Consider the following 56,554-nt stretch of genomic DNA (forward strand, 5'->3'; position numbering starts at 1 on the left):
CCATCAGGAGAGCGCGGTCGTGATTCGCGAATTTGGCAAAAGGGCTGTGTCGCGCGTCGACATGCATGCGATCGTCCAAGATACGAACCGGCGCGCCTCAACTTCGCTGCGATGGCCGTGCAACGCCCGAAGTCCGGCGCCAGCGGCTTCGATGCGCCGCGAACGGACACCCGGCAGCGGCTGATTCCACGGCATCCATGGCTGCGCGGCCAAGCGTGGCTGGCAGAAACAGGCGCGGCGATACGCGTGCCCGCCCCCCTTCCGACCGGCTGCCCACCCATCGAGCGCGACACCGGCAACGATAAAATCACAGGAGAGATGCATGCACCGTAAGGTTCTGTCCGCCTTGCTCGCCTCGGCAGCGGCCGCCGTCTCGGGCGTGGCCATGGCCCAATCCTTGACGCTCACGCCGGCGGATACGCTCGAGAGGCAGGGCCTGACGGTCATCGCCGACCAGAACCAGTTCAGCCCGATCTTCTTCGACGAGAAGAATGCCGGCATCCAGATCGTGCTGCACGGCAACCGCATCGCTACCGATGGCGCGGTGCGCCTCGACAAGACGCCCGAACAATGGGCCCCCGTCCCCGCCTTTGTCAGCCGCACCCGCGGCACGGAGCCCAACCAGCTGGTGGTCCGTTCCACCTACAAGGACGTGAAGCTCGACTATACGGTGAAGGTCACCGCCGAGGGCGACGGCTTCCGCATCGCCGTCGATCTCGATCGCCCGCTGCCCGCAGCGCTGGTGGGCAAGGCCGGCTTCAACCTCGATTTCCTGCCGAGCGCCTATTTCGGCAAGACCTATCTGATGGACGCCGCCCCCGGGCTGTTCCCGCGCCACCCGACCGGCCCGATGGCCAAGGACGGCTCGGGAGACCCGCTGCCGCTGACGTCGGGCGGGAAATCGGTCACGCTGGCCCCCGAAGACCCGATGACCCGCGTCACCATCACCTCCGATCAGGGCCCGCTGACACTCTATGATGCCCGTGCGCGCGCGCAGAATGGCTGGTTCGTCGTCCGATCGATGATCGCCGAGGGCGCGAAGGAGAATGCCATCGTCTGGCATGTCCGGCCCAATGTCATCAAGGATTGGGTGCGCGCGCCGGTCGTCTCGTTCAACCAGGCGGGCTATACGCCCAACCGGCCCAAGGTAGCGCTGATCGAGCTGGATCCGCACTTCAAGGCACCGGCCGAGGCCGAGCTGGTGCGGCTCACCGCCGATGGCCGCGAAGAGCCGGTGCTGCGCGCGCGCACGCTGCCGCGCGGACACTGGACCCGCTACGACTATGCGGCGTTCGACTTCTCTAGCGTCCGCACGCCCGGCATCTACGCCATCCGCTATGCGGGCGTCACGACCAACCCGTTCCGCATCGCGCCCGATGCCTATGCGCGCATCTGGCAGACCTCGCTCGACACGTTCCTCGCCGAGCAGATGGATCATGTCGGCATCCGCGAGCAATATCGCGTCTGGTCGGCGCCCTCGCATCTCGACGACGCACGCCAGGCACCGCCCAACATCACGCATTTCGACGGCTACAAGATGGGCGCCAACCTGGATTCGCCCTTCAAGGCCGGCGAGCATATCCCCGGCCTCGCCGTGGGCGGCTTCCAGGACGCCGGGGACTATGACATCCAAACCCCCGAAAACGCGATGGTGGTGCGCGACCTGGTCTGGGCCCGCGAGCTGTTCGGTCTCGACTGGGACGAAACCAGTGTCGACGAAGCGGCGCGCGCGGTCGAGATCCGCAAGCCCGACGGCGTCGAGGACTCGCTGCAGCAGATCCGCCACGGCGCGCTGCAGCTGCTCGCGCAGTACAAGGTGTTCGGGCACGCGATCGTCGGGATCGTCGACCCGACGCTGCGCCAATATGCGCATCTCGGCGACGCCGGCTCGCAGACCGACGGGCTGACCTATGATCCGTCGCTCAAGCCCGCCGAGCGCAAGAACGGCGCCTCGGGCGCGCAGGACGACCGCTGGGCGTTCACCACCGACCTTCCGGCCAACAACCTGATGGTCGCGGCGGGGCTCGCCGGTGCGAGCCGCGCGCTTGCCCAGAGCGATCCGGCGATGGCAGCCGAAGCGCTCCACGCCGCCGAGGCACTCTGGGCCAAGCAGCAGCAGGGCGTCATCAAGGCCGGCGACGGCCGCGACGACTCGACTTCGCCGCGCTCTGCGCAGCGCCAACGTCACCGCCACGGTCGAGCTGCTGATCACCAGCAAGGGCGGCAAGGCCTATGCGGACCGTCTGCGCGCGCTGCTGCCGGTAATACGTGACAATTTCGAATGGACTGCAGCACCGGCGGTGCGCGCGATCCCCTTCATGGATGCCGCCTATCGTGCGCAGCTCGTGCCGCTGGTCCGCGCGATGAAGGCGAAGGTGGACCGCGACCAGGCGAACAATCCGTTCGGCGTGCCGATCGCCACCGGGACCTGGGCGGGTTCCAACCAGGTGGTGGCCTTCGGCTCGACGATGTACCTGCTGCACCAGGCCTTTCCGGAACTGATCGGCACCAGCTACACGCTCGACGCGATAGACTATGTGCTGGGGCGGCATCCCGCCAACAACCTGTCGCTGGTCTCGACCGTGGGCACCGCGTCGAAGCTGATCGGCTATGGGCATAATCGCGCCGATTACAGCTTCATCCCCGGCGGCCTCGTGCCCGGCGTGCTGATCGTCAAACCCGATTTCCCGGAAGCGAAGACCGACTGGCCGTTCCTGTGGTTCGAGAACGAATACACCGTCAGCACCACCACCGCCTACATCCTCGCCGCCCGCGCCGCGATAGCTGCATCGGAGGAGGCGAAATAGCGCGGTGCATGCGTGTGCTTTTCGGCCTCCGGCATTCCGACCATACTGCCGGGATGGCGGTCTTTTCGGACGGAGTAGCCGGTCTCAGGAACCAACGCGCTCCGAAACCGATCAGACAGCGCGATCTGGCTGCGGTGGAGAAGGAGGATGCGACCGGTGATCGGAACCGCCGGCTGGGCCATCCCGGCGGCGGATCGGCCCGCCTTCCCGGCCGAGGGCAGCATATTGCAGCGCTACGCGGCCCGGCTGGGCGGGGTGGAAGTGAACTCCTCCTTCTACCGCCCCCATCGGCGCTCGACCTGGCAACGCTGGGCGGAGGGCGTGCCCGATGGCTTCCGCTTTGCCGCGAAGATTCCGAAGGTGATCAGCCATGACCGGCGGCTGGTGGAGGTAGACACGGCGCTTGGCCAGTTCGTCGAGGAAGTTGGCGGCCTGGGCGACAAGCTCGCGATCCTGCTCCTCCAGTTGCCGCCCAGCTTCGCGTTCGACGCGGCGTTGCTCTCCGCATTCGTCATCCGCCTGTCTGCGCAAATCGCCGTCCCGATCGCCTGCGAGCCTCGGCATGCCAGCTGGTTCACCGCGGAAGCCGATGCGCTGCTCGCCAGCCTCCGCGTCGCCCGCGTCGCCGCCGACCCGGCACGCGTGCCAGAAGCAGCGTCGCCGGGCGGGTGGCGCGGGCTTTCCTATTGGCGCTTGCACGGCTCGCCGGTGATGTATCGGTCGGCATATGGCGATGCCCGCCTGCAAGCGATAGCGGCGGCAATAGCGGCAGATGCCACGCCCGGCCGAGCTGCATGGTGCGTGTTCGACAACACGGCCTCCTCGGCGGCGATGGGCGATGCGCTGCAGCTGTCGCATTTCCTCTCCGCGCGGCCTGCGCTTTCGCGGCCCTGAACCCGGCCCGCCGCCGCGCGTTCGTCCCGCGAACCAGCGCGCAAGGGAGCACCATGGCCGCGTCCGACCTGTCCCCCATGGAGGCCAAGCTGGTCGCCGCGCTGCCCGAGGAAGCCGGCTGGCAGTTCGAGCCCAAATGGGACGGCTTCCGCGCGCTTGTGTTCCGCCGGGGCGACACGATCGAGATCCGCTCGAAATCGGGAAAACCGCTCGACCGCTATTTCCCGGAGATCGTCGCGATGATTGCGGCAGTCGATTGCCCGGAGTTCGTTCTCGACGGCGAGCTGATCCTGCCGGTCGGCGACGTGCTCTCGTTCGATGCGCTCCAGGCCCGCCTCCACCCGGCGCCGAGCCGAATTCAGCGCCTGTCGAAGGAAACGCCGGCGCAACTGATGCTGTTCGATTGCCTCGCCGTCGGTGGCCAGGCGCTTCTCGACACGCCGCTGCGCGAGCGACGCGCTGCGCTGGAAGCGTTCCACCGCGCCCATGGCGGACCATCCCTCTTGCTGTCGTACCGGACGCAGGATCTGGCCGTTGCCCAAGTCTGGCTCGCGCAAGGTGGCGGGGCGCTCGACGGCGTCGTCGCCAAGCAGCTGGACGAACCCTATCGTCCCGGCGAACGCGCGATGCTCAAGGTGAAGCAGCACCGCACTGCCGATTGCGTCGTCGGCGGCTTCCGTCGCACCAGGGAAGGCGATGGCATCGCATCGCTGTTGCTCGGGCTCTACGACGATGCGGGTTTGCTCCACCATGTCGGCTTCACCTCGGGCATCGCTGCGGCCGAGCGCCCGATGTTGCTGCAGAAGCTGGAACCGCTGATCGAGGCGCCCGGCTTCACCGGCAAGGCACCGGGCGGTCCCAGCCGCTGGAACAACGGCGCCGAAAGCGCGTGGGCGCCGCTGCGCCCGGAGCTGGTGCTGGAAGTGCTCTACGACCAGGTCACCGGCGATCGCTTCCGCCATGGCACCAAGCTGCTGCGCTGGCGCCCCGACAAGGCGCCCGCGCAATGCCGGATGGAGCAGCTGGTCCACGAGGTCCGCCCCGCAGAGCTTTCGACGCTCACGCGCGTAGCGGAATTCGACGCTCACGCGCGTAGCGGAATGAGTCTACGCGGAACTGATTTGGGTGGTCCAAGCGGCCCTGAGCCTCCGGGACCGGTGGAACCGGCGATCAAACCAGCGCAATCCCAGCCCATTCTCGCAAAAACGGCGCCAAAGGCCTCACTCCCACTCGAACATCAATAGCTCGATTTCTCCTTGTTGCCCCAATGCTCCTCAACCACTCTGTTACAACTTACCCGGCGACCGACCTATGAACGCGCTGGGCTTCTTCTCCCCTTTCCTCACATCGTCAGGCCGACGAACGTGGCGCCGGTGGGGGCCTTGTCCTTTGCCTCTCGAACGCTTCGTTGATCCGATCGAGCGGAAAACGATGGTTGATCAGCTTCTGCGTCTGCAGCTTGCCGCGCGCGAGCAGCTCGATCACTTCGGCCTGTTCGGCATAGAGATCCTGGAAGGCGAAGCTGGCGCTGGGAATGAGCGCGATCTTCGACATCTGGATGCGGTGCCATTCGAGGAGAATGGCCGTTTCCCCTTCGTCGAAGCCGCCGACGATGACGACCTTCCCGCCCCGCCGCCCATCCGCGTCGCGAGCGGCAGCGTCTGCGGCATGGTCTCCCCGCCCGAGCACTCGAATACGATATCGGCACCACGCCCGTCGGTCATCGCCAAGATCGCCGCTTCGGGCGCGCCATCCTCGAATGGGACCACCAGATCGGCGCTCAGTTCGTGCGCCAGCGCGCGGGCGTGGGGTACGGGGTCAATCGACAAGACGGACACGCGTGACCTCGGGGCCGACCTCGACCACCTCGACGGCGAGTTCATGGCCCACGATGCAGCAGCGGAGATGCTGGTCGGGTTTCTCCCGGTGCCGAAGATCCGTGCCGCAGATGCCCGCCATGCGGACGCGCGCCTTGACCCAGTCAGCGGCGGGCATCGCGGGTTCTTCCACCTCTTCAATCGTGAAGCGTCCTTCGGCGGTCTTCAGCGCGGCTTTCATGGTGCGTTCACCGAGTGACCGGGCTGGAGATGGAGGCCCTGACCGCCGATCGGCAGCGTGCCGTCGGCGACGCGGCGGACAAGGTCGGCGGCATCGCGAAGGCCGTGTTCCCAGCGCTGGCGCACCGAGGCAGGCGAGAAGTCCATCGCCTTGCCCGCCACCTCCTGCTGCTGATCGGCATAGAGCAGTTGCGCCAGCGTCACCGAGCAGCCGCGATAGGCAGCGTCGGTCGCATATTGCGCCTGCCAGCGTGCGATCGTGCGGCGCGTCTGGCTAGCAAAGGTAAGGTCTTGCGCGCGCGCCGCCATTTCTCCCAGCGTGTCTGGGCGGCCGCCGCGCATCGGCAGCAGGTCGACGGCGATGCAGAGCGTCGGTCGATCTGAGGGCGTCGAAAGCACCGGATCGAGCGGCAGGTTGGCGGAAAGGCCACCATCCACATAGAGCCGATCGTCGACCGCCACCGCGGGAAACGCCGGTGGCAACGCGGCGCTGGCACGGACATGCTCGGCACCGATCAGGCGATCCTTCGTGTCAAAGGCTGTTTCCGCGCCGCTCTCCAGGTCAACCGCGACGGCCGTGTAGCGCGTCGCGCCGCCGTTCAACCGCGCGAAGTCGATGGAGGACTCCAGCGTCGTCGCCAGCGGGCCGGTATCGTACAGCGCCGGCGTGGGCGCGGCGAGCAGTGCGGTGCCCAGCGGTCCGAAAAGACCGGGTCGACCGCCCAGCAGGGTGGCACTCGTCTCTATGGTCCTGCGCCACGTCTCGGGCCAAGCCTGCCACCAGTCGAGACCGTCCGTTCGCCAGAAAGCCGCCAGCTTCGCCAGCGCAATGTCCGGCGCGTTCCCGGCGAGAATCGCGCCGTTGATCGCCCCGGCGGAAGTGCCGACGATCCAGTCCGGCGCGATGCCGCCCTCGTGCAGCGCCTGGCAGACGCCCGCCTGGTAGGCGCCCAGCGCGTTGCCGCCGGCCAGCACCAGCACGACCTTGGTGTCGCCAAGGTCGATCAAAGCGGCTGCCCTGCCTGGCAGCGCTCCAGTTCCACCGCATCGTGCGCGCAGGCGATCGAGACTTCGTCGCGCCGTTCGACCGACAGCCGACGTAGCCGCGCCTGGTTCTGCATGCGGCTGTCGGCATCGACCTCCATCAGCCGCTGATAGGCGCGCAGGCCGGGTGTGCAGCGCCGCCGCGCTTCGCGCATCTCGCCGCGGTAGAAATAGGCGTCGCCCGCATGGAGCAGCCAGCGGCCATCGTCGCGGCGGACGGCCACGCCGGCATGGCCCCAGGTGTGGCCGGGCAGCGGCACGAGCAGGATCTCGGGCGGCAGTCCCTCCAGGTCGCGCACCGCATCGAAGCCGAACCAGCGCTCGCCCCGCGCACCATAGCCGCGCCATTGCTGGACGCCCGCGAGCTGCGGCAGCCGCCAGCGGTTGCGCGCGACCACGCCTGCGTGCGGGCCGGTGGCGTCGTCATATTCGCGCTGCATCACATGGACGACGGCATTGGGGAAATCCTCCAGGCCGCCGGCGTGATCGAAATCCAGATGGGTGACGACGATGTGGCGCACATCGTCCGCGCGAAAGCCCAGCGCCTCGATCTGCCGGATCGCGGTCTCGGCCTCATGCAAGCGGATGTTGAGCATCGTCCGCCAGGCGCGGGTGATGCGCGGAGCTCCCGGCCCGTGCGGATGCGCGACGTCGCGCAAGCCGTAGCCGGTATCGACCAGCACGAGACCGTGCGCGTCGGTCTCGATCAGCAGGCAGTGACAGACCAGCCGGCCAAGCGGTGCCATCGAACGGCCGTCGAACAGCGCGCCGCCCAGCGGGCAATCGGTGCCGCAGTTGAGATGGTGGATCTGCATCGTTGCTCCTCGGGACTTGGCTGCACGGTGTGACCCCTCAACCTCCGAACCAGGGACATCGCCCCTCCCGCACTTCGCAATTAGCGCAACTTTCTCTGTAACTTATGTTGCGTACCGGGCTTCACGGAGGGCACCCGGCCATGCGCCGTACGTTGGCGCGTGATGATCAGCCTGCAGCCGCAACGCGAAGTGTCGTCTGAGGAACGCGAGCGCGGACTGCGTCTGCTCGTCACCGAGGCGATCTTCTCGGGCGGCACCGCGGCGCTGACCACCGGCGTGATCCTCACCGCCTTCGCCCTGCACCTCGGCGCCTCCAATGCGATGGTCGGCATCCTGGCGAGCGCACCCTTCCTCGCGCAGCTGCTCCAGTTGCCCGCGATCGGTCTGGTCGAGCGGCTGCGGGCGCGGAAGCGGATCGCGGTGTTCACCAGCCTGATCGGGCGGCTGATGCTGGCGATCATGGCGGTGCTCGCCTTCTTCAGCGGGACGCTGCCGCTACTCGCCTTTCTCGCCGCGCAACTGGTGCTGTGCGGGTTGGGCGCGATCGGCTCGTGCGCGTGGAACGCCTGGATGCGCGACCTCGCGCCTGAGGAACGGCTCGGCACCGTCTTCGCCAAGCGGACGGTGTGGCTGACCGCGATCAGCCTGCTGCTGGGGCTTGCGGCGGCGCTCGCCCTGGACTGGACGCGGCCCGGGTCGTTCGACCGCGATCTCGTCTTCGCCGGCATGTTCGCGGCCGGGTGCATCACCGGCCTGATCAGCGCCCGAGTCGTCGCCGGCATGCCCGAGCCGCTGATGCCGCCCGCGGAGGGCCCGGTCGACCTGATCGCGCTGCTTCGCCGGCCCCTGCGCGATGGCAATTTCCGGCGGCTGCTCGTGTTCGTCGCCAGCTGGCAGTTCGCGGTCAACTTTGCGACGCCCTTCTTTACCGTCTTCATCGTCCGCCAGCTGCACTTCAACATCAGCTTCGTGATGGTGCTGAGCGTGGCGAGCCAGATCGCCAACATCCTGGCGCTGCGCCTCTGGGGCACGCTGAGCGACCGCTTCGCCAACAAATCGGTGCTGGCCGTATGCGCGCCGGCCTACATCCTCGCGATCGTCGCGATGGCGGGCGCCTCGCAGTTCGCGGATCGCGACGTGGTGAAGCTGTGGCTGGTGGGCCTGCACCTGTTGATGGGCGCGACGATTGCCGGGGTGACGCTGGCCAACACCAACATCGCGCTCAAGCTGTCGCCCAAGGGCGCCGCCACCGCCTATGTCGCGACCAACGCGATGGTGACCGCCGCGGCCGCTGGCCTTGCGCCGATCCTGGGCGGGCTGCTCGCCGACTTCTTCGCAGCACGTCAGTTCGAGCTGCTGGCGCGCTGGAGCAGCCCGCACGGCGTGGTTGCCCTGCCTTTCGTGCTGACGCGCTGGGACTTCTACTTCCTGATCGCGGGGCTGATCGGCATCTATGCGATCCACCGCCTGTCGCTGGTCGAGGAGCATGGCGAGATCGAGCGGCGCGAGATGGTCGGGCAGCTGCTCCACGAGACGCGTCGCTCGATCCGCAACATCTCCAGCGTCGCGGGGCTGCGCTCGGCGACCGACCTGCCCGCCGCGCTGCTGCGCGACGCCCGCACGCGGGCACGGCAGCGGCGCGCGGGGCGGCCTAGGCTCTAGCTGGTCTTCTGGACCAGCGGCTCGATCCGCAGATTGACCACGTCGCTCGCCGCCCCGCGGGTGAGGACGAAACGGATTGCCTCGGCGATCTCCTCGGCATGCAGCATCTCGGCCTGCGCAACCGCCTCTGCCTTCTCCGCGTCGCTGCATTGCTGCATGTCGGTGTCGACCGAACCCGGCTGGATCACGCTGACCTTGATGTTCTTCGCCGCCACTTCCTTGCGCAGCGTCTCGGCAAAGGCCTGGATGCCGGCCTTGGTCGCGGCATAGACGCTCTCGCCCTCGGCCTTGATCTCGGTGCTGATCGAACCGACGAACAGCAGATGGCCGCCGCCCTGCTTCTCCATGCGCCGGATGGCCGCCCGGGCGCAGGCCAGCGTGCCCGTCAGATTGGTATCGATGACATAGCGCCAGTCGGCATCCTCCATCTCGTGGATGGGCTGCGCGCCCAGCGCCGCGCAAGTCACGAGCATATCGACGCCGCCCAGTTCCGCATCGGCGGTCGCGAAGACGCTGTCGACGCCGTCCTTCGTCGCGGCATCGGCGACGATCCCTATGGCTTTCTCGTGCGTCGCGGTCAGCGCAATCGCCTCGTCGAGCGGATCCTGGTGCCGCCCGAAGGTGAGGACGCGCGCCCCCTCCTCCGCCAGCAGCGCGAGGGTTGCCCGGCCGATCCCGGTGGTGCCGCCGGTCAGGACGATTCGTTTGCCGGCAAGCGATGTCGTTTCAAGTGCCATGATCATTCCCAGGTGAGGATCAGCCGGCCGTTCGCCGGCACGACATAATCGATGCGATCATCGGCGGTGCCGTTCGGGCGGATCGCGTCGCCGCCAGCGGTGGTGAGGCTGCTCTTGGGCAGCTTGCGCCGCTTGAGCCGCACCAGCCGCACATTGGCGGTGGCGGTTTCGCCTGCGTCGAGCTGGATGGTCAGCGCCTGGTCGCCGGTGCGCTCCACGGTGCGGACCAGCGAGTCGCAGAACAGCAGGAACGGCGCTCCGTCGATGCGGTGAAAGGCACGCGAGGCGAAGATGAAAGCAGCACCCGCGCCGTACACCTCCTGCCCCACCTGCCCCGCCTGCTGCCCGTCCGGATAGAGGTCTTCCAGCGGGAAGGAGAGCGTGGGATCGATGTGCCCGTTCGCTTCGCGCTGTTTCTCGGCGATCGCCTCCTTCGGCAACGCGTCGGGATAATAATACCAGGCGCGCGAGAGCACATATTTGCAATATTCGCCGATCAGCATGCGCGCTTCGGGATCGAGTTCCGGCCCGCCATCGTCGAGATAATGGCCAAAAGCGACATAGCTGTCGAAGCACTCGTACATCGCCATGTAGGGCGCATCCTGCAGGCAGGTGACCGCGAGGAACGTCTCGTACGCCGCCGCATGGCCGATCTGGCTGTCCCAGATCACCGCATTGTGCAGGAAGCTGGCGAGATAGACGTAGCTCTGCTCCAGATAGACGTCACGGTTGGTGACCCGCCACAGCCGCATGCAGGCGGCCGCACCCCAGGCGGTGAGATTGGCCTGGTAATTGATGTCGAACCGCAGCCCTATCGCCGCATCGATCGCCGCCCGCGCCTCATCGAGATAGCGTTTGTCATCGGTGAGCTCGAATGCCTGCAGCATCACCCAGGCATAGACACCCCCGACATCGGTTTGCCCGCGGCCGTCGGCCGGCGCCTCGGCGGTGATCACGCTGAAGTCGGTGACGTTGTACTGGATCGGCCAGCGATAGTCGAAATGCCGGGCGGCGCGGATGCCGTATTCGAGCGAGGCGAGGAACAGCTCGCGTGCCGCCGCATCGCCGTCGAGCGCAAGGTGGCCGAGGTTCAGCAGCGGATGATAGAGATACCAGCTGTCGACCGCATCGGCATCCTTGTCTTTGCCGACATTGGGCAGGTAGCGCCGCAGCGTCTGGAGCTCGGGATCGTAGAATTTCCGCAGCCCGGCTTTCAGTTCCGACTCGAGCGGGTCCGGCTCGCCGCGCCAGGTGCCCCAGTCATGCAACGCGGCGATCACCGACATCTGCACCATGATGTCGGGATATTCGGCTGCGGTGTAGGGGTGGACATAGCGGTGCCCGTAGTGTCGGACGGTCGCCTCCGGCGCCTCCGCCAAGTCCCGCAGCGAGCGTTCCGCCCGAGCGACCCAGTCGCGATACGCCACCGGCGGCAGTTCGAGCATGCGATAGGCGGTGCCCAGCATCTGGAGGAACTGCCGGGCGGATTCGCGCTCGTGCGGCGGTGCTTCGTGGCGGAACACCAGGATCGCATCCGACAGCGTGACCGTCTCGCCGGCGGCCAGCGCCACCTCGGCGGGGTCCGCATTCTCCGGCGGCACCGGCAGCTTGTAGCCGAGCTCGGGCCAGGCACCGCCGACCGCCTCGCGCGGCTTGGTGCCGGTCGCGCGGAAATAGGCGTTCGAGGCGGTCAGGTTCTGGACGTAGAGGACATTGCCGAAGGCCGGTTCGTCGATGCGGAAATAGAGCAGCCCGGTGTTGATCCCGCGCTGCGACGCCTCGACGGTGCCTTCCGCCCGCAGCGGGTCGTCGCGACCACCCAGCGGATAGAGATCGCGGGGCACGAACGGGAGCACCATCGCCATGGCCGGGGTGAAGCGAGTGACGATCCGGACCTGCTCCAGCGCGTCCTGCGCGGCGACGAACGACAGGACATGCTCGCCCAGCCGGCTGGTCACGCGCAGCCGGGCCACCTCGTCGGGCGCCTTGCGCGCGACTGCGATCTCGAAGGGTGCCGGGACGAACGCCGCCCGAACTGCCAGCCCGCCCCTGCCGTCGCGGCGGATCACCGCGAAGACGGAGTCGGCGGTTGCCAGAATCTCCACATCGAGATCCCCGATCTCGAAGCTTGCAACGGGCGCTTCGGCCTCGCGCAGTGCATCGCGCAAGGTGAGCAGGTACGGACTGGCCGGTTTTGCCTCGAGGATTGCCGTGTTCGGCATGCGCCTCTCCGATAAATGAAAGGATCTTGGGCAAAGATCGAAGGCGCCGCTGGTTCCGGCGATCGGCGGCGCTTCTAACCCAGGCTAGGATGTTTTGGGCGCCGGACGCTTCTCACGCTTCAGCAACCAACCCAGGCCGCAAACCGATCACACGCCGTTGAGAAGGGGATGCGCTGCTGCTTTCTCGCCGCCTCTGCAGCCTTGTCGTCCTGAACCCCGTCAACCGCCGGGCGTTCGCCCTGCATGCCAGCGCAAGGAACCTCATGGACACGTCCGACCTGTCCCCGATGGAGGCCAAGCTGGCGCCCGCGCAGTGCCGGATGGAGCAGCTGATCCACGAGGTCCGGCCCGCCGAACTGTCGACGCTCGCACGCGCCGCCGAATGACTCTACCCGAAACTAATTTGTGTGATTGAAGCAGCCTTTGGCCTCCGCGACCAAGGACGCGTGAATCGTTTCCGTCGCGCGCTCCTCACCGGTCTGATCGTCTTGCCTGCAACGGGTTGCAGCGCGGAGAGCCGTTCCGCCGGCCCAGACCTGCCGCAGACGGCCCCGACGGGCGCGCAGGATCCGCGCGCGGCAGCCTATGAGCGCAACCTCTATCAGGTCGCACAAGGGGGTCGCTATTTCACCTGGTATGGCTGCAGCGGCTGTCATGGCGGCAATGCCCAGGGCGCGCGCAACCTCGGCGACCGGGCATGGGTGCACGGCGGTGACCTCGACCAGGTCTATGGCTTCATCGCCAGTCAGCATCCCGGCACGCCGGCCGGGTACGGGTCGCGCATCCCTACCGAGCAGCTCTGGCAGATCACAGCCTATGTCCGGAACCTGCCGCGACTGACGCCGGAGAAACGTCGCCGCCAGGACGCCGACCAGGTCGGCGAGCCCCAGGGCAGCAACTGGACGGGGCCGGTGCAGTGAACGGGCTGCAATCGGCACTGGCACCGGCGGGGGAACAGGCGGCGGGTATCCATGGCCTGTTCTGGCTGATGATGCTCGTCTGCGGCGCGATGTACCTGCTGGTACTCGCCGGCGTCGCCTGGACTGTGTGGCGCGCGCTTCGCGGCCGTCGCGTGGCAGGCGAACCGGCGATCGACCCGCCCGATGTCGGGCTCAATCGAGGGCTGCTCGGCTGGGCCGCGTTGATCGTCGTCGGCCTGACCGTTCTGATCACAGCCAGCTTCCTCGTCGAGCGCAACATTGCCTCCGCGCGGGCGCGCGAGGCGCTGGAGGTGCGAGTGACCGGCCATCAATGGTGGTGGCGGATCCAATATCGCGATCCGCGCACCGGCGGCTGGATCGAGACGGCGAACGAACTCCATTTGCCCCTCGGCCGCACCACCCGCGTCGCGCTGGGATCGGCGGATGTGATCCACAGCTTCTGGGTGCCGAACATCGCGCAGAAGCTCGACGTGATTCCCGGCCGCATCAACCTGCTCGACCTCACCCCCACCCGCCCCGGCTGGTTCCGCGGCCAGTGCGCCGAGTTCTGCGGCATCCAGCATGCGCACATGGCGTTCGACGTGAAGGTGGATGCGCCGGAGGATTTCGATCGCTGGCTGGCAAGCCAGGCGAAGGTCGCCGCCACGCCCGCCGATCCCGTCGCCGCGCGCGGGCAGCAGGTCGTGACCGGCGGCAAGTGTGCCATGTGCCACGCGATCCGCGGCACGCCCGCCACCGGCCGAGCGGGACCAGACCTCACCCATTTCGGCAGCCGCCGTTCGGTGGCCGCCGGCACGCTGACGATGAGCCGCGGCGCCATCCAGGGCTGGATCGCCCAGCCCCAGGCGCTGAAGCCCGGCACGATGATGCCGCCCGTTGCGCTCTCGGGCGCCGATGCCGATGCCGCTTCGCGCTACCTGATGGGACTGCAATGACCGAGCCGCTCACCCCCGAACAGGCCGATCGGCTCGCCGTATCGTGGCGCGACGCGCCGGGGCTGTGGGGCTTCCTCACCACCGTCGATCACAAGCGGATCGCCGCGCGCTACATCCTGACCGTCGTGCTGCTCATGTTCCTGGCGGGCATGCTCGCGCTCGACATGCGGCTGCAGCTCGCCTGGCCGGACATGGGCCGGATGACGCCGCAGCTCTACAACGAGAGCTTCTCGCTGCACGGCTCGACGATGCTGTTCCTCGTCTCGGTGCCGGTGATGGAAGCGATGGCGATCTGGCTGGTGCCGCTGATGCTCGGCCAGCGCGCGCTCGCCTTCCCGCGGCTCGCGGCGTTCAGTTATTGGCTGTATCTGGGCGGCGTGCTGATGCTGTGGGTGCCACACGCCTTCGGCATCACCCCCGATCTCGGCTGGTTCGAATATCCGCCGCTTTCCGGGCCCGGATACGGCCCCGGGCACCGCGTCGACATCTGGGCGCAGATGATCACCTTCACCGAGGTCGCGGCGCTCGCCGCCTCGGTGAACGTCGTCGCCACCGTGCTCAAGATGCGGCCGCCGGGGATGACGCTAGCGCGGATCCCGGTGTTCGTCTGGTCGCAGGCGATCGCCGGGCTGATGACGATCTTCTCGCTGCCAGCGGTGATGCTGGTCACCAGCATGCTGATCGCCGACCGGCTGGTCTCGACGCAATTCTTCGCGCCCGCCGCGGGCGGCGACGTGATCCTGTTCCAGCACCTGTTCTGGTGGTTTGGGCATCCGGAGGTCTACATCATCTTCCTGCCCGCCGCGGGCTTCGTCTCGATGATCGTCGAGACCTTCTCGCGCCGCACGCTGTTCGGCCATGTCGCGGTGGTGCTGTCGATGCTCGGCATCGCCGCGCTCGCCTTCGGGCTGTGGGTGCACCACATGTTCGCCGTCGGCCTGCCGCGGCTGGGCAACGACTTCTACACCGCGGCGAGCATGGCGGTAGCGCTGCCCGCGGGCCTGCAGATCTTCTGCTGGATCGCGACCTTGTGGAGCGGCCGCCCGCGCTTCGACACGCCGCTCCTCTGGGTGCTCGGCTTCATCGCCACGTTCGTGATCGGCGGGCTTTCGGGCGTGATGGCCGCCTCCGCCCCGCTCGACCAGCAGATCACCGACACCTATTTCATCGTCGCGCATTTCCATTACGTGCTGATCGGCGGCGCGATTTTCCCGCTGCTCGGCGCCTTTTGCTACTGGTACCCCAAGGCGACGGGGCGGATGATGTCGGAGCGTTGGGGCAAGCTCGCCTTCTGGCTGATCGTCGGCGGGTTCAACCTCGGCTTCTTCCCGATGCACCTGCTCGGGCTGATGGGCATGCCGCGCCGGGTCTACACCTATAGCGAGGGCATGGGCTGGGGGCTGCTCAACCTGATCGCGACCCTGGGCTCTGCCATCGCGGTAGCGGGCGGACTGGTGTTCGTCGCCAATGCCTGGTGGAGCAGGCGACACGGCGCGCTCGCCGGACCCGACCCCTGGGGGGGATCGACGCTCGAATGGGCGGTGCCGTCCCCGCCGCCGCAGCATAACTTCGATCACCTGCCGGTGGTCGACAGCCTTACGCCGCTCTGGACCCAAAAGGACGAACTGCAGATGATGACCGGCCTCGCGCTGGAGCGACGCGAAGTGCTGGTCACCTCGGTGGTCGAGGCAACGCCGGAATATCGGCAGAAGAGCCCCAAGCCCTCGATTGCGCCGCTGCTCTCGGCGCTGGCGGTGACGATCCTGTTCATCGGCAGCATCTTCACCCCCTGGGCGTTGGTATGGGGGGCGGTGCCGGTGGCGGCCGCGCTGATCGCCTGGTTCTGGCCGCAACGCGAACGGGCGAGCACCGGGCCGCTGGCGGTGCGCCGATGAGCGACGCCCGCCCCTACAAGATCGTCGGCGACGTCTCGGATCTGCCCGAAAGCGCCAGCGGCGCCAAGCACCTCGTCTGGTGGGGCAATATCGGCTTCATGGCGATCGAGGGCACCGCCTTCGCGCTGGCCGCCGGCACGTACCTGTACCTGATGAGCCAGACGCACGGCTGGCCGCCTGCCGGCACCCGCCCGCCCGACCTGCTCTGGCCGGCGGTGCTCACGCTGGGTCTGTTCCTCAGCGAGATCCCCAATCTGTGGGTCCGCCGCCGGGCGATCGCCAAGGACGAATGGAGCGTACGCTTCGGCACGCTGGGCATGACGATCCTGGGCCTGCTTCTGCTGATCCCGCGCGGAATCGAGTTCGCGCATCTCAACGTTCACTGGTCCGACAATGCCTATGGATCGCTGACCTGGATGCTGATCATCCTGCACACCAGCCACCTGATCACCGACATCGGCGACACGGCGGTGCAGGCGGTCTGGCTGTTCACCCATGAGGTGGGCGACGACCAGTTCGCCGATGTGGAGGACAATGCCAATTACTGGACCTTCGTTGTGCTCAGCTGGCTCCCGGTGGGAGCGTTGATCTATCTCGCGCCGAGGCTCGGATGAGCCGCTCGGAGCGCATCCGGCCCTGGGCGGCGCTAATCCTGCCGCCGCTGGCGTGGTATGTGTTTGAGGTCGGGCTGGGCAGCGTGCTCAAGGTGCGGTGCGCGCCGGTTGGCAACGGGCTCGGGCTCGGCTGGGGCGTGACGAGCATCGCGGTGTGTGCAGGCGCGATGGCGATTGCCTGGCCCTGCGCCAGGCCCGCCGGCGACCAGACGCCGCCGCGCGCCTGGCTGTCGCGGGTCGCACTGCTGCTAGCCGCCATCTTCGCGCTGGCGATCGCCTTCCAGACGCTTGCCGTGCTGATCGTGCCGCCGTGCGTCGGCTGAGCCTCCTCGGTCTCCTCTTGCTGGCGCTGCCGGGCACTGCGCTGGCACACGGAGGGCACGATCATGCCGCACCGCCGGGATGGACCTGGGATCCGGCGATCACCCTCCCGCTGCTGATCGCAGCCATCGCGTTCTGCCTCGGCTGGCGCCGGCTCCACGCCCGCTCGACAGGGGGTCGTGCGCGGCTGGAGCGGTGCAGCACCTGGTTCGCGATCGGCTGGCTGGTGCTCGCGGGCGCGCTGGTCTCGCCGCTACACGAGGCGGGCGAGCGGAGCTTCACCGCGCACATGATCGAACACGAGCTGATCATGCTGCTCGCCGCACCCTTGCTGGTGCTGGCCGAGCCGCTCGCGACGATGCTCTGGGCCTTCCCGCCTCCCGCGCGGCGCACGCTCGGCGCGATGGGCATGGCGATTGCTCCCACCTATCGCTGGGCGAGTGGTGCGGTCGTTGCGACGCTGCTGCAGGCGGCGGCGCTGTGGATCTGGCATATGCCGAGCCTGTTCGATCTCGCGCTCGCCAACGAAGCCTGGCACGCCGTCCAGCACCTCTGCTTCCTGGTGAGCGCCCTGCTGTTCTGGACGGCGATGCTGGGACGGCGCGGCGCAGGGGCAAGTGCTGCCGCCGATCGCGCGCTCGCCGGGCTGTGCCTGCTCGCCACCTCGATCGTCACCGGCGCGCTCGGCGCGCTGATGGCCTTCGCCACCTCGCCCTGGTACGCCGGCTATGCCCGGCTGGCGCTCGCCCCCTTCGGCCTCACCCCGGCCGAGGACCAGCAGGTGGCGGGGCTGATCATGTGGGTGCCCGGCGGCCTCGTTCATCTTGGCGCGGCGCTGCTCCTGTTCCGCACCCTCATCGCCGCCCCGAGGACCGCCGATGCCGTCTGAACTGCGCTTCGTCTACGGCATGGCCGCTCTCGCCGCGCTGGCTGGTGCCGCCTCCGTCGCCGGTATCTACTATCAGGACAGCGCCCAGGCGCGCACGAATGCCGAGGCGATGACCGGGGGCAGCGTGCGCGCAGGTCAGGCCGCGATCGAGCGCTATAATTGCGGAGCCTGCCACCGCATCCCCGGCATCGGCGCCGCCACCGGCGTTGCGGGGCCGGCGCTGAACGGCGTGGGGACGCGCAGCTTCATCGCCGGCATGTTGCCGAACAGCCCCGACAATCTCGAACGCTGGATCCAGCACCCGCAGCAGGTGGTGCCCGGCAACGCGATGCCAGATCAACGCGTGACGCCGCGGGACGCCCGCGACATCGCCGCCTACCTGTACACGCTGCGAAGATAGGCCGAGCGGCTAGCGAGCCTCATTCCCACTCGAACATCAATAAGCAGACATTACGTCTATTTCTCAATTCATTGGGCGGCCTTGAGGCAAGCAGTGCCATGAAAAATGCCATTCTGGGATTTGCGCAGTTTGGCAGTTCCTTGGACGTCGAAGGGGAGGCTGCCGTATGCCCGATCCCGGAAGGCTGTGACCAAATGCCCGAAATCCATCGGTCACGGCCGAGCAGGCCGTTGAGCCAGATTGATGCCGGATCTGATGCCGTCTGATTCCCCTAGCGCAAAACATCTCTATTCCACGGCGCAAAACGAAGTGCTAAACCCATGGGGCTTCAAAGTGTGTCAAATAGATTACCTCCGAGCCCACCGAGCTGTAACTCGGTGGGCTCACCTTCATGAAGTGACCTGATCAGCCATGGTATGCTGGTTGGCCTGTCTGATTGGATGACGCCGATCTTGGCATCGGCCTGAACTTTTCATGACGAGGTCAGCGCAGAGCGTTCAAGCAATTTGAGTCGCACCGATTTCCATCCCCCCGCTCCTCGGTCGCCGGCTACTGCAACCGAGGCAACCAGATCGGGGACCCTCGCGCCGACAGGCTTTTGATCACCCCATGGCTGAATGCCACCCTGCGTGGCGAATCTTCGAGCGTGGAAGGCGAGTAATCTTGAGAGAAGGTGCTTGATAGACGAGTCACTCCCCGATTGTGCTTAATAGACGAGTGCTGCTGCTCATGAGGACATCCGCCAGCAACGCGCCGGAGCCGCATTTGAGGGTAGCTTGGCGACTTAGCAGCGCTGCACGAGCCCTCGAGGCTGCCAATATGCCACTTGGCGCAGGCATTCGCAGGTTCCGAGCGCCGCGCGCCGACGAGGCGGACGCACTACACTCGTCTATTAAGCACATTCGAACCGAAGGATTCGTCTATCGAGCACCTTCGTCACCTCCGGGAGCCGCCTCGACTAGCTCCTCTGCCCCATCCGCCTCCGCCGGTTTCGACCAAAATGCGCCGATCGCCGGTCCGGCCTTGAACGGCAGCTTCAGCCAAAACTTGCCGTAAGCAAGGATGGCTTCGACGATCGTATATGAGTTCGGCGAGTTGAGGGAGTGCTCTTCAAATCACAAGCGTTTCGCCATCTGCGGGGATGAGCAGGCGTTGCGAATAACCACTTTGTTTGGCGAATGCGCGAAGATCGGCGCGGCTAAGGATGCAGTGGTTCACGGCTTCCATGTGACTCGCGATCAGCATCGCATTCGGCGCGGCGCGATGTACGGCAAGGACGTCCGTCGGGCCCATGATGATCGGATCCAGTCCGATCACGGTCGCCATCCCGGCGTTCAACACGATGACGTCGGGGGCGTAGGTGGCAATGGTGCGCTCGACCTCGCGATTCCAGATCGTGTCGCCGGCGACGTACAGCGTCTTGTGCGACGGGTGACGCAGGACGAAGCCGCTGACCGGCCCGAGTATCTGCGGCAGCGCCTTCAGGGCGGCATCGGTGCCATGCTGCCCGCCCGTGCGGCTCAGGCGCACGCCGCGAAACGCGGTGTTCTCTGTCAGAATACGGACATCTGCGAAGCCTGACGCATGCAGTTGGGCGGCATCGCCGGCGTTCTGCACGAAGATCGGCCGCGCCTTGTTCAGCTTGGCCTTCGCCGCTTCGTCCCAATGATCGGGATGCAGGTGCGTGACGATAACCGCATCGACGTCGATGATCGAGGCGAGCGGCATGGGCAGCGGCACGAGCGGGTTGCGCCGCTGGCTGTTGGCCGTCCCCTCAAAGCCCGGATAGGCGTCCTTATCCGCCAGCACCGGATCGACTAGGAAGCGGACGCCGCCATAGTCGATGCGCAAGGTTGCATTGCGGACCTGGGTAAGGCTGGCGCGCGTTGCGGGGCCTGCGATGGCGGCACCGATCGACACCGGTGCGGCAAACAGCGCTGAGGCAAGGATCGTGGCGCCGGCCAGCGTCATCGCCTGGCGACGGTCGAGTGCGGTGGGCGTGTCGGATGGATCGGCCATGCTGCCATCTCCCTCAACTATATTGGATGAACCGTCCGGCGAGGCACCGTTGTCGCAGTGGGTCGCCTAGTTGGCCGCAGTAGCCGCCGCCTCGATGAACGCGGCGACATCCTTCGGGTGGGACAGCATGACGGCGTGGCTGCTGTTGATCTCGGTCAGCTTGGCCTTGGCGCGGGTCGCCATGAAGCGCTGCGTGGTCGGCGAGACCATATGGTCCTGCTTCGTCAGCATCCAGCGAACGGGCTTGTCGTGCCACGCCGCCGTAGTCAGCTTGGTCTGCACCGCGGCCAGGCCCCAGGGGACCTGCGACACTGCCATGAAGCCGGTGATCGAAATGTCGACGTCCGCCGCGAACGCCGTCGGGAACTTGACCGGGTCTACGAGGATGAACCCTTCTTCCGGCGGCAGCAGCGGCGGACCGGATTCGCCGGGCACGGGCCGGGTCGCCAGCTCGAACACCGACTCCCCGGCATCGGGCGCGAGTGCCGCGATATAGGCGAGGCTCTTCACCTTGGGATCCGCGCCCGCTTCGGTGATGACCGCGCCGCCATAGCTGTGGCCGACCAGCACCACCGGCTTGCTTGCCTTCGCGATCACCTGGCGGGTGGCCGCGACGTCGCCGTCGAGCGTGACGGTCGGGTTCTGCACGACCAGCACCTCATAGCCGTCCCTGGTCAGTATGTCGTAGACCGGCTTCCAGCCCGAGGCATCGACGAATGCGCCATGCACCAGCACGATGGAGACGGGCTTGGTCGGCGCGTGGGGCTGGGCGGTGGCGGAAGCGGTGGTGGCCATGGCAAGGAGCACTCCTGCAATAAGATGTTTCATCGACGTCACTCCAGGTTGATCGGGGGGGGCGCTCGCTGCTCGGTGCCCGCGTACGCACCCGGGGCGAAGCGTGCGCGTGGCGTGCGCGTTCAGATCGCGTGCGGCCGGTGGTCAGGCATGGCCGAGCTTGCGATCCAGCGCGGCGATGAGGGCCGTGGCGATCGGGTGATCCGAACGCGGATTCTGGCCGGTGATCAGCTCGCGATCCCCGATGACATAGGGCTCGAAGTCCGGGCCGGTATCGACGACGGCACCTGCCAGCCCGAGCGCATAGGGCATGTCGAAATAGATCCTGGCGTGAAGGATCGTATCCTCGATCACCTTCTCCTCTGACTTTTGGAACACGGTCATCCGATAGCCGGCATATTGCCAGCCTCTGGACCATTCCTTCGCCTTGGCATGGTCGCCGGCGATCAGCGCCGCGCGGAACTCGCGTGCGTATGGCATTGCGGCAGTCGAGGAAATCGGGCCGTGACAGAGCATCGCCGTCGGCTTCTCGTGCGCATGGAAATGGCGCAGGATTTCGCCGAGTTCCTGATCCTGCATCAGGTCGACGATGGGGGCCTGGCCGCCGGGGATGAAGATCCCGTCATAGGTTTCGATCCCCTCGTCGAGGATCGAACGGAGCGTACGGCCCTGCATCGACGGGTCGTCGATCCAGAAAAGCTTGGCGTGCTCATAGGCCTGGACGTCGCCGCCGAAATGCGCGGGCGAGTCCGACGCCTTGTCCATCGTCGGGGGGCTGCCATTGGGTGTCGCGAGCACGACTTCATAGCCAGCATAGATGAGCGCCAGCATCGGAACCACGGTTTCGTTCAGGTAATTTCCCGTGTCTCCCCAATATCCGCCTTGGGTTTCAATGCGATTTGCATTGGACCCGATGACGACGACCTTGCCTTTGCTCATCCTGTCCTCCTTGGCCTCGACCGGCCCAGCAGCAGCGCAGGCGTATCTAAGCCCATTGGTTCTCCAAGAGGCGTCAATTGCGGTAACGTCGCGTTAAAGGAGGTAGGTCGCTCTCAGCGCTGCGCGTTCCGCGACATTCTCCAGATTTGACCCGGCTTAACTGCGATCCGCAAACGATCTGCGCTAATTAGCCTTCGTCCGGCACGCCCTTGTCTGGCGGCGCGCTGCACCAAGAATTGCGCCGCAGCCAAAGGGGAAGCGAGATGACCAGCAACGTGAAGATTGTCGCCATACTGACGGCGCGTCCGGGCAAGGAAGCGGAATTGCGGACGCTGCTCGAAGGCCTGATCGAACCAAGCCGGGCCGAGCCGGGGAATCTGCGCTACGACCTGTGGGCCGATCCGGCCGAGCCGGGAGTCTTCGTCCTCGACGAACTCTATGTCGACGCCGCGGCGCGGGAAACGCATCGCGCGACGCCGCACTTCCAGCACTATCTGGCGACCATCGCGCAGCTGGCGGAGCGGAAGGCATTCAACCTCGAACGGCGCATCGTCGCCTGAAAGGGAGGAATTGGATCATGACCTTCAAGGATATCCTGCCCGGCAAGCTCGGCTTCGGCGCGGCGCCGCTCGGCAACATGTTCCGCGCGATCCCCGAGGAGGAGGCGCTGGCGACGGTGGAAGCGGCCTGGCAGGACGGCATCCGCTACTTCGACAACGCGCCCTTCTACGGGGCAGGCCTCGCCGAACTGCGCATGGGCGCCGCCCTCAAGGACAAGCCCCGCGACGACTATGTGATCAGCACCAAGGTCGGCCGCATCGTCCTAGACGAGCTCGAACCCGGCGCGCGCGACAATGGCGAGAAGGGCGACGTGTTCGCCCATGGCCGTCCGAACAAGGTGATCAACGACTATTCGGCCGACGCGACGCTACGCTCGATAGAAGACAGCCTGAAACGGCTGCAGACCGATCGTATCGACATCATATGGGTTCATGATGTCGCCCAGGACTTCTATGGAGACGCTTGGCTCGAGCAATTCGAGAGCGCCCGCAAGGGTGCCTTCAAGGTGCTGGACCGACTGAAGGACGAGGGCGTCATCAAGGCCTGGGGCCTCGGCGTCAATCGCGTCGAGCCGATTGAACTCCTTCTCGACCTTGACGATCCCCAACCAGATGGGTCGCTGCTCGCCGGCCGCTACACGCTGCTCGATCACGGCCGAGCCCTTCAGCGCCTGATGCCTCGGGCCCTGGAGCGGGACCTCGGTATCGTAGTCGGTGGACCCTATAGCTCGGGAGTCCTCGTCGGCGGCCCCAATTTCGAATATGCGCCAGCCGACGCCGAAATCCTCGCCAAGGTCGCGGCGATCAAGCAGCTGGCCAGCCGTTATGGGATCAGCATGAAGGCTGCGGGCTTGCAGTTCGCGCTTGCGCACCCGGCGGTAGCGGCGGTGATCCCCGGAGCGAGCAGGCCAGCGCGCATCGCCGAGGATCGCGCAGCGCTTCTGGAGCATGTTCCGCCGCAATTCTGGGCCGCTCTAAGGGATGCAGGCCTGATCGATCCCGCCGCGCCCTTGCCCTTGGATGACTGAGGATTCAGCCCGCATCCGTCCCGGCGGGGAGCCAGACTGCTGAAGTCGGTCCATCGCTCGTAAGCGACATTTCTATCGGCCGGCGGCACAAGATGACTAGGGGCGTTCGGCCGGTGAAGTCCGCACGCTGCGGGCATTGTCTCAAGGCATAGTATCCTCGACGAGGATCGGTATATTTAGCACTGGCAAAACGGCTCCCGGGCCGATGTGACTACTCCTGCCAAAAGCCGTCTTTGCAGCGCCAATCGGCGAACGACGGGTTTGTCCCAATTTAAGTCGCTGGCAGGTCGAAGCCCTCACAATCCAATCGGGAGCGAAATCTTAAAAGAGGCGCCCTCTGCGGACGACGAATACAAATCGATCTCCCCCCGGTTGGCGCCGAGGAGCGAGCGCAGGATTGGGAGGCCAAGCCCGGTACCACCATCCGAGCGACGCGTGGTGAAGAACGGCTCGAAGATGCGGTGGCGGTCCCCCAGAGGCACCCCTGGCCCATCGTCCGCTACGGTTACAGTGACACCTGCGGTCGCTGATTGGGCTGCGAGCGTCACCTGCGTGGCGCCTGCCTGCTTACTGTTTTCGATCAGCCCCACCAGCACCGCCTCCAGCACGTTGGAGGGCATCGCGACGAGCGGCACAGGGTGCTCCGAAATGTGGACAGCGAGCGCAGCGCCCTCGTGCCCGTAGGCGTCAGCGATGCAGAGCATCACCTGGAGCACATCGGTCCGCGCCCCCTCCTCTGCCGTCGCCATGTCTGCACGGGCCAGATCGAGCAATCGGCTGACGAGCAGATTGAGCCGGGCGGCATCGCCAGCGATGTTGGCGAGGAAGCGCTCGCGATCCGCGGGGGCCATGTCGCCATGATCCTGCAGCAGCTCTACCGCGCCGCGGATGCCCGCCAGTGGCGTCTTGAATTCATGGCTGACCGCATGGGCGAAGTCGCGCAGATAGCGCGAGCGCCGTTCGATCGCCTCGGCCATGCTCCCGAAGTCGTGGTACAGCGCCTGGATCTCGATCGCGGCGGTGGTGGGCGCCTCCGGCACGGTGCCGCCCCCCTTGGCAACCGCCCGGGTCGCCTCCCCTAGTGCTTCCACCGGCCGAACGATGCCGCGCGAAAGCAAGCCGCTCAGCACCACCAGCGTGGCGAAGATCACGACGATGCCGAACAGGATCTTGCCGCGATCCTCGTAGATGCCGACGAACAACGCGCGCGGCGAGCGTGCGAGCAGCAGCACGCCGACCACTCGGCCATCGACGACGATCGGCCGGGCGTGGTGGAGGCGCAGGTCGGAGGCGCGGCTCAGCCACTCGAGCACGTAATGCGGGCGATAGGCGCCATTGCGGCGAAGGGTCGTCACCGCGCGACCGGCCAGCGCCGCCTGCAGTTCCGGCATCGCGCCATAGGCCAGGCAGGTATCGCCGCCTGCAAGAATGCGCCCTTGCGGATCGAGTAACTGGATCGACGCCAGCGTCGTGTTTGCCGTCGCACGGAGGACAGGGGCCAAGCGCGTTGCCCAAGCACGCGTCTCGGGATCGGTCGAACCTTGTCGGAAGACGGCTGCCGGGCGCTCAGGAAGGACCGTGGTCAGGCGCAGGTCGAGAGTGGACGCGCTGGGCATGGCGCCCATGCTCGCCGGCATCCCGTGCCCACCCGGCCACTCGGCAGCGCCCGCCGCTGCCAGCGCCGCGCTCTGCGCGATCAGCGCGGCTTCGGTCTGGCGCAGCAAGCTGTTCTCATAGACCCGCAAAAAGAGCGCGCCTAAGCCCGGCAAGGCCGCCACGAACACGAAGGTTAGCAGCAGGATCGTGCGAAGCCGCAGGCGCGGCCAATGGCGCCGCACGACCGCCTTGAACCGCGCGATCATCCCGCCCCGCAGGTGCCGAGCCGATAGCCGATCCCGGCGCGGGTCTCGATCACGTCCTCCGCGCCGATCCGCGCGAACTTGCCCCGCAGGTTGCGGATATGGCTGTCGATCGTGCGATCGGTTATGGCGAAGCCCGGCCCGTGCAGCCGATCGATGATCGCATCGCGGCTGAACACCTTGGAGGGCATCGCCGCCAGCGTGCGCAGGATGCCGAACTCGGTGACGGTGAGCGGCACCGGAGCCCCCGCCCAGCTTGCCTGCCAACCATCGGGATCGAGCGTCAGCCGTCCGTGCTGGAGCGGCCCGGCGGCCGCCGCGACGTCCGGCGGACGGCTGCCCACCCGCCGCAGGATCGCCATTACCCGCGCCACCACCTCGCGCGGCGAGAAAGGCTTCACGACATAGTCGTCGGCACCAAGCTCGATGCCGAGGACGCGATCGATCTCGTCGTCCCGGCTTGACAGGAACAGGATCGGCAGATCGCCGCCAGCGCGCAGCCGCCGGCACACCTCGATCCCGTCCATGCGCGGCATGTTGATGTCGAGCACGATCAGGTCCGGCGCGTGGGACGCGACCGCGGCCAGCGCCGCCTCGCCATCCTCCGCCTCGATCGCATCTAGCCCGGCCTTGGCGAGCGCGAACACCAGCAACTGGCGGATGTGCGGATCATCGTCCGCGACCAGGATCGTACGGGGCATGGGGAACTGGATCATGGCGCGCGCCTCCCCCGTCAAGATTGGACTTGCGGGGGAGTGATGCTGCCGTCGCACCAGTCCCGGCTGTAATTGGCAGGCAGCGGGCGCGGCGCACCAGATCCGACGATCGCCCGAGCCGCTGCAAGGCGGCGCGCGCCATGCCATGTCCAGTACCGCCCATCTGCCTGCCGCGTCTCGAGATCCCGGAGCAGATCGGCCCGCACATAGCGCACGCGGTCCAGCGTCTCGGCGTCCATCGGCCGACGTTCCAGCGCGAGCAGCGGCAGCAGGGCGCTGTCCCCGCCCCTGTGCAGGTAGCAGAGGTCAATCTTCGCCGGGTCGGCGGCCTGTACGTTCCAACGGGCGGCAATCGCTTCGATGTCGACGAAGCAGCAGGCAGTCAGCATGGCACCGGCAGCCAGCGCGTTGGAGTTGATCAGCCAGCACGCACTACGCCCGCGGAGAATGCGCCAGCAGATCAGCACCAGGCCGAGCGCAACCAGCGCCATCCACAGCAGCGCCGCAATCCGCCAGGAGGTGAGCATCGATTCCTGGATATACTGCACCGTCCGAAGCGCGCTGGAGGCGACGAGCACCAGGTTCTGCCCGACCCACAGGGCTACCATGCGCCGCGCCCAGGGATCGCGCTCGCTTGCGCTGCCCGGCCGCAGCATGGCCAGCGCCATCGCGCCGGCGATCAGAGCCGTGACGATTAGCGGATAGGCGCCGCGGTGCACATAGTCCGTCCGCGTCATGCCATCGGGCAACGCGCCCCCACCCCACAGAAAGGCGATGTCGAGGGCGTTCTGGAGCGCGAAGATCAGGTTGAAGAGCGCGAGCGCGATCAGCACCGACGGCAGCGACGTGCCGGGAAGGATCGGCTCCAGATCCGGCACGCGTCGTGCGACGCGCAGCGCGAGCGTGCCGGGACGCAGCATCGGCCAGACGCAGCAGGCGACGAAGGTCCACAGCGCCAGCTGCCACAGGCTGGGCAGCTGGATGGAGGCGAAGGCGTGCGCGATCAGCGGGTTCGCCGCCGCGAAGAGAATCAGGAAGACGATGCCGCCGAGCAGCGGCAGGGCCAGCGTAGTCGCCAGCAGGCGCGGAGAAGCGCCTACACCACGTCGTTGCTTGGCAATGCGACGCAAGTCCTTGAAGGGCCGCAGAAAGCCGGTAGCCCCATGGAGGAACAGGCGGACACCCCAATGCCAGGCACTGTCGAAACTCCCGACTCTGGGCGCCAGCGCAGCGAACGCGATCGCGCACCAGAACATCGACAAGGCCAACACCCCCGGCTCGTCGAACAGCGATACGGCGAAAAGCGCCGCCAACGCGAGCGCCGGCCAGACGGATCGCGCCCTGCCGATGTCCGGTCGGGTGGCGATGATTGCGAGCAGCCAGGCGCCGGCGAACACACCGACTCCTGCCCCGCCGAAGCTGTCAGCGAAAAGCCTGTCGAACAGGATGATCAGGGCCAAGGCCGCACCGGCCTTGCGGACGAAACTGAACCGCACGTGTTGCTCCCTCTTGCACAGGAGCGGCGTGGATATGCGATGCTAATCCATCGCTTGCGCTGGCGATGAGGAGCTTCGGCCGAGAATTTGTGCAGAAGCGGTGCAGAGGGCTGCGGTTATACGTGTTGCGGTAGCGACTGCCAGCCTCGCAGAGCAAGATCAACGTCGAGCTAAAAGCGAGTAAGGCCTGTGTTGTGGGTCTGCACGCTTCGTGTAGGCCTACAACACATATCTTGCCGTCCCTTTCGATGCAAAAGTCCGCAATCAGAAGCCACTCTCGGGTTTGCGAGAGGCAAGTTGCACAGATTTGCGGAGATGTGCACAGTTTTGCATAGTTTACGCCAAAAAAAGCCTCGGCTTGGTCAGCGGGTTGCATACCTTTGCGAACAATTGCGGAGTTTTGCATACCCGTCGGCCACTCAAGAGATCGAGCCGCAACCGACGCTTTGATCGGGAGGTGGGCTCAACGTTGCTCTCGGCTCGACAAACCCTCCGCGCGACCGAGCACTGGAGCGCCCGACACCACGACAGGTTCAAAAACTCAAAATGCGCAGTTCGTACGCGTCATCTCACCGGTTAAAAGATCTGTTAAGAGACCTGTTAAAGAGTTAAGCCGTATTTTTTGCCTATATTCTCTTATTCTGTCAGTACCTTAGCACGTTCAGCGGTGTGCGATACCACGTGAGTGGGTGGGTGAAACCACGATATCCGGGTGGGTGAAACCACGATATCCGGGTGGGTGAAACCACGATACGCGGGTGGGTCAAACCACGATACTCTTGCCGCGGCGCGGCTTGCCGCTCCAATGATGTCAGCTAAGTCACTTGACCGATTTGGATGAAGCAAGCTCCGATTCTGCAGGTGGCTTAACCGGCATCACCGGCCTCTAGCCTCCATCGCACGATCCATGCGATCCATGTGACGCTGGCGCTCCGCGATGCGGAGACTCCGTTCGTGGTGCTCTTGCTTGATGGCGACAGCTGCGTCGTGCTCCGCCTGCCCTCGTAGACGGCACTGCAAAGCCGGTTGGCCGCTAGCCGTACAAACCAGTTCAACTTGATACCCAGGGAGTTGATCAGCCTGCACGATCTCGCGGATCATTCGGCCGAATTCCTTGGCCGAGCTTTCGCTGCCGATTTTCTGGCGGAGTAGCTCGAGACGACAGATCCAGCCACCCCGCTGCAACCCAGCGTGTTTGCGAATGACCCGGTACAACGCAAGTTCGATGCCGCCGGAGAGCTCAAGGTAGGCGGGATCCAGCGTCAACAAGGACTTCTCAGCCAGTATGCTTTGGAAAACGCGATCGGACAGCGTGATTGCTACGCCGAGCGGCCGACCGCTACCGGGATCTTCTTCCACGCGCCATTCGTCGATCCAGTTGAAGCCAATCTTCACAAGCCGATCTGATGCGCGAGCGGACAAGAAGATTGAGGTGGACTGGAGGCGCACCAAGGCCGCCTGCAACTCACGATAGGCCTTTCCGCCGGTCCCCCTACCTAGCGCTTTCAACAGCTCATAGGGCGTCGTGCTGAGCATTGGGGACACTACACCCTGCCCCCTTTCGCGCGCATCGTTCAGCATAGAGGCAGCCCATATCAGGATGTCCGCATCCCAAATTGTCGCTATTCCAAAGGTTGGTATTCCTTCAATCCTTACGGAATTTGATCCATCAGGACTTTCGAACTGTATGGGACGCACGCGCTTTCTCTTCTGCACAGAGAGTACGGCTGCTCCATAAATTGCCGCTGGTCCTTCCAGCGTAAGCCGTTCAGCGGGGGTAGCGAACAGGCTCGACTTACGCCCGCGTCATTTTTCGGCTCGAGGATCGGCAAGAAATGGCCGACCTTCTTTGGCTCCGAGTAGCGCTGCAGGCGCTCACCACCTCGAACGGGGTGCGTTTTCACGACGAGATCTACGACGAGCGTCTGCGTGGTGCGCTACGCTTCTACACCCGGACGCGCAGCTCGAAAACCAGCGGACCTGCGCGCTTCAATCCATTCCTCAACCTCGCCCAACACCCACGCGACGTTTCTGCTCGTAAGGGCTATGCGCCGAGGAAACTCGCCGCGCTGTTCCATATTGAAAAAAAATGGTCCGCTCCGAGAGCGGGATCATCGTGTGCAACTTTTTACGATCGATCAGGATCTTGCCCGAGAGGGGTACCATAGCTCGCCTTTTGCCGGTCACATCTTCACTCGTGCCGGACGGTACCTGCCAGTTCAGGTTGCTTCTGCGAAAAATGTTGTCAATTTGGTTGACATGGGGCCTGCCTCACTCCCACCTCCCCAGTGCGACGCGGACATCGCTCGAGCTATCGCGCGCGTAGATCAGAGGATCCGCCGAAGATCGAGAGCGGGCACAAAGATTCGCTTGATAGAGCTGTACCTAGATCCCGCTATAAAGCGGTTTGAGGCCTCTATTGAACCTAACCTTAGACAGCATCTTTCATGGTATACGTCTGGCTCGTTGAGCAAATTCATCCGAAAATTTGGCCTTCAGAACGCGTATGAACTTCAACGAAGTTTCACGAGACGACTAACAAAGATGTGGCATACGCTGGATTCTGATCCACAAGCCCTATATGCCACCGTGGAAAACATATTGTATGTACTAAATGACGGTTGCTTCACAGCCCTTAAGCCCCGAACGGTTGGCAATAGCTTCTTAAGTACTAACCGTCGATCCGGAGAGTGCAAATTTTGTGGCGAGCCCGCTGAATATAAGGCGTTCTCCGCTGGAGACGAATCCTTGAAGGACGATGATCCAGAGGACAAACTAAGATTAAGCAATTGGTACTGCTCGAAGCACACACCACGGATGACCGATGGCAAGATTAATGCGATCTATCGACGAGCTCTCCGGAGTACGCAGGCATTTGAAATTGAGATGTCAAGATTGCACATGACAACAGGAGACCCACTTAGGGAGACCTGGATCGATGACGAAGATATAATCGACGTTTTCTTGCGACGATATGTGAAACTACAAGGAATCGACGTTCGAAATTATCGAACGCTCCGAAACCACGCGAGGCACCTCGTCGACCAAGCCATGACCGACCAGAAGAAGATTATATGCGGACTTCATTATCTGGGAAAAAATCAATCTCAGATCGCCGCCCACCTAGGGATATCTCGGCAAGCCGTTTCGAAGTTAAAGAAATCTATAGACCCTTCCTACTTTCCAAACGATTAGATAATCGGCGCCCACCTCTCTGCTAAATTGAACCGCATTTATCGCTGACCCACCTTCGATCATGTTCGCCCAATCCTGCAACATTTCGGTTCGCTGCTCGCGGTACTCAGCCTTGTTGTAAACCGCGCGCACGCCACGCTGCTCGTGCGCCAGGCACTTCTCGATCCAGTCGGTGTTGTACCCCGCTTCATGCAGCAGCGTGCTGGCGGTGCGCCGCAGATCATGCGGCCCGAACTTGGCGAGCGGCCTGCCGTCCTTCTGCGCCAATCGATAGGTCAGCGTCAGCACCTGGTTGAGCGTCGCACTGCTCATCGGCAGGTCAGAATCGTACCGCGACGGTAGAACGTATTCCGATCCTCCAGCGAAGGTTTTGAGCGCGATGAAGATATCCAGCGCCTGCCGCGACAGGAAAACGAGGTGCGGATTGCGCCGCTTCATGCGCTCCTTGGGGATGGTCCAGAGCGCCTCGCTGAAATTGATCTCGCTCCACTTGGCGTTGGTCAACTCGCTCTTGCGGACCATGGTGAGCAGCAGGAGCTTGGCCGCGGCCCGGATAGAGGGACTGGTGCCGATCCGCTCGATGTACTGGTACATGAGCCCGATCTCTTCGGGCGTCAGCGCCCTGTCCCTCGGCTCGAAACGGGCGATCGTGGTGGGACGGACCAGCTCCGCCGGGTTCTCTACCTTCTGGCCCCGCTCGATCGCCCAGCGGAATACCTGGAAAACCACCTCGCGGGCGTGAACGGCCGTCGCCGGCGCGCCGCGCTCGACAATGGCATCGGTCAGCGCGCGCAGATCTTCATGGGTGATCTCGGGCAGCTTCTGATTGCCGAACTTCGCCTTGAGCTCGCGCTCGAAGATGGCACGGCGCATGTCGCGCGTGGACTCCGCCATCTGATAGCCGCGGAGCCATTTGTCGGCCCAAGCCTCGAACGTGTCCGCATCCTTGATACGGGCCTTGTTCCTCGCCTTTTCCTTCGCTGGCGATTTCCCCGCCGCGACCATCTTCTTGGCTTCGTTGAGCTGCTCGCGCGCCTCGGCCAGCGTGATTCCACCAACGCCATACCGGCCGAACGTGATCGTCTCCTGGCGACCGTTGATCGCGTAGTTGTAGCGGAACGAGATCGAGCCTGCCGGCGTGACCGCCACGTACAGCCCGTCCCGGTCGTTCACCTTGTAGAGCTTCTCCTTGGGCTTCAGATTCCGCAGCTTGGTATCGGTCAGCATTCGAACCGCCCCATCCCGCCGAAAAATACCATGCTCCCAGACCCCAGATTTTTGACCATATTCAGCTTACAACTCAGATGTTTAGCAATTTTCAATACCATGCGTGCACATTGACGCGGACATGGTATCGATGCCCTTGCTAGCCTCTCAGCGGTTCGCATACCATTAATCGTGCCATTCAAAATACGTGCTTGCCGCTGCCAGACAGTGCCCGACACGACATGGCCCCAGCGCAAAAAAGCCCGCATTTCTGCGGGCTTTTCCGTGTCTTATTGCCTCTCGATGCCGGCTCATGCCGGACGCAGGATCATTCCCACTCGATCGTGCCCGGCGGCTTGCTCGTATAGTCGTAGGTCACCCGATTCACGCCCCGCACCTCGTTGACGATACGGGTCGCCACGCGCGGCAGGAAGCCGCCGGGGAATTCGAACGCCTCGGCGGTCATGCCGTCGATCGAGGTCACCGCGCGCAGCGCCAGCACGCTGTCATAGGTGCGGCCATCGCCCATCACCCCAACGCTGCGCACCGGGGTGAGCACCGCGAAGGCCTGCCAGATCGTGTCGTAGAGGCCCGCGTTGCGGATCTCCTCCAGATAGATCGCGTCGGCCTTGCGCAGGATGTCGCAGCGCTCCTTGGTGACCTCGCCCGGGATGCGGATCGCCAGGCCCGGCCCGGGGAAGGGGTGGCGGCCGACGAACACGTCCGGCAGGCCCAGCTCGCGGCCGAGCGCGCGGACCTCGTCCTTGAACAGCTCGCGCAGCGGCTCGACCAGCTGCATGTTCATCCGCGCGGGCAGCCCGCCGACATTGTGGTGGCTCTTGATCGTCACCGACGGACCGCCGGTGAAGCTGACGCTCTCGATCACGTCCGGATAGAGCGTGCCCTGCGCCAGGAAATCGGCGCCGCCGATCTTCTTCGCCTCGGCCTCGAACACGTCGATGAAGGTCTTGCCGATGAACTTGCGCTTCGCCTCGGGGTCGGTGACGCCGGCGAGGCCGCCGAGGAACAGTTCCTCCGCGTCCACATGGACGAGCGGGATGTGGTAATGCTCGCGGAACATGGTGACGACCTGGTCGGCCTCCCCTGCCCGCATCAGGCCATGGTCGACGAACACGCAGGTCAGCTGGTCGCCGATCGCCTCGTGGATCAGCACCGCAGCCACCGCGGAATCGACGCCGCCCGACAAGCCGCAGATCACCTTACCGTCGCCCACCTGCGCGCGGATCTCGGCGATCTTGGCGGCGCGGAACTCGGCCATGGTCCAGTCGCCCGACAGGCCGCAGACATGGCGCACGAAGTTCGCCAGCAGCTTGGCGCCATCGGGGGTGTGGACCACTTCCGGGTGGAACTGCATCGCATAATAACGACGCTCGTCATTGGCGATCACCGCATAGGGGGCGCCAGGGCTCGCCGCGACCGGGCGGAAGCCGGGGGCGAGTGCCGCCACCTTGTCGCCGTGGCTCATCCACACCTGATGGCTTTCGCCGGTCTGCCACAGGCCGTCGAACAGCGCGCAGCCATCGGCAATCTCGATGAAGGCGCGGCCGAACTCGCCGCTGTCGCCCTGCACCACCTGGCCGCCCAGCTGGTGCATCATCACCTGCTCGCCATAGCAGATGCCGAGCACCGGCAGGCCGCTGTCGAAGATCTCCTGCGGCACGCGCGGGGACCCCTCGTCGAGCACCGAGGCGGGCGAGCCGGAGAGGATGATGCCCTTGGGCTGCATCCGGGCAAAGGCCTCTGCGGCGGTGGTGAAGGGGGCGATCTCGGAATAGACCCCGGCTTCGCGAACGCGGCGGGCGATCAGCTGGGTCACCTGGCTGCCGAAATCGACGATCAGGATGGAGTCGGTGTGCTGGAGCGTCATGGCTGGCCGATAGGGAGCGATCGCCGGACTGTCAAAGGGGTGCGGGCGATCAGGGCCGCAACGGCTCGGCGGCAACGGGATGGCGGACGCAGGCGAGCGTGCCGACCAGCACGGTAAGCCCCGCCACCACCAGCGGAATCGCCAGGCCATAGCGGTTGACGAGGATCGCGCCGAGGAAGGCGCCGAACAGGATCGCCACCACCGCCGCAAGCCGCCGCCCGATATTGGGGTTTCGGCCGCCCGCGAGGTGCGAATCGGCGGCGATGCCGGTGAGCGTCAGCGTCAGCACGGTCGTGGTGAGATCGGGCACCTTGAGCTGGCGGATCGTCGCGTTGCGAAAGCCCATCGCGATCGCGGTCAGGGCGATGATCGCGAAAACGCAGGTCTCGGGCAGGATGCCCATCGCCCCGGCCCAGGCCGCGACCCCCGCGGCGAGGCCAAACAGTACCGCCTCGGTCAGCGCTGCCAGCACCAGCCAGCGCCGCAGCGGCTGCCCGGCGAGATGTGACCCCACCTTGCCCGCCACCAGCGCGCCGACCAGGAACGAGGCAAGCGCAACGATATAGGGCGCGATGGTGAAGCCCGGCGTGCCCGCCGCCGCGAAGCCGAGGAACACGATGTTCCCGGTCATGTTCGCGGTGAACACCTTGCCGAGCCCGAGCACGCTCACCGCGTCGACAAGGCCCGTGGTTACGGAGAGCAGCAGGAGCAGCGGCGGAAGCGGGGAAGTTGCGGTCTTGGGGTCGGCCATGGCGGGGATCCTCAGAATCGGAAGTTGCTTTCCAGGCCGAGCATCCGGATCGGGCGGGGCGCACCGGTTTCGCGCAGGAAGCGCCCGGCCTGGAAGAAGGAAAGCGAGGCGGAAAGCTCGAGCTCGGCGGTCGCCTGCCAGGCGATCGCGCCTTCGATCTGCTTGCCGATGAAGCGGGCGCGGCTGGTGCCGGGCGCGCGGAGCAGATTGCCAGGGATGTCGTACACGCCGTCCGCCGTGCTGTAGCGCCAATAGGCGCTGCCGGCGATGCTGGCGGAGACGCCGCCGCCCAGCGTGCCGGCGATCCGCGGGTTGAGGTTGATCAGGTTGTAGGGGCCCACGGGCGACAGCTCGCCGAAATATTTGCCCTTGGGGAACAACGCATTGAACGTGCCGAGCCGGCGGTCGCCGGCATGGCCGTCGCCGCTGATCACGTTGAAGCGCAGCACTGCGTCGGGCGCGAAGGGCAGGCCGGGCAGCGTGCGGCCGAGCTCGGTGCCGAGCGTCCAGGCGGCGATCGGGCCGTCGGCGAAGCGGCCCAACTGGGCGACGCCCTCGACATTCCAGTGCCAGTTGTCGCGGGCGCCGTAGACGCGCGCGCCGAAACTGTGCCGCAGCTCGCGGCCGGTGCGGTCGCCGAACTGCGCCGCGCGGTTGCGATAGCCGAGATAATAGAGGTCGAGCCCCGGCAGCACCGCATAGGCGCCCCAGAGCCGCTTGGTCGGCGAGGTGCGGTCGTCGAAGGTGCCGAGCCGGGGTGCCACCGGCGCGACGGCCAGCAGGCTGATCTTCGCCCGCCCTACCGCCACGATCCCGCGCACGCCGTCGAACGCCAGCGGCACATTGGGGCCGTAGCGGGTGCCGATCAGCCGCTCGGTGCCGAGCGACAGCATCTGCCGCCCGCCGCGCAGGATGACCGCGCCGAGATCGACTTCCGCGAAGCCCTGGAGCAGGTCGGTCCGCGTCTGGTCGACTGGGCCGGCGGCGGGGCGGACACCGGCGGCATAGGCGAGGATCGGCTGGGCAAAGGCGCGGACGCGGCCGACATGGAGATCGGCATAGGGCAGCACGCGCGTCCAGAGATACGCGTCGTCGGGCGAGGCCGCGTTGCCGAGGCTGTTGTTGGCGAAGGATTCGCTGCGCAGTCGGACTTCGACGCCGGTGGAGAGCCATGCCTCGCCGCCCAACGGGATGTATTTGAACGGGCCGGTCCAGTGGTGCGCGCGCTTTTCGGCATCGGCGAGGTCGGACCAGTCCTCGTCATAGCGAGTGATGCTGAGGGTCGGCGCCTGCCAGGGTTCGTGGATGGGGGTGGATGCAGTCTGGCCCTCCCCCACAACCGTCATCCCCGCGGAGGCGGGGATCCATTGGGGCTGACGCTTCGGCTCTAGCCCCGAACGTACAGGCGAATGGATCCCCGCCTTCGCGGGGATTACGATTTCGAGCGTGGCGGCGTCGGGCTGGATCTGCGCCACCAGCACCACCGCCGCGGCGAGGCTAGCCACGTCGCTTCGCCTGCTCCGCCACCAGCGCCGCGAGGACGAAACCGCCGATCAGGCCGAGATGCTCGAAGAAGGCGTTGGTCGCGCCGAACCGCTCGGCGCCCGGCGGCATCGTCCAGAAGGCGTTGGCGGTGAAGGCGGCGAGCAAGGTAAACACCCCCAGCATCCCCGCCCCCAGCCAGATCCAGCGGCCGGTGAGGATCAGCACCGGCCCGACCAGCTCCACCGCGATCGTCAGCGCCGCCCAGAGCGCGGGCGGGTGCATCCCGAAATGCGCCTGCTCCGCCACTGCGCCCTGCCAGTCGACGAGCTTGACCAACCCGCCCAGCAGATAGGCGCCGACCAGCAGCAGCCGGGCGAGGAACCAGGTCGGCCGCCAGTCGAGAAGGGCGTCGACGAAGCGCGGGTCGGGCGTCTGCACGGTCACTTGCCCGCAGGGCCGTGGATCTCGGCAATATAGCCGCCGGGGAAGCGCACGATTGCCGCGCGGCCGCCGGCCGCTGCCACCGGCTGGACCAGCGTCTCGACGCCGGCGGCCTTGGCCTTGGCGAGCGTCGCGTCGAGATCGGGCACTGCATAGCCGGTCATGTCGCGGGCATAGGGCCAGGGCAGCAGACCGTCGGTGACGAACACCACCATCTTGCCATAGCCGCTGGTGATCGAGATGCGGCGGATCGTCTTGCCGGGCTCGCCGACCTCGGCGCCGGGCGCCGCGCGGTCATCGGCGGTTACCTTGGCATGCGCATAGCCCACCCAGCTCTTCACGAAGCGATCGGCGACATCCTCGGTCAGGTAGATGCGGTTCTCGGGTACCGTTTCCAGCGGCGCGTAGCTGGGCTTGGTGGTGTGCCAGTAGATCTGCATGTTCACCCCGCCCGGCCACTGGATCACCGAATCGCGGCCGATCGGATCGGGGAAGGTCACCAGTCGGCGCACCGCGCCGTGCTGCACGGCGGCCTTCACCGCGGCGTCGATATCGGTGACCAGATAGCCGGTGCGCTCGTCGCCGAAGGGGAACGGGATCGGCGTCTTGAACCCGAATACCGAGACGGTGCCGGCCGGGGTCAGCACCAGCTGCGACTTAGTGAGGCTGGTGGTGGGCGTCACCTGGAACACGCCCTGCTTGCTGGTCGTGCCGCCGAAGGTCGCCTGGAAGCTGGTGACGAAGCTGTCGAACTGGTCTTCCGGCACATAGACGTGCGTGGTGTCGTATTGCGGGCCGACCGAATAATCAGCGGTCTGCTGGGCGAGCGCCGGGGTGGCGATGACAAGGGCGGAGGCGAGGAGGAAGAGGCGCATGGCGAAACTCCTGGAGGACGAAGAAAAATAGATCCTCCCCTGCAAGGGGAGGTGGCAGGCCGCAGGCCTGACGGAGGGGTGTCCCCGTTGGTGGGGCAGCCCGCCGTCGCCGGCCGGGACACCCCTCCACCCCGCCGCTGCGCGGCGCGGTCCCCAGCATCGGGTCGATCGTGCCCCCGGCACGATCTTGGATTGCCGGGCGGCAATCCAACCCGATGCTCCTCCGGGGGCGGATCGGGAGCCGGGTCGCCGCATCACACTGCCCAGCAGCCGCAGCCGAGGGCACCCCAGAAGCTCTGGACATCGGCGGCGGGCACGTTCGCGCCGAGCGCGGCGGCATGGTCGTGACCGTGGACCGAACAGCCGCTGTCGCAGGCACAGGCCGAGGCGAGCTGGGCGCGCGCCTCCGGGGACTTGTGGTAGCCGCCGAACGTCGCGACGGGCGACCAATCGGGCATCGGGCGCGGCAGCGTGGGCGCAAGCGGGGCATAGTCGCCGTCGCCATGCACCACCTGCCCGCCGAGCAGCGTCAGCACCGAGCGGATATGGACGATCTGGTCCTCGGGCACCGAGAAATAGTCGGCCGAAAGCACCGCCAGGTCGGCGAGCTGGCCCGCCTTGATCTGCCCCTTCTTGCCGACCTCGTTCGAGAACCAGGTGTTCTCGTGCGTCCACATCGCCAGCGCCTTTTCACGGCTGACGCGGTTGGCGCCCGGATAGAGCTTGAGCCCGCCCACCGTGCGGCCGGTCACCAGCCAGCTGAGCGACACCCAGGGGTTGTAGCTCGCCACGCGCGTCGCGTCGGTGCCCGCGCCCACCGGCAGGCCGGCGGCGAGCATCTTGGCGATCGGCGGGGTGCGCTCGGCGGCCTTGGCGCCGTAGCGCTCGACGAAATACTCGCCCTGATAGGCCATCCGATGCTGCACGGCGATGCCGCCGCCGAGCGCTGCAATGCGATCGATGTTGCGGTCGCTGATCGTCTCGGCATGGTCGAAGAACCAGTGGATGCCGGTCAGCGGGATGTCGCGATGGACCTTCTCGTACACGTCGAGCGCACGGCCGATCGTCTCGTCATAGGTGGCGTGGAGGCGCCACGGCCAGCGATGCTCGGCGAGCAGGCGGATCACCGGCTCGAGATCGCCTTCCATGGTCGGCGGCATGTCCGGACGGGCGACGCGGAAATCCTCGAAATCGGCGGCGGAGTAGACGAGCATCTCGCCCGCGCCATTGTGGCGATAGCTGTCGTCGCCCTGCCCCGGCGTCACCTGCTTCACCCAGCCGGCGAAATCGGCCAGCTCTTCCTTCGGCTTCTGGGTGAAGAGGTTGTAGCTGATGCGTACGGTCAGCTGGCCGTCGGCATGCAGCTTCTCGATGATCCGGTAATCGTCGGGATAGTTCTGGAAGCCGCCACCCGCGTCGATCACGCCGGTGACGCCCAGGCCGTTCACTTCGCGCATGAAGTGGCGGGTGGAATTGAGCTGGTAGTCCTCGGGCAGCTTGGGGCCTTTGGCGAGCGTCGAATAGAGGATCGTCGCGTTGGGCTGGGCGAGCAACAGGCCGGTGGGATTGCCCGTGGCGTCGCGGACGATCTCCCCGCCCGGCGGGTTCGGCGTGTCCTTGGTGTATCCCACCACCCGCAGCGCCGCGGCATTGAGCAGCGCGCGATCATAAAGGTGGAGAATGAAGACGGGCGTGTCGGGCGCGACGGCGTTGAGCTCGTCGATCGTCGGCAGCCGCTTCTCGGCGAACTGGTGTTCGGTGAAGCCGCCGACCACGCGCACCCATTGCGGCGCGGGGGTGTTGTCGACCTGGCGCTTGAGCATCGCCATCGCGTCGGCAAGGCTCGACACGCCGTCCCAGCGCAGCTCCATGTTATAGTTCAGGCCGCCGCGGATGATGTGCATGTGGCTGTCGATCAGCCCCGGAATCACCCGGCGGCGATGCGCGTCGATCACCTGCGCGCCCGGCGCGGCGGCGGCACGGACCTCGGCTTCGCTGCCCACCGCGAGGAACTTGCCGTCGCGGATCGCGATCGCCTCGGCCACCGGGTTCTCCCGGTCGAGCGTCGTCACCTGGGCGTTGACGAGGATCAGGTCGGCCATGGGTTTTCCTTCTTTCGGGTTCTTTTTCTTAAAGCCCCTCCCCTTCAGGGGAGGGGTTGGGGTGGGGCATGATCGGTGAGCACGGGGCTGGCGGATCCGTCATGCCCCACCCCCAACCCCTCCCCTGAAGGGGAGGGGCTTAGATGGGCTCATGCCTGATCGTCGGGCTTCTTCGCCGGCACGCCGAGGACTTGCTCGGCGCAGTCGGTGCGGAGATACGCCACCACGTCGTGGCCGGCGAAGAGCCGCTTCGCTACCGGCACCGCCTGCTCGCCCAGCAACATGCCGAGCAGGCCGATCAGCGCGATGGTGGGCGGCGCCGGCGACTTCACGCCGAGGAGGCTGTAGATGACGCCGACCAGCAGACCGACGGCGAGCGAGATCAGATAGGGCTTCATCTGCAGATCCTCCTCGGCGCGCTTCGATCAGCCGCGCACGAAGGCGAGGATGTCGGGGTTCAGCACGTCGGCATGGGTGGTGAGCAGGCCGTGGGGCATGCCCGGGTAGATCTTCAGCGTCGGGTTCGGCAGCAGCTTGGCCTGCAGCTCGGCGCCCTGGTGATACGGCACTACCTGGTCGTCATCGCCGGCAAGCACGAGGGTCGGCACCGTCATCGCCTTGAGGTCGGCGGTCTGGTCGGTTTCCGAGAAGGCCTTGATGCCATCGACATGCGCCTTGGCGCTGCCCATCATTCCCTGGCGCCACCAATTGTCGATCACGCCCGGAAAGACCTTCGCGCCGTCGCGGTTGAAGCCGTAGAAGGGGCCGGCGGCGACATCGCGGAAGAACTGCGCGCGGTTCTCCGCCGTGCCCTTGCGAAAGCCGTCGAACACCTCGAGCGGCAGGCCGTTCGGATAGGCTTCGGTTTTCAGCATGAGCGGCGGGACCGCCGCGACCAGCACCGCCTTGGCGACGCGGCCCTGCGGAATGCCGTACTTGGCGACATAGCGGGCGACTTCGCCGCCGCCCGTCGAGTGGCCGATATGCACCGCGTTGCGCAGGTTCAGATGCTCGGCGACGGCCGCGGCGTCGGCGGCATAATGGTCCATGTCGTGGCCGTCGCTCACCTGCTCCGAACGGCCATGGCCGCGGCGGTCGTGCGCGACGACGCGGAAGCCGTGCTGCAGAAAGAACATCAGCTGCGCGTCCCAGTCGTCCGACGAGAGCGGCCAGCCATGGTGGAACATGATCGGCTGGGCATCCTTGGGACCCCAATCCTTGAAGAAGATCGAGACGCCGTCCTTGGTGGTTACGGTGGAGGTCATGGGAATGTTCCTTGAGGTTTGGGGGCAGGAATTTGGGTCGGGAAAATCAATGGCCTTCGGAGGCGCCGAACATCGTCTTGGCATAGGTGACGCCGAGGCCGTAGGCGCCGCCCCACTGCTTCGCGATGCCGGTGGTGGACTCGTAGGTCTCGCCCCGCGCCCAGTCGCGCTGCAGCTCGAGCAGATATTGGAGCGAGGTCATCGGCACGGCGCCGAGCTGAATCATCCGCTGCACCGCGCGCTCATGCGCTTCCGCAGAGACGTCGCCGCAGGCATCGGCGATGAAATAGGCCTCGAAGCCCTGGTCGATCGCCGAGGCGACCGGGCCGACGATGCAGACGCTGGTCCACAGGCCGGCGAACACGATGCGCGGCTTGGCGATGCGATTGACCTCCTCGATCACCGCTGCGTCTTCCCAGGTGTTCATCGAGGTGCGGTCGAGCAGCGCCTGGCCGGGGAAGGCATCGGTCACTTCGCTGAACATGGGGCCGGAGAAGCTCTTCTCGGCGACGGTCGTCAGGATCGTCGGCACTCCGAACGACTTCGCGCCGCGGCTGATCAGTGCAGCATTGTTGCGCAGGATCGTCGCGTCGATCGACTTGGTGGCGAAGGCCATCTGCGACTGGAAGTCGATCAGCACGAGCGCGTGGTTGGTCGGCGAGATCAGCGACTTGCCCGGCGTGGCGGTGGCGGTGAGGGTCATGGTGCGGCTCCTGTTGCTGCCGGGGTCCGGCTGGGTTGGATGCAGAATAGCCGGCGCGGATTTTCCGAAAACTCGGATAAAGTTACGCGTACCGTTCCATTCTTTCGAACAGTCGGCAGTCCGAGCGCCGCATCCCCCTGGGCATGCGCGGCAGCAGACCGCCGCCCGCAGCCCTAGGCCGCGGCGGTCGAACAGGTATTGGACAGCTTTGATGCGAACGGCATGTGTCGCGCCGGATCGGCGGGTGCGGCCTAGAGCTCGATCAGCCCGCGCTTGGCGGCGATCGTCACCGCATGGGTGCGGTCATTGGCGCCGAGCTTGGCGAACAGCGCCTTCATATGGCCCTTCACCGTTTCCTCGGAGAGCTCGAGCCGGGCCGCGATCTGCTTGTTCGAATTGCCCCACGCGGCAAGCGTCAGCACCGAAACTTCGCGCTCGGTCAGGTCCTCGTCGAGCACGTGCAGCGCGATCGCGGTCGCCACGCTGGCGTCGAGATGCTTGCCGCCGTGGTGGACCGAGCGGATCGCCTCGAGCAGCTGGTTGCGCAGGCTGGCCTTGAGCAGATACCCCATCGCGCCGGCACGCAGCGCCTTGATCGCGCGGCCATCACCCGAATAGGTGGTCAGCACGATGATCCGCGCGTGCGGAGAAGTGGCGCGGATCGCGGTGATCGCGTCGAGGCCGGACATATCCGCCATCTGCAGGTCCATCAGCACCAGATCGGGCTGGAGCCGGGCATAGGCCTCGATCGCCTCGGCCCCGCCGCTCGCCTCGCCGATGATTTCCATGTCGGTCTGGGTCGAGACGACCGCCCGCACACCTTCGCGCAGCAGCATGTGATCGTCGACCAGCAGGATGCGGATCGGCGCGGAGCCGCGTGCCGGCGCACGCCCGCTGGAAACCCTGGTCAACATCGTACGCGCACCAACTCCCCGATCGAACGCCGAGCATAGCAGCTTTGGCGGCGCTGCGCATCCATGGCTCAGCGCCAGGCGATCAAGGTTTCGCGAAGGGCGGCGGTGGTATGGGCTGCGGCGCCGTTGCGGATGTCGAAGGTCCAATGCATCGGGAAGGCATCGGTGTCGTGCGCGTCGATCGCCGCGAGCGCGCCGCGCATCATCGCCGCGGCGCTCGGCGCGACCAAGGCGTCGGGCAGGTCGAGCTCGGACCAGCCGAGCAGGCAGCCTACCGAGGTCGCGCCGATCCGCAGCGCTGCGCGCATTGCCAGGCCGGTAAGGCTGCCGACGGCCTCCGGGTTGGTGCCGAGCGAGGTGCCCATGCCGATCAGCATCAGCGTCGCCGCACGGATGGGCGCCGCCGGGCGGGTGAGCATCAGCGTCTCGCCGAAGCCACCGGTGAAGATCCCGCCCTCGCGCAACCGGAAAAGCGTGCCGTGCAGCGCGTGATCGACCGCGTCGGCACCGCCGCGATGCGCCCCGACTACATCCTTTTCGAGCATGCCCACGACAAGCAGATCGTCTTCGGCGGCGACGACGTCGATCTGCGCCACCGCGAACGACACGCCCCGCCAGGCGCCGATCGCCAGCGATTGCCTGTTCTCCATCCCGACGCCGCGCTCCCCGCCCCCGCAAGCCCCACCGAACGGCGCACGATCCCGGCGCCGCACAATCCGCTGCCCTGGACGGTCGCCCTTGTATTGAAGAAATCTGCTGCGATCAGCCGCCCTGCTGCCAGGCCCGACGCCAGACGAGCGGCGTGGTGCCGACCAGCCGGCGGAACAGCCGGGTCAGGTGCGCCTGGTCGCTGAGCCCGCAGGAACAGGCGATCTGCGACAGCGTGTCGCGGGTATCGCGCATCAGCAGCTGGGCGCGGCGGATGCGCTGGCGGATGATATAGGCGTGCGGCGTCTCGCCGGTGCTGATCTTGAAGGCGCGGCAGAAATGGCCGGTACTCAGCTGCGCCACCTCCGCCAGCGAGGAAGTGAGGATTGACCCCTGCAGATAGGATTCGACATGCGCGGCGACCCGGCGCAGCTGCCAGCCGGCAAGCCCGCCCTTGGCGACGCCGTCGGCACGCATCGGCCCTTCCGGCAACAGATCGGGCGATTCGACGCCGGGCGTGACGAGCAGGCTCGACAGCCGCTCGAGATAGCGCCGGGCGAGCGGCGGGTCCTCGTCGAGCGACCGCATCGCGCCCGCCAGCAGCGCGGTGAGTTCGGGGGTTCCGCCCGTATGGGCTGGAGCAGCAATATCGATCAACGCCTGGTGGTACATGGTTCCATCCCGTCTTGCCGGGTTGACTGTCGCCCAGTCGGCAATGCGGCGGAATCGAACGTCCGCAGGGCAGGACATCACTTTGATTTGGGGCGGCTATACGAAGGTTTGGGGCACACCCCCACGCCACCATTCCAAGGAGGACAACAAGGTTTCGGTAGGCGTGCGCGATCGGAATGCTATGGCCGCATCCATGTCGATCGCCATCGCCCATCCTGCCGCAGCGCGTCCATGCCGCCGGGAGACCATCGCGTGACGAACCGGGTCGCGCTCAACGGCGGGCTGGCGCTGCTGGTCGCGGCGCTGTTCGCCGCGTCGTTGATGGCGGGCAAGTTCTGGGTGCCGCCAGCCGCCTGGTTCAGCCACGATCCGCGCTGGTGGATCATCGCCGAGCTCCGCCTGCCCCGCGCGATCCTGGGCCTCGCGATCGGCGCGGCGCTGGGGCTGTCCGGCGCGGTGCTGCAGGGATTCCTGCGCAACCCGCTCGCCGACCCGGCGGTCGTGGGCGTCTCCTCCAGCGCGGCACTCGGCGCCGTCGGCGCGATCGTGCTGCTGGGGAGCAGCTCGCCGCTGGTGCTGTTCGCCTGCGCGATGGCGGCGGCCTGCGGATCGATGCTGCTGCTCGCCGGGCTCGCTTGGCGGGCCGAAAGCGCGGTCGCCTTCATCCTTGCCGGCACCGTGCTGGCGAGCCTGGGCGCGGCGCTCACCAGCTTCCTGATCTCGATCGCCCCCAACCCCTATGCCACCGCCGAGATCCTCGACTGGATCATGGGGGCGCTGACCGACCGCAGCTACGCCGAAGTGCAGCTCGCCCTGCCCTTCATCGCGATCGGCTGCGCACTGCTGCTGTTCACCGGCCGCGCGCTCGACGCGCTGACACTGGGCGAGGCAGCGGCGCGCTCGATGGGGCTGCGCCTAGAGCGGACCCAGCTGCTCGTCGTGCTCGGCACGGGCCTGGCGGTGGGCGCGAGCGTGGCGGTGACCGGCATCGTCGGCTTTGTCGGGCTGATCGTGCCGCACCTGCTGCGGCCGCTCACCGGCGCCCGTCCCTCGGCGCTGCTGCTGCCGAGCGCGCTCGGCGGCGCGGCGCTGCTGCTGGCGGCGGACAGCCTGGTGCGGCTGTCGCCCGGCGCCAGCGAACTCCGCCTGGGCGTCGCGATGGCGCTGCTCGGCACCCCCTTCTTCTTCGTGCTGCTCCTCAAGCTGCGGCGGTCGACGTGGAACTGAGCGTTACCGATCTTGCGGTAAGCCTCGGCAAGCGGCGGGTGCTGCACGGGATCGACGCCGTGCTGCGGCCCGGCAAGGTCACCGCGATCCTCGGCCCCAATGGCTCGGGCAAGTCGACGCTGGTGCGCACCCTGGCCGGCTTGCTCGACCCCGATGCGGGTCAGGTGAAGCTGGGCGGCACGCTGCTCGCCCGCTTGGCGCCGCGCGAGCGCGCCCGCAGGATCGGCTATCTGCCGCAGGAAGCGACGGTGCACTGGGACCTGCGGGTGGCCGATCTGGTCGCACTCGGTCGCATGCCGCACCGTGCGCCGTTCGCCGGCCTGTCTGCCGAGGATCACGCCGCGATCGACGCGGCGATCGAAACCACCGCGATCCGCCCGCTGGCCGATCGGCTGGTCACCCAACTTTCGGGCGGCGAGCGGGCGCGCGTGCTGCTCGCGCGGGTGCTGGCGGGGCAGCCGCACTGGCTGCTCGCCGACGAACCGCTGGCCAGCCTGGACCCCGTCCACCAGCTCGACCTACTCGATCGGCTCCGCGCCCTCGCGGCCGGTGGCATGGGAGTGGTGATCGTGCTGCACGATCTGGTCCAGGCCGCCCGGGCGGCCGACGACGTGCTGCTGCTCCGCGACGGCCGCACCGTGGCGTTCGGACCGGCCGAGGCGGCACTCGCCCACCAGCCGCTGCGCGAGGCGTTCGGGGTGGAAGTGATGGTGATCGGCGACGATCAGGGCCGGCTGCTGCCGGTGCCGATCGGGCGGACCAGGCCGAGCTAGCCGCCGAGCACCTCGACCAGCGTCTGCACCTTCTTCTGCCGCCATTGCGGCAGCGGCGCGACCAGCCAATAGCCGAGCCGCGAAGCCTTGGGCTCGCCGACCACGGCGACACGGCCCGCCTCGATATCGGCGCGCGCCAGCAGCTCGGGTACGGTTGCCCGGCCCAGCCCCTGCGCCGCCGCGTCGATCGCGAGGCCTGCATCGGCGACGCGGACCAGCGATCCGGCGTCCTCGGCCATGCAGCCGGGCCAGGAGATGCGCACGTCGATGCTGCCGCCACCGGACCGCTCGACGGTGATCATGCCGTCGCTTTCCAGCGCCTCGCCTTCATGCTCGCCCGGGCCCTCGCCCCAACGGATCGCGAGGTCGAGATTGGCTTCGGTAAAGTCGAGCGCGTCGTCGGCCGGCACCAGCACGAAGCGCAGGTCCGGGTCCGCGCGGGCGATGTCCGACAGGCGCGGCATCAGCCATTTGGCGGTCAGGTCGCGCGGCGCGGCGATCGTCAGCGACTTGGAGGACTGCCCTGCCTGCATCGCGCGCACCGCTTCCTCGAACTGGAGGAAGCCGTTGCGCAGCGCGGTGAGCCCGCTTTCCGCCTCAGGGGTGAGCTCCAGCCCCTTGGTGGTGCGACGGAACAGCACGACGCCCAGCGTATCCTCCAGCGCACGGATCTGCTGGCCGACGGCGGCGGGGGTCACCGCCAGCTCGTCCGCGGCGCGGGTGAAGGAGAGGTGACGCGCGGCGGCATCGAGCACGCGCATGCCATTCAGGGGGAGATGCGTACGCTTCATTGATCAGATCCTCCCTTGCGGGCGGACCGCACAACCTGCGCTCCCCTCCCGCTTGCGGGAGGGGTTGGGGGAGGGATCGACGTGGAAGAAGCACTGAATCGCTCCAGCCCCTCCCCTAGCCCCTCCCGCAAGCGGAAGGGGAACATGTAACGGCACGCCCCTCACTGTTCGCCTGCCACTGCCGGTGCGATCAGCGCGAAGCGGGGGATGGTGACGTCGAAGGTGTCGCCGTCCTCGTCGATCATGTGGTAGCTGCCCTGCATCGAGCCGGTGGGCGTCGAGAGCGGGCAGCCCGAGACGTAATCGAAGCTGCCACCCGGCGCGATCATCGGCTGCTCGCCGACGACGCCTTCGCCCTCCACCGTGTGGCGCAGGCCGCGCCCGTCGGTGATGATCCAATGGCGGGTGAGCAGCTGGACCGCGACCGTGCCTTCATTCTCGATCCGGATGTGATACGCCCAGAACCAGCGGCCGCGATGCGGCTCCGACTGTTCGGGCAGGTACGACACCGACACGCGGACGACCACGCCACGCGTCGTCGCCTCGTCGGTGAAGAGCGCCTTCACAGCCCGGCGCCTCGCAGCGCCTGGTCGAGATCAGCGATCAGGTCGTCGGGGTCTTCGAGGCCGACATTGATGCGGATCATGCCCTCGGTGATGCCCATCTCCAGCCGCTTCTCCTCGGCGAGACCCGAATGGGTGGTCGAGGAGGGATGCGTCATCAGCGAGCGCGAGTCGCCGATATTGTTGGAGATGTCGATCAGCTCCAGCCCGTCGAGCAGGGCGTGGGCCTGCTTGCGGCCGCCATCCACCTCGAAGCTGAAGATCGGGCCGGCCGCCGCCATCTGGCGCATGAACAGGGCGTGCTGCGGATGGCTGGGCAGCGCCGGGAAGTTGACGCGCGGCACGCGCTGTTCGAGGAAGCTGCCGACCTTGAGCGCATTCTCGCTCTGGCGACGGATGCGCAGGTCGAGCGTCTCCAGGCCCTTCAGCACCACCCAGGCGTTGAACGCGCTGAGCGTCGGCCCGGTGTTGCGGGTGAAGGGCAGCAGCGTGTTGGTGATGAAGTCCTCGGACCCGCACACCGCGCCGGCCAGCACGCGACCCTGCCCGTCCATCATCTTGGTAGCGGAATAGGCGACCACGTCGGCGCCGAAGTCGATCGGGCGCTGGAGCGCCGGGGTGGCGAAGGCATTGTCGACCACCGTGACGATGCCGTGCTTCCTGGCAATCGCGCAGACCGCCTCGAGGTCCACCACGTCCATCGTCGGGTTGGCGGGCGTCTCGAAGAAGAAGATCTTGGTGTTCGGGCGGATCGCGTCCTCGAACTGCTGGGGATCGCGCGCATCCACCGTCGTGGTGGTGACGCCGAAGCGCGGCAGCAGGCTGTCGGTCAGCCAGCGGCACGAGCCGAAGGCGGCGCGGCCCTGGACGATATGGTCGCCCTGGCTCACCTGGCAGAGCAGCGCGGCGGTCATCGCCGCCATGCCGGTCGCCATGGTGCGGCACGCCTCGGCGCCTTCGAGCAGGGCGATGCGCTGCTCGAGCATCTCCACCGTCGGGTTCTGCAGGCGCGAATAGGTCATGCCCGCCTGTTCGCCGGCGAAGCGCGCAGCGGCGTCGCCCGCGCAATCATAGGCGTAGCCCGAGGTGAGGAACAGCGCCTCGCTGGTCTCGCCGAACTCGGAGCGCGCGGTCCCGCCGCGCACCGCCTGAGTCGCGGGCTTCCAGTTGCGGGTGACGCTGGGATCCTGTCCGGTACGACGCTTCATGGGCGCTGCTTTGCGGCGCTTGGGGGCGGTGCGTCAACCTTTGCGTTGAACGATCCTCCCCTGCAAGGGGAGGTGGCGCGCGAAGCGCGACGGAGGGGTGTCCCCGGTCGCGACGGCGCCGAGCCTCTTAAGCCGCGACACCCCTCCGTCAGGCCTGCGGCCTGCCACCTCCCCTTGCAGGGGAGGATCTATGGTATTCCGCTCGCCGCACAGCTCGGCTAGGCCTGCCGCATGCGTCTCCGCCTTTCGGCTCTCGCCACCCGTCCCTGGCTCGTCGCCCTTCTCCTCGGCCTCGCCGCGCAGCTGCTCTTCACGCTGCACATCGACCAGCCGGGTCAGATCATGTTCGACGAGGTCCATTATGTCCCTGCCGCCAAGACGCTGATCGAGCTCAGCGGCCCCCGCAACACCGAGCATCCGCTGCTCGGCAAGGAGCTGATCGGCGCGGGCATGGATCTGCTCGGCGACAATCCATTCGGCTGGCGGCTGATGCCGACACTGGCGGGCACGGCCACGGTGCTCGGCGTCTTCGCCTTTCTGTGGATCCTGATGCGCGGGCGGATGCGGGTGGCGGTGACCGGCGCGGTGCTGGCGATGCTCAACCAGAGCCTGTTCGTCCAGGCGCGGACCGCGATGCTCGACGTCTTCCTCGGCGCCTTCCTGCTGTGGGGCATGGTGTTCCTGCTCTGGGCGATGCACGGCACGCCCGGGCAGGTGCGATGGCGCTGGTGCATGGGCGCGGCGCTGCTCGGGCTGGCGACCGCGGTCAAATGGGCGGCGGCGCCGTACATCGCCGTGTTCGGACTTGCGCTGATCGCAGTCCGTCTGCGCGACATCCGCCACGCCCGTCGGCCGATCGCCGCCGCATTGCTGTCTGGCGACCAGCCGCACTGGCCCGGGCTGTCGACCCTGGCCGCCCTGCTCCTGCTCGGCGCGATCAGCATCCCCGTCTATTTCGCGACCTTCGCCCCCACCTTCTTCTACCTCACCGGCGCGACCGAAGGCCTGACCGGCCTGCTCCACCTGCAGCGCGAGATGTATGAGGCGCAGACCCAGGTGCTGCCCCACCACACCTATCAGTCCGAATGGTGGAGCTGGCCGCTGATGCTGCGGCCGATCTGGTTCTTCTACGAATGGGATCACGGCGCCCAGCGTGGCGTGCTGCTGATCGGCAACCCGGTGATCATGTGGGGCGGGCTGGTCGCGGTGCTCGCCAGCTACATCCTGTGGTTCCGCACCAAAGCGTGGCGGCCGCTCGCGGTGGCGCTGCTCTGGACCTTCTCGGTGGCGATCTACGCGATCATCCCCAAGTCGCTGGGCTTCTATTATTACTACCACCTCTCGGCGATCTTCCTGTGCCTGGTGCTGCCGGTGACCTTCCACCAGTTCGACCGGCTCCGCGCCAAGGGCTGGGAGGAATGGTATCTGGCGCTGGCGCTGGTCTCCTTCGGCTATTTCTACCCGATCCTCTCCGCCGCGCCGCTCAACGACGTGCAGAGCTATACCCACTGGATGTGGCTGCCGAGCTGGCGCTGAATTTTCGTTTCGCCCTTGCGACCATCTTGAACCGTTTGCGGCAGTCGCTAGCTTGATGTCGGTTTCAAACTGCAACGGAGTCACCATGGCCGCGTCGACCGACACCCTGTTCCGCCCGTTCCGCATCAAGTCACTCGATCTTCCCAATCGGATCGTCATGGCGCCGATGACCCGGACCTTCGCGCCGGAGGGCATTCCCGGTGCGGCCAACGCTGCCTATTATCGCCGCCGCGCCGAGGGTGGCGTGGGCCTGATCCTCTCCGAGGGCACGGTGATTGACCGCCCGGCCTCGCGCAACCATCCGGGGATCCCGTTCTTCCATGGCGACGCGGCGCTGGGCGGCTGGAAGGCGGTGATCGACGAGGTCCATGCCGTCGGCGGCAAGATGGCGCCGCAGATCTGGCACACCGGCTCGACCAAGGCCCAGACCGACTGGGTGCCGTCGGTAGACGTGGAAAGCCCCTCCGGCGTCGTTGCCCCGGGCAAGCCGCGCGGCGTGGCGATGACCGAGCAGGACATCGAGGCGACGATTGCCGCCTTCGCCAAGGCCGCGGCCGACGCCAAGCGGCTCGGCTTCGACACGGTCGAGCTCCACGGCGCGCATGGCTATCTGATCGACCAGTTCTTCTGGGCGGGCACCAACACCCGCGAGGACGGCTATGGCGGCGCGACCCTGCCCGAACGCTCGCGCTTTGCGGTCGAGGTGGTCAAGGAGGTGCGCGCGGCGGTGGGCCCGGACTTCCCGGTGATCCTGCGCCTCAGCCAGTGGAAGCAGCAGGATTACAGCGCCCGCCTCGCCACCACGCCCGACGAAATGGCCGCCTGGCTCCAGCCGCTGGTCGATGCCGGCGCGGACGTGCTGCACTGCTCGCAGCGCCGCTTCTGGGAACCGGAATTCCCGGAGGTCGACGGCGAGAACGGCCTGAACTTCGCCGGCTGGGCGAAGAAGCTCACCGGCGCGGCGACCATCAGCGTCGGCTCGGTCGGCCTCTCGGGCGAGTTCATCGCGGCGTTCGGCGGCGAAACCTCCGAGCACAGCGACCTGAACAAGCTGGTCGAGCGGATGGAGCGTGACGAGTTCGACCTGATCGCCGTCGGCCGCGCGCTGATCAGCAATCCGGACTGGGCGAAGAAGGTCCAGGCGGGTGCGGGCGAGGCGCTGAAGGGCTTCAGCCCGGCGGCGCTGGCGGAGCTGGTGTGAGCTGACATCTACCTAGCCCCTCCTCCATGGAGGAGGGGTTGGGGTGGAGGGATTCCAGAACATTGGTTGGTCTCGGTGAGACACTCCCCACCCCGACCCCTCCCCTGAAGGGGAGCGGCTATTTACTAGTCGTCTAGTACCGCCCCCAAACGAACCGAGACGACAGCGCGAAATTCCACACTGCCGCCACCGCGATCCCCGCCAGCGCGGAGAGCCGCCAGTCGCCATGCTGGACATTGTGGAGGAACGCCGCGAGCCCGACATTGGCCGCCGCGCCCACCGCGCAGACCAGGCAAAAGCTCACCCAGCCCTTCAGCAGCGCCGCGCCCTTCAGCCGCCGCTCGCGATAGGTCAGCGCATTGTTGAGCAGATAGTTGAACGTCATCGCCACGATCGTCGCGACGATGGTGCCGGTCACGAAGGGCAGCCCTGCGATGCGGAACAGCAGGAACAGCACCGCCAGGTGCACTGCCGCGCCCACCGCGCCGATCGCCGAGAACATCGCGAAGCGCACCGGCACGACCTTGCCGAACATCCGATCGTAGAGCGCGATCAGATATTCCATCGCGACGACGTAATCGAGCTTGCTCTCGCCCTCGGTGCGGACGCGGAAGGTGTAGGGCAGTTCGCGGAAGCGCAGCGGCTTCGGACTCGCGGTCATGATGTCGAGCAGGATCTTGAAGCCGATGCCGGACAGCACCGGCACCAGCCCGCGCGCGATCTCGCTGCGGATCATGAAGAAGCCGCTCATCGGATCGGTGAGATCCGCCTTGAGCACCTTGCGCGACAGCCTGGTCGCGAAGGCGGACTTCGCCACACGCTCGCTGTCCCATTCGCCGGTGCAGCCACCCTCGCAGAAGCGCGATCCGATCACCACGTCGAGCGCGGCATCGGCCTGTAGCGCGTCGAGCATCTTGGGCAGCAGCGTCTCGTCATGCTGCAGATCGCCGTCGATCACCGCGACGCAGGGCGCCGCGGTGGCGCACATGCCTTCGATGCACGCGGAGGATAGCCCGCGCCGCCCGATCCGCTGGATCACGCGCACGCGCGGATCCTCTCGGCCGATGGCGCGGGCAGCGTCGGCGGTCCCGTCTGGGCTGTCGTCGTCGACGAAGATCGCTTCCCAGGCGCGGCCGGCAAGGGCCGCGTCCAGCTTGGCGATCAGGAGGGGAACATTGGCGCGTTCGTTAAAGGTGGGGATAACGACCGCAAGTTCGAGCAGGGTTTCGCTCACTGAAGCTCCAGCAGCACCGCGTCCCCCATCGCGGACGTTGAAAGATTGCCCCCGAGATCGGCCGTCCGCGCGCCCTTGGCGAGCGCTGCGGCAACCGCTTTTTCTATGCGTTGCGCCGAGGCTTCGTCGCTCAGCGAGTGCCGCAGCAGCATGGCTGCGGAAAGGATGGCGGCGCAAGGATTGGCCTTGCCCTGCCCGGCAATGTCCGGCGCGCTGCCGTGGATCGGCTCATACATGCCGTTCGCGCCCGACCAGGCGGCGAGCGAGGCCGAGGGCAGCATGCCGATCGAGCCGGCGCACATGCTCGCCTGGTCCGAAAGGATGTCGCCGAACAGATTGCCGGTGACGATCACGTCGAACGTCGCCGGCGCGCGCACCAGCTGCATCGCGGCATTGTCGACATACATATGGGTCAGCTCGACCTCGGGATAGTCCGCCGCCATCGCGGTGACGACGTCGCGCCACAGCTGCGAGGTTTCGAGCACGTTCGCCTTGTCGACCGAGCAGAGCTTCCTGCGGCGGCGCTTGGCCATTTCGAAGCCGACGCGAGCGATGCGCGTCACTTCCTGCTCGTTATAGCTCATCACGTCATAGCCCTGACGCAGGCCCTCAGCGGTGGTGCGAAGCCCCTTCTCGCCGAAATAGACGTCGCCGATCAGCTCGCGGACGATGACGATGTCCAAGCCGTTCACCACCTCAGGCTTGAGCGGCGAGGCGTCGCCCAGCGCCGGGAACAGCGTGGCGGGACGGAGATTGGCGAACAGGCCCAGCGCCTGACGGATGCCGAGCAGCGCCGCTTCGGGGCGCAGGTGCCGCTCCAGCTTCTCGAAGCGCGGATCGCCGATCGCACCGAACAGCACCGCGTCGGCGCGCTTGGCGAGCGCCAGCGTGGCGTCGGGCAGCGGATGACCCGAGGCGAGATAGCCCGCGCCGCCGACCGGCGCTTCCTCGAAGCTGAGGCCGAGATCCAGCGCCTCGAGCACGCGGCGCGCCTCGCGCGTCACCTCGGGGCCAATCCCGTCACCCGGCAGTACAGCAATCAACGGCATTCCGATCCCCACGCTGGCAGCATGTCCTGGGAGTGGCGCTTAGCCGCCCTGCGGCCCTTCATGCAACTGCCCGCAACAACCGGTCCACCAGCCGGGCGCGCGCCGCCATCAGATCGGCGCCGCGGCCGATCAGCAGGTCGCGCGCGAGGAAGTGGCCGGTCAGGCGCAGGCCCGCAAGAATGTCCTCCCAGTCCGCCGCACCGCCCTGGGTGAGGAAATCCGGCAGCGCGAGCAGGCGATTCTCATAGCCGAGCGCCCCTGCCCGGCTCACCGCGATGCCGCTCTTGGGGCTGACATAGGCAAGGTCGTCGCTTGCTCCGGTCGCCGCACAGCGTTCCAGATCGAGACCGAAGCCGAGTTCGGCAAGCAGCAGCAGTTCGTAGCGCACCAGCGCCACCGCCCAGCCGCGCGCCGCGGGGGCGGCCTCGATCGCGTCGAGCACGCCGCCCAGCGCGCCATGGAGCCGGGGATAGGGCAGGCCTTCGGGCAGCGTCGCGGCAGTAAGCGCGGTGACCCAGGCGAGCGCGGCGGCGGGCAGCGGCTCGCCGAACATCGGTGCGCGGCTGTGGAGCAGCTCGACCGTGAGCCCGGCCAGCTGCTCCTCGGTCCGCGCGCGCCATTCGCCCTGAATGAGGTTCGCCGGTTGCAGCACCGGCCGCAGCGCCCGCGATCGGCCGCCGCGGACATAGCCGGGCTGGACGCCGTCGCTCTCGGTGAGCGCCCGCACGATCGCACCATGTTCGCCGTGTGCGCGAACGCTGAGCAGAATGGCTTCGGCGCGGAGATGCATCGCCGCGATGTAGGGTGCGCGCGGCGGAAAGGGAAATGCGGGGGTGGCGCGATCCGCCGCCCCCGCGGGGCTTCAGCCCATCGACGCGATGTCGATGACGAAGCGGTACTTCACGTCGCTCTTGAGCATCCGCGCATAGGCGGCCTCGATCTCGTCGGCGCGGATCATCTCGATGTCGGCGACGATGCCGTGCTCGGCGCAGAAGTCGAGCATCTCCTGCGTCTCGGCGATGCCGCCGATCAGCGAGCCGGCGATCGACCGGCGCTTGAAGATCAGCGCCGCGACATTGGGCGAGGGATGGGCATGCTCCGGCACGCCCACCAGCGTCAGCGTACCATCGCGCTTGAGCAGCGTGGTGAAGGCGTCCAGATCATGGCTGGCGGCCACGGTGTCGAGGATGAAGTCGAAGCTGTTGGCATGCGCCGCCATCGCCTCGGCATCGCGCGAGACGACGACTTCGTCCGCGCCCAGCGCCAGCGCATCGGCGCGCTTGCTCTCCGAGGTGGTGAAGGCAACGACGTGCGCGCCCAGCGCGTGCGCGAGCTTCACGCCCATATGGCCGAGCCCGCCGATACCGACGATGCCCACCTTCTTGCCCGGACCGACCTGCCAGTGGCGGAGCGGCGACCAGGTGGTGATGCCCGCGCAGAGCAGCGGCGCGACGGCTGCGAGGTCCTGTTTGCCATGCCCGACCTTGAGCACGAACTTGTCGCTGACGACGATGCGCTGCGAATAGCCGCCCAGCGTGTGCCCGGGCGCGTCCGGCGTCGGGCCGTTATAGGTGCCGACGAAACCGTTCTCGCAATATTGCTCCAGCCCCTCGTCGCACGAGGCGCAATGCTGGCAGCTGTCGACCATGCAGCCGACGCCGACGACATCGCCGACCTGGAACTTGGAGACATGCCCGCCGACCGCGCTTACCCGGCCGACGATCTCATGGCCCGGCACGCACGGGTATAGCGTGCCGTCCCATTCGGAGCGGACCTGGTGCAGGTCGGAGTGGCAGACGCCGCAATAGAGGATGTCGATCTGCACGTCGTGTTCGCCGGGGGCACGGCGTTCGATGTCGATCGGCTCGAGCGGCTTGTCGGCGGCATAGGCGCCATAGGCTTTGGTGGCCATGGGATGTGTTCTCCAGAGTCTTGGGGTTCGAACGGGTTCAGCGCGGGCCGGCGCGATAGGTTGGCTCGTCCACCGGCTCCATCCACTCGACCATCTTGCCGTCCAGCGCTTCCTGGACGGCGATATGGGTCATCGCGGTGGTGGCGCTGGCGCCGTGCCAGTGGCGGTGGCCGGGCGGGCACCAGACGACGTCGCCGGCGCGGATCTCGACAGTGTTCTCGCCTTCGCACTGGGTCCAGCCCACGCCGGAGAGGACGACCAGCGTCTGGCCGAGCGGATGGGTGTGCCACACGGTACGCGCGCCGGGCTCGAAGGTGACGCTCGCCACGCCGTGCCGCGCGGGCGCGGGGGCGGTGTGGAGCGGATCGATGCGGACGCGGCCGGTGAACCATTCGGCCGGGCCGGTCTGCGAAGGCTGGCTGCCGTTGCGCTTGAGTTCCATGCGTGCTCCTGCCGGCGCGACATCGCGCTTGAGGAAAGATATGCCCTCGGCACTTCCCCGATTAGCCGCTGGTATCTGCATGCAGTGCTGAATAGGGTTCAGCAATGAACCGCCAGCAGCTCTCCGAACTGACCGCCTTTCTCGCCGTAGCGCGCCAGAAGAGCTTCACCCGCGCCGCTGCGCAAAGCGGGGTGACGCCCTCGGCACTCAGCCATGCGATGCGCGGGCTGGAGGAGCGGCTGGGCGTGCGATTGCTCCACCGCACCACCCGCAGCGTGAGCCTTACCGAGGCCGGCGAGCGGCTGTTCGCCACCCTCGCGCCGCGGCTCGACGAGATCGAGGCCGAGCTGGCGGCGCTGACCGCGCTGCGCGACAAGCCGGCCGGGCTGGTGCGGATCAGCGCCGACGAGCATTCGCTGCACACGCTGCTCTGGCCGCGGCTGGTGCCGATCTTGCGCGAATTCCCCGATATCCGGGTCGAGATCGACAGCGACTATCGACTGAAAGACATCGTCGCCGAGCGCTTCGACGCGGGCGTGCGCTTCGGCGACATCATCGCCAAGGATATGGTGGCGGTGCCGATCGGCCCCGAGGCGCGGATGCTCGCGGTCGCCGCCCCCGCTTACTTCGATCGCGCCGGCCGCCCGCAGGCGATCGAGGACCTCACCGCCCATGCCTGCATTAACCTGCGCCTGCCCACCTATGGCGGGCTCTATGCCTGGGAGTTCGAGGAGGAGGGCCGTGAGCGCAAGGTGTGGGTCGACGGGCCCCTCACCTTCTCCTCGGTCTTCCCCATCCTGCGCGCGGCGCTGGACGGGTTCGGCGTTG

General features: G+C 66.7%; 55 protein-coding genes and 2 pseudogenes (1 of these 57 cut by a window edge). 21 read left to right on the forward strand and 36 right to left on the reverse strand.

Annotation, left to right across the window (positions count from 1 at the left end; translation table 11 throughout):
• The 5 genes from BM009_RS22795 to BM009_RS20020 all read left to right on the forward strand — a co-directional run.
• On the forward strand, positions 1–333 hold a 333-nt coding region (locus tag BM009_RS22795), incomplete at its 5' end, for a hypothetical protein (RefSeq protein WP_217644227.1).
• Positions 323–2,272 (forward strand): cellulase N-terminal Ig-like domain-containing protein, encoded by a 1,950-nt coding sequence (locus BM009_RS20010; protein WP_254772378.1) that lies wholly within the window; start codon positions 323–325, stop codon positions 2,270–2,272. The genes BM009_RS22795 and BM009_RS20010, both read left to right, overlap by 11 nt.
• Before the next feature lie 28 nt (positions 2,273–2,300).
• Positions 2,301–2,807, forward strand: a complete 507-nt coding sequence (locus tag BM009_RS23040) for a hypothetical protein (protein ID WP_254772379.1) — start codon at positions 2,301–2,303, stop codon at positions 2,805–2,807.
• Between the two features lie 147 nt (positions 2,808–2,954).
• Positions 2,955–3,701: a DUF72 domain-containing protein gene (locus tag BM009_RS20015; protein ID WP_093298893.1), complete on the forward strand. Its 747-nt coding sequence runs from the start codon at positions 2,955–2,957 to the stop codon at positions 3,699–3,701.
• Between the two features lie 53 nt (positions 3,702–3,754).
• Positions 3,755–4,945 (forward strand): ATP-dependent DNA ligase, encoded by a 1,191-nt coding sequence (locus tag BM009_RS20020; protein ID WP_093298894.1) that lies wholly within the window; start codon positions 3,755–3,757, stop codon positions 4,943–4,945.
• 106 nt (positions 4,946–5,051) lie between these two features.
• Here BM009_RS20020 and BM009_RS23250 read toward each other — a convergent pair whose 3' ends face one another.
• Genes BM009_RS23250 through BM009_RS20040 form a run of 5 tightly spaced genes read right to left on the reverse strand, consistent with a single transcriptional unit; the run spans position 5,052 to position 7,617 of the window.
• A complete protein-coding gene (locus tag BM009_RS23250; protein ID WP_368085946.1) occupies positions 5,052–5,186 on the reverse strand; it encodes a hypothetical protein in 135 nt (44 codons plus the stop codon).
• Positions 5,183–5,584 (reverse strand): zinc-binding dehydrogenase, encoded by a 402-nt coding sequence (locus tag BM009_RS23255; RefSeq protein ID WP_368085947.1) that lies wholly within the window; start codon positions 5,582–5,584, stop codon positions 5,183–5,185. The genes BM009_RS23250 and BM009_RS23255 overlap by 4 nt, the downstream gene beginning before the upstream one ends.
• On the reverse strand, positions 5,520–5,759 hold the full coding sequence (locus BM009_RS23260; RefSeq protein WP_217644229.1) for an alcohol dehydrogenase catalytic domain-containing protein: 240 nt from the start codon (positions 5,757–5,759) through the stop codon (positions 5,520–5,522). The genes BM009_RS23255 and BM009_RS23260 overlap by 65 nt, the downstream gene beginning before the upstream one ends.
• Positions 5,756–6,766: a patatin-like phospholipase family protein gene (locus BM009_RS22405; RefSeq protein WP_175488140.1), complete on the reverse strand. Its 1,011-nt coding sequence runs from the start codon at positions 6,764–6,766 to the stop codon at positions 5,756–5,758. The genes BM009_RS23260 and BM009_RS22405 overlap by 4 nt, the downstream gene beginning before the upstream one ends.
• Complete coding sequence (locus BM009_RS20040; protein ID WP_093298896.1) at positions 6,763–7,617, reverse strand: MBL fold metallo-hydrolase; 855 nt, start codon at positions 7,615–7,617, stop codon at positions 6,763–6,765. The genes BM009_RS22405 and BM009_RS20040 overlap by 4 nt, the downstream gene beginning before the upstream one ends.
• Positions 7,618–7,779: 162 nt before the next feature.
• On the opposite strand from BM009_RS20040, the gene BM009_RS20045 reads away from it, so the two are divergent.
• Entirely contained in the window at positions 7,780–9,279 is a 1,500-nt protein-coding gene (locus BM009_RS20045) for an MFS transporter (protein ID WP_093298897.1), read from the forward strand.
• On the opposite strand, the gene BM009_RS20050 is transcribed toward BM009_RS20045, so the two are convergent.
• Together BM009_RS20050 and BM009_RS20055 are read right to left on the reverse strand one after the other, a co-directional pair.
• On the reverse strand, positions 9,276–10,016 hold the full coding sequence (locus tag BM009_RS20050; RefSeq protein ID WP_093298899.1) for an SDR family oxidoreductase: 741 nt from the start codon (positions 10,014–10,016) through the stop codon (positions 9,276–9,278). The genes BM009_RS20045 and BM009_RS20050 overlap by 4 nt on opposite strands.
• A 2-nt stretch (positions 10,017–10,018) precedes the next feature.
• On the reverse strand, positions 10,019–12,238 hold the full coding sequence (locus BM009_RS20055) for a hypothetical protein (protein WP_093298901.1): 2,220 nt from the start codon (positions 12,236–12,238) through the stop codon (positions 10,019–10,021).
• A 263-nt stretch (positions 12,239–12,501) separates the two neighbouring features.
• On the opposite strand from BM009_RS20055, the gene BM009_RS23200 reads away from it, so the two are divergent.
• Genes BM009_RS23200 through BM009_RS20085 form a run of 8 tightly spaced genes read left to right on the forward strand, consistent with a single transcriptional unit; the run spans position 12,502 to position 18,233 of the window.
• On the forward strand, positions 12,502–12,624 hold the full coding sequence (locus BM009_RS23200; protein WP_302847375.1) for a hypothetical protein: 123 nt from the start codon (positions 12,502–12,504) through the stop codon (positions 12,622–12,624).
• Between the two features lie 60 nt (positions 12,625–12,684).
• Positions 12,685–13,158, forward strand: a complete 474-nt coding sequence (locus BM009_RS20060) for a c-type cytochrome (RefSeq protein ID WP_093298902.1) — start codon at positions 12,685–12,687, stop codon at positions 13,156–13,158.
• Positions 13,155–14,114 (forward strand): cytochrome c oxidase subunit II, encoded by a 960-nt coding sequence (gene coxB, locus BM009_RS20065; RefSeq protein ID WP_093298904.1) that lies wholly within the window; start codon positions 13,155–13,157, stop codon positions 14,112–14,114. The genes BM009_RS20060 and coxB overlap by 4 nt, the downstream gene beginning before the upstream one ends.
• Complete coding sequence (locus BM009_RS20070) at positions 14,111–16,009, forward strand: cbb3-type cytochrome c oxidase subunit I (protein WP_093298905.1); 1,899 nt, start codon at positions 14,111–14,113, stop codon at positions 16,007–16,009. Before coxB ends, BM009_RS20070 begins: the two co-directional genes overlap by 4 nt.
• On the forward strand, positions 16,006–16,623 hold the full coding sequence (locus BM009_RS20075) for a cytochrome c oxidase subunit 3 (protein ID WP_093299244.1): 618 nt from the start codon (positions 16,006–16,008) through the stop codon (positions 16,621–16,623). The genes BM009_RS20070 and BM009_RS20075 overlap by 4 nt, the downstream gene beginning before the upstream one ends.
• Positions 16,620–16,946, forward strand: coding sequence for a hypothetical protein (locus BM009_RS22740; protein WP_175488141.1), 327 nt, complete (start codon positions 16,620–16,622; stop codon positions 16,944–16,946). Before BM009_RS20075 ends, BM009_RS22740 begins: the two co-directional genes overlap by 4 nt.
• A complete protein-coding gene (locus tag BM009_RS20080) occupies positions 16,934–17,833 on the forward strand; it encodes a cytochrome c oxidase assembly protein (RefSeq protein WP_175488142.1) in 900 nt (299 codons plus the stop codon). Before BM009_RS22740 ends, BM009_RS20080 begins: the two co-directional genes overlap by 13 nt.
• Positions 17,823–18,233 (forward strand): c-type cytochrome, encoded by a 411-nt coding sequence (locus tag BM009_RS20085; RefSeq protein WP_217644230.1) that lies wholly within the window; start codon positions 17,823–17,825, stop codon positions 18,231–18,233. The genes BM009_RS20080 and BM009_RS20085 overlap by 11 nt, the downstream gene beginning before the upstream one ends.
• 1,110 nt (positions 18,234–19,343) lie before the next feature.
• On the opposite strand, the gene BM009_RS20090 is transcribed toward BM009_RS20085, so the two are convergent.
• The 3 genes from BM009_RS20090 to BM009_RS20100 form a co-directional block, all read right to left on the reverse strand.
• Positions 19,344–20,252: an MBL fold metallo-hydrolase gene (locus tag BM009_RS20090; protein ID WP_093298910.1), complete on the reverse strand. Its 909-nt coding sequence runs from the start codon at positions 20,250–20,252 to the stop codon at positions 19,344–19,346.
• Positions 20,253–20,318: 66 nt separating this feature from the next.
• The gene (locus tag BM009_RS20095; RefSeq protein WP_217644231.1) at positions 20,319–21,047 is read right to left on the reverse strand and encodes an alpha/beta hydrolase; all 729 of its coding nucleotides are present in this window, start codon (positions 21,045–21,047) and stop codon (positions 20,319–20,321) included.
• A gap of 144 nt (positions 21,048–21,191) precedes the next feature.
• Positions 21,192–21,986: a type 1 glutamine amidotransferase domain-containing protein gene (locus BM009_RS20100; protein ID WP_093298913.1), complete on the reverse strand. Its 795-nt coding sequence runs from the start codon at positions 21,984–21,986 to the stop codon at positions 21,192–21,194.
• A 263-nt stretch (positions 21,987–22,249) separates the two neighbouring features.
• On the opposite strand from BM009_RS20100, the gene BM009_RS20105 reads away from it, so the two are divergent.
• Both BM009_RS20105 and BM009_RS20110 read left to right on the forward strand, forming a co-directional pair.
• A complete protein-coding gene (locus tag BM009_RS20105) occupies positions 22,250–22,546 on the forward strand; it encodes a putative quinol monooxygenase (RefSeq protein WP_093298914.1) in 297 nt (98 codons plus the stop codon).
• 17 nt (positions 22,547–22,563) lie between these two features.
• Positions 22,564–23,574 (forward strand): aldo/keto reductase, encoded by a 1,011-nt coding sequence (locus BM009_RS20110; protein ID WP_093298916.1) that lies wholly within the window; start codon positions 22,564–22,566, stop codon positions 23,572–23,574.
• A gap of 296 nt (positions 23,575–23,870) precedes the next feature.
• Here the strand turns inward: BM009_RS20110 and BM009_RS20115 are convergent, their stop codons facing one another.
• The 18 genes and pseudogenes from BM009_RS20115 to BM009_RS20200 all read right to left on the reverse strand — a co-directional run bounded on the left by BM009_RS20115 (position 23,871) and on the right by BM009_RS20200 (position 43,790).
• Complete coding sequence (locus tag BM009_RS20115) at positions 23,871–25,436, reverse strand: sensor histidine kinase (RefSeq protein ID WP_093298917.1); 1,566 nt, start codon at positions 25,434–25,436, stop codon at positions 23,871–23,873.
• Complete coding sequence (locus BM009_RS20120) at positions 25,433–26,149, reverse strand: response regulator transcription factor (RefSeq protein ID WP_093298919.1); 717 nt, start codon at positions 26,147–26,149, stop codon at positions 25,433–25,435. The genes BM009_RS20115 and BM009_RS20120 overlap by 4 nt, the downstream gene beginning before the upstream one ends.
• Before the next feature lie 17 nt (positions 26,150–26,166).
• Positions 26,167–27,645: a DUF4153 domain-containing protein gene (locus BM009_RS20125; RefSeq protein ID WP_093298920.1), complete on the reverse strand. Its 1,479-nt coding sequence runs from the start codon at positions 27,643–27,645 to the stop codon at positions 26,167–26,169.
• Positions 27,646–28,521: 876 nt separating this feature from the next.
• Complete coding sequence (locus BM009_RS20130; RefSeq protein ID WP_368085948.1) at positions 28,522–29,361, reverse strand: replication initiator protein A; 840 nt, start codon at positions 29,359–29,361, stop codon at positions 28,522–28,524.
• Between the two features lie 221 nt (positions 29,362–29,582).
• Positions 29,583–29,811: pseudogene (locus tag BM009_RS20135) on the reverse strand (helix-turn-helix transcriptional regulator).
• 1,083 nt (positions 29,812–30,894) lie between these two features.
• Positions 30,895–32,067, reverse strand: a pseudogene (locus tag BM009_RS20140) (tyrosine-type recombinase/integrase); the annotation flags it as partial.
• Positions 32,068–32,374: 307 nt separating this feature from the next.
• Positions 32,375–33,934, reverse strand: coding sequence for a glutamine-hydrolyzing GMP synthase (gene guaA / locus BM009_RS20145; protein ID WP_093298923.1), 1,560 nt, complete (start codon positions 33,932–33,934; stop codon positions 32,375–32,377).
• Positions 33,935–33,983: 49 nt separating this feature from the next.
• Positions 33,984–34,685: a YoaK family protein gene (locus BM009_RS20150; protein ID WP_093298925.1), complete on the reverse strand. Its 702-nt coding sequence runs from the start codon at positions 34,683–34,685 to the stop codon at positions 33,984–33,986.
• Positions 34,686–34,696: 11 nt separating this feature from the next.
• Positions 34,697–36,031, reverse strand: coding sequence for an alginate export family protein (locus BM009_RS20155; RefSeq protein ID WP_093299247.1), 1,335 nt, complete (start codon positions 36,029–36,031; stop codon positions 34,697–34,699).
• A gap of 151 nt (positions 36,032–36,182) precedes the next feature.
• Positions 36,183–36,614 (reverse strand): DoxX family protein, encoded by a 432-nt coding sequence (locus BM009_RS20160; protein ID WP_093298927.1) that lies wholly within the window; start codon positions 36,612–36,614, stop codon positions 36,183–36,185.
• The gene (locus tag BM009_RS20165; RefSeq protein WP_093298929.1) at positions 36,611–37,486 is read right to left on the reverse strand and encodes a VOC family protein; all 876 of its coding nucleotides are present in this window, start codon (positions 37,484–37,486) and stop codon (positions 36,611–36,613) included. The genes BM009_RS20160 and BM009_RS20165 overlap by 4 nt, the downstream gene beginning before the upstream one ends.
• 254 nt (positions 37,487–37,740) lie before the next feature.
• On the reverse strand, positions 37,741–39,588 hold the full coding sequence (locus tag BM009_RS20170) for an amidohydrolase (RefSeq protein ID WP_093298930.1): 1,848 nt from the start codon (positions 39,586–39,588) through the stop codon (positions 37,741–37,743).
• Between the two features lie 149 nt (positions 39,589–39,737).
• Positions 39,738–39,986: a DUF1427 family protein gene (locus BM009_RS20175; protein ID WP_093298932.1), complete on the reverse strand. Its 249-nt coding sequence runs from the start codon at positions 39,984–39,986 to the stop codon at positions 39,738–39,740.
• A gap of 27 nt (positions 39,987–40,013) precedes the next feature.
• The gene (locus tag BM009_RS20180; protein ID WP_093298933.1) at positions 40,014–40,853 is read right to left on the reverse strand and encodes an alpha/beta fold hydrolase; all 840 of its coding nucleotides are present in this window, start codon (positions 40,851–40,853) and stop codon (positions 40,014–40,016) included.
• Between the two features lie 46 nt (positions 40,854–40,899).
• The gene (locus BM009_RS20185) at positions 40,900–41,556 is read right to left on the reverse strand and encodes a hydrolase (protein WP_093298935.1); all 657 of its coding nucleotides are present in this window, start codon (positions 41,554–41,556) and stop codon (positions 40,900–40,902) included.
• A 251-nt stretch (positions 41,557–41,807) separates the two neighbouring features.
• On the reverse strand, positions 41,808–42,470 hold the full coding sequence (locus BM009_RS20190) for a response regulator (protein ID WP_093298936.1): 663 nt from the start codon (positions 42,468–42,470) through the stop codon (positions 41,808–41,810).
• 68 nt (positions 42,471–42,538) lie between these two features.
• Positions 42,539–43,120: a M17 family peptidase N-terminal domain-containing protein gene (locus BM009_RS20195; protein ID WP_254772381.1), complete on the reverse strand. Its 582-nt coding sequence runs from the start codon at positions 43,118–43,120 to the stop codon at positions 42,539–42,541.
• Positions 43,121–43,232: 112 nt separating this feature from the next.
• Positions 43,233–43,790 (reverse strand): helix-turn-helix domain-containing protein, encoded by a 558-nt coding sequence (locus BM009_RS20200; protein ID WP_093298937.1) that lies wholly within the window; start codon positions 43,788–43,790, stop codon positions 43,233–43,235.
• Between the two features lie 252 nt (positions 43,791–44,042).
• Between BM009_RS20200 and BM009_RS20205 the strand changes: the two genes are divergently transcribed.
• Both BM009_RS20205 and BM009_RS20210 read left to right on the forward strand, forming a co-directional pair.
• Positions 44,043–45,017 (forward strand): FecCD family ABC transporter permease, encoded by a 975-nt coding sequence (locus BM009_RS20205; protein ID WP_302847376.1) that lies wholly within the window; start codon positions 44,043–44,045, stop codon positions 45,015–45,017.
• Positions 45,008–45,790: an ABC transporter ATP-binding protein gene (locus BM009_RS20210; protein WP_093298940.1), complete on the forward strand. Its 783-nt coding sequence runs from the start codon at positions 45,008–45,010 to the stop codon at positions 45,788–45,790. Before BM009_RS20205 ends, BM009_RS20210 begins: the two co-directional genes overlap by 10 nt.
• Here the strand turns inward: BM009_RS20210 and BM009_RS20215 are convergent.
• From BM009_RS20215 to BM009_RS20225, 3 genes are all read right to left on the reverse strand, one after another.
• Positions 45,787–46,581 carry a LysR family transcriptional regulator gene (locus BM009_RS20215; protein ID WP_093298941.1) on the reverse strand — a complete coding sequence of 265 codons (795 nt, stop codon included), beginning with the start codon at positions 46,579–46,581 and terminating at the stop codon, positions 45,787–45,789. The genes BM009_RS20210 and BM009_RS20215 overlap by 4 nt on opposite strands.
• A gap of 161 nt (positions 46,582–46,742) precedes the next feature.
• A complete protein-coding gene (gene apaG, locus BM009_RS20220; protein WP_093298943.1) occupies positions 46,743–47,147 on the reverse strand; it encodes a Co2+/Mg2+ efflux protein ApaG in 405 nt (134 codons plus the stop codon).
• Positions 47,144–48,352, reverse strand: a complete 1,209-nt coding sequence (locus BM009_RS20225) for a trans-sulfuration enzyme family protein (RefSeq protein ID WP_093298944.1) — start codon at positions 48,350–48,352, stop codon at positions 47,144–47,146. The genes apaG and BM009_RS20225 overlap by 4 nt, the downstream gene beginning before the upstream one ends.
• Before the next feature lie 231 nt (positions 48,353–48,583).
• Here BM009_RS20225 and BM009_RS20230 point away from each other — a divergent pair, with 231 nt between their 5' ends.
• Both BM009_RS20230 and BM009_RS20235 read left to right on the forward strand, forming a co-directional pair.
• Positions 48,584–49,888, forward strand: a complete 1,305-nt coding sequence (locus BM009_RS20230) for a phospholipid carrier-dependent glycosyltransferase (protein WP_093298946.1) — start codon at positions 48,584–48,586, stop codon at positions 49,886–49,888.
• Positions 49,889–49,973: 85 nt separating this feature from the next.
• Complete coding sequence (locus tag BM009_RS20235; protein WP_093298948.1) at positions 49,974–51,089, forward strand: NADH:flavin oxidoreductase; 1,116 nt, start codon at positions 49,974–49,976, stop codon at positions 51,087–51,089.
• Positions 51,090–51,222: 133 nt separating this feature from the next.
• Here the strand turns inward: BM009_RS20235 and BM009_RS20240 are convergent, their stop codons facing one another.
• The 5 genes from BM009_RS20240 to BM009_RS20260 all read right to left on the reverse strand — a co-directional run bounded on the left by BM009_RS20240 (position 51,223) and on the right by BM009_RS20260 (position 55,726).
• Positions 51,223–52,323, reverse strand: a complete 1,101-nt coding sequence (locus BM009_RS20240) for a glycosyltransferase (RefSeq protein ID WP_093298949.1) — start codon at positions 52,321–52,323, stop codon at positions 51,223–51,225.
• Complete coding sequence (leuB, locus tag BM009_RS20245; RefSeq protein WP_093298952.1) at positions 52,320–53,372, reverse strand: 3-isopropylmalate dehydrogenase; 1,053 nt, start codon at positions 53,370–53,372, stop codon at positions 52,320–52,322. Before leuB ends, BM009_RS20240 begins: the two co-directional genes overlap by 4 nt.
• 58 nt (positions 53,373–53,430) lie before the next feature.
• Entirely contained in the window at positions 53,431–54,162 is a 732-nt protein-coding gene (gene recO, locus BM009_RS20250) for a DNA repair protein RecO (RefSeq protein WP_093298955.1), read from the reverse strand.
• A 72-nt stretch (positions 54,163–54,234) separates the two neighbouring features.
• Entirely contained in the window at positions 54,235–55,284 is a 1,050-nt protein-coding gene (locus BM009_RS20255; protein ID WP_093298957.1) for an NAD(P)-dependent alcohol dehydrogenase, read from the reverse strand.
• A gap of 37 nt (positions 55,285–55,321) precedes the next feature.
• Positions 55,322–55,726 carry a (R)-mandelonitrile lyase gene (locus BM009_RS20260; protein WP_093298960.1) on the reverse strand — a complete coding sequence of 135 codons (405 nt, stop codon included), beginning with the start codon at positions 55,724–55,726 and terminating at the stop codon, positions 55,322–55,324.
• Between the two features lie 104 nt (positions 55,727–55,830).
• On the opposite strand from BM009_RS20260, the gene BM009_RS20265 reads away from it, so the two are divergent.
• Positions 55,831–56,554, forward strand: the 5' portion of a protein-coding gene (locus BM009_RS20265) for a LysR family transcriptional regulator (protein WP_093298963.1). 170 nt of this gene lie beyond the right edge of the window; 724 of the gene's 894 nt are visible here — the first part of the coding sequence; the start codon lies at positions 55,831–55,833; its stop codon lies beyond the right edge, outside the window.

It is taken from the genome of Sphingomonas sp. NFR04, from assembly GCF_900114095.1.
GTDB lineage: Bacteria > Pseudomonadota > Alphaproteobacteria > Sphingomonadales > Sphingomonadaceae > Sphingomonas.

Coding starts and splice junctions, on each gene's coding strand:
- BM009_RS20100 (WP_093298913.1), bottom strand. CDS start 21,986: ATGAGCAAAGGCAAGGTCGTCGTCATCGGGTCCAATGCAAATCGCATT.
- BM009_RS23260 (WP_217644229.1), bottom strand. CDS start 5,759: ATGAAAGCCGCGCTGAAGACCGCCGAAGGACGCTTCACGATTGAAGAG.
- BM009_RS20215 (WP_093298941.1), bottom strand. CDS start 46,581: ATGAAGCGTACGCATCTCCCCCTGAATGGCATGCGCGTGCTCGATGCC.
- BM009_RS20225 (WP_093298944.1), bottom strand. CDS start 48,352: ATGAAGCGTCGTACCGGACAGGATCCCAGCGTCACCCGCAACTGGAAG.
- BM009_RS20040 (WP_093298896.1), bottom strand. CDS start 7,617: ATGCAGATCCACCATCTCAACTGCGGCACCGATTGCCCGCTGGGCGGC.
- BM009_RS20110 (WP_093298916.1), top strand. CDS start 22,564: ATGACCTTCAAGGATATCCTGCCCGGCAAGCTCGGCTTCGGCGCGGCG.
- BM009_RS20085 (WP_217644230.1), top strand. CDS start 17,823: ATGCCGTCTGAACTGCGCTTCGTCTACGGCATGGCCGCTCTCGCCGCG.
- BM009_RS20260 (WP_093298960.1), bottom strand. CDS start 55,726: ATGGAACTCAAGCGCAACGGCAGCCAGCCTTCGCAGACCGGCCCGGCC.
- BM009_RS20155 (WP_093299247.1), bottom strand. CDS start 36,031: ATGACGGTTGTGGGGGAGGGCCAGACTGCATCCACCCCCATCCACGAA.
- BM009_RS20090 (WP_093298910.1), bottom strand. CDS start 20,252: ATGGCCGATCCATCCGACACGCCCACCGCACTCGACCGTCGCCAGGCG.
- BM009_RS23200 (WP_302847375.1), top strand. CDS start 12,502: ATGGACACGTCCGACCTGTCCCCGATGGAGGCCAAGCTGGCGCCCGCG.
- BM009_RS20015 (WP_093298893.1), top strand. CDS start 2,955: ATGCGACCGGTGATCGGAACCGCCGGCTGGGCCATCCCGGCGGCGGAT.
- BM009_RS20050 (WP_093298899.1), bottom strand. CDS start 10,016: ATGGCACTTGAAACGACATCGCTTGCCGGCAAACGAATCGTCCTGACC.
- BM009_RS20075 (WP_093299244.1), top strand. CDS start 16,006: ATGAGCGACGCCCGCCCCTACAAGATCGTCGGCGACGTCTCGGATCTG.
- BM009_RS20105 (WP_093298914.1), top strand. CDS start 22,250: ATGACCAGCAACGTGAAGATTGTCGCCATACTGACGGCGCGTCCGGGC.
- BM009_RS20200 (WP_093298937.1), bottom strand. CDS start 43,790: ATGTACCACCAGGCGTTGATCGATATTGCTGCTCCAGCCCATACGGGC.
- leuB (WP_093298952.1), bottom strand. CDS start 53,372: ATGCCGTTGATTGCTGTACTGCCGGGTGACGGGATTGGCCCCGAGGTG.
- BM009_RS20045 (WP_093298897.1), top strand. CDS start 7,780: ATGATCAGCCTGCAGCCGCAACGCGAAGTGTCGTCTGAGGAACGCGAG.
- guaA (WP_093298923.1), bottom strand. CDS start 33,934: ATGACGCTCCAGCACACCGACTCCATCCTGATCGTCGATTTCGGCAGC.
- BM009_RS20255 (WP_093298957.1), bottom strand. CDS start 55,284: ATGGCCACCAAAGCCTATGGCGCCTATGCCGCCGACAAGCCGCTCGAG.
- BM009_RS20170 (WP_093298930.1), bottom strand. CDS start 39,588: ATGGCCGACCTGATCCTCGTCAACGCCCAGGTGACGACGCTCGACCGG.
- BM009_RS20150 (WP_093298925.1), bottom strand. CDS start 34,685: ATGGCCGACCCCAAGACCGCAACTTCCCCGCTTCCGCCGCTGCTCCTG.
- BM009_RS20190 (WP_093298936.1), bottom strand. CDS start 42,470: ATGTTGACCAGGGTTTCCAGCGGGCGTGCGCCGGCACGCGGCTCCGCG.
- BM009_RS20095 (WP_217644231.1), bottom strand. CDS start 21,047: ATGGCCACCACCGCTTCCGCCACCGCCCAGCCCCACGCGCCGACCAAG.
- BM009_RS20010 (WP_254772378.1), top strand. CDS start 323: ATGCACCGTAAGGTTCTGTCCGCCTTGCTCGCCTCGGCAGCGGCCGCC.
- BM009_RS22740 (WP_175488141.1), top strand. CDS start 16,620: ATGAGCCGCTCGGAGCGCATCCGGCCCTGGGCGGCGCTAATCCTGCCG.
- BM009_RS20165 (WP_093298929.1), bottom strand. CDS start 37,486: ATGCGCCTCTTCCTCCTCGCCTCCGCCCTTGTCATCGCCACCCCGGCG.
- recO (WP_093298955.1), bottom strand. CDS start 54,162: ATGCATCTCCGCGCCGAAGCCATTCTGCTCAGCGTTCGCGCACACGGC.
- BM009_RS20055 (WP_093298901.1), bottom strand. CDS start 12,238: ATGCCGAACACGGCAATCCTCGAGGCAAAACCGGCCAGTCCGTACCTG.
- BM009_RS20175 (WP_093298932.1), bottom strand. CDS start 39,986: ATGAAGCCCTATCTGATCTCGCTCGCCGTCGGTCTGCTGGTCGGCGTC.
- BM009_RS20070 (WP_093298905.1), top strand. CDS start 14,111: ATGACCGAGCCGCTCACCCCCGAACAGGCCGATCGGCTCGCCGTATCG.
- BM009_RS20115 (WP_093298917.1), bottom strand. CDS start 25,436: ATGATCGCGCGGTTCAAGGCGGTCGTGCGGCGCCATTGGCCGCGCCTG.
- BM009_RS20195 (WP_254772381.1), bottom strand. CDS start 43,120: ATGGAGAACAGGCAATCGCTGGCGATCGGCGCCTGGCGGGGCGTGTCG.
- BM009_RS20020 (WP_093298894.1), top strand. CDS start 3,755: ATGGCCGCGTCCGACCTGTCCCCCATGGAGGCCAAGCTGGTCGCCGCG.
- BM009_RS20180 (WP_093298933.1), bottom strand. CDS start 40,853: ATGACCTCCACCGTAACCACCAAGGACGGCGTCTCGATCTTCTTCAAG.
- BM009_RS20230 (WP_093298946.1), top strand. CDS start 48,584: ATGCGTCTCCGCCTTTCGGCTCTCGCCACCCGTCCCTGGCTCGTCGCC.
- BM009_RS20120 (WP_093298919.1), bottom strand. CDS start 26,149: ATGATCCAGTTCCCCATGCCCCGTACGATCCTGGTCGCGGACGATGAT.
- BM009_RS23255 (WP_368085947.1), bottom strand. CDS start 5,584: ATGAACTCGCCGTCGAGGTGGTCGAGGTCGGCCCCGAGGTCACGCGTG.
- BM009_RS20185 (WP_093298935.1), bottom strand. CDS start 41,556: ATGACCCTCACCGCCACCGCCACGCCGGGCAAGTCGCTGATCTCGCCG.
- BM009_RS20235 (WP_093298948.1), top strand. CDS start 49,974: ATGGCCGCGTCGACCGACACCCTGTTCCGCCCGTTCCGCATCAAGTCA.